Origin of the sequence: Thermophagus xiamenensis, assembly GCF_900112795.1 — a bacterium.
Lineage (GTDB): Bacteria > Bacteroidota > Bacteroidia > Bacteroidales > Marinilabiliaceae > Thermophagus > Thermophagus xiamenensis.
The window spans coordinates 57,672-115,342 of sequence record NZ_FONA01000013.1 but is presented as its reverse complement, the minus strand read 5'-3'; the positions used below and the strand labels follow the sequence as shown (position 1 = coordinate 115,342).

Genomic DNA, 57,671 nt, shown 5'->3' with positions numbered 1-57,671 from the left:
AAAAGCCGGATTGGTCCTCATCACAACCAATTCCAGTTATCTTTATTCCCTGATTAATTTTTGAGGAAACTCCAGAATTCTTTTGAGGAAAGGAACAGAAATCACAGGAATTTTAAAATAAATATGTTACGGATATTTCTTTATTCATTTGGGAAGGAAATTGAAGTCAAAAACAAAACACTATTAAGTTAAACTTTATTAATTATTGACTGTAAAGTATCAATATATAAAATCGGCGCACTACCTTTGTTCCGTAATTAATTTGGGTTAACGTTAGAAAGGTTAATCTATCCCCAATGACTTCACGTTAAGTTCAACCAAAAACGATGGCGAGGTTGCAAAACGTGAGACTATTTAAGAGGTGGGCACGTTTCTTTTTTGGTTGAATTTTTTTCTACAAAAAAAGACTTAAAACAGATGAAACAAGGATGACAAAATAGGGTTGTCATAAAAGTGTATAAAACCCGTTGTCATGCGAGTTCTGTCAGACCAATAACTTAAGTAACATTTTTACGGATGAATCTGCTTTGGATATCGTATTCACCCTATTAATCGTTAGTACCAACAATAAAAATGAGCATAATCTATTGCTAATTAAGCAATAAACAAATTAAATTTCATTATTTTAATAGGTACTCGGTTTTATAAACAAACTAGTTGAAACGATAAGATTAATTATAAGCCCCTAAAAAAGGAAGAATATGTATCCCATATCCTCTAAAACCGAATCAACCCCCAAAAATATCGCCATTAAACTTTATTAAAAATAGTATGCAAAATTTTGTAGAAACGGGCCTCCGACCCGAAATTTTAGAATCACTGGAAACAATCGGATTTAAAACCCCTACCCCAATTCAATCTAAAACAATTCCATACATTCTGGAGTCTGAAAATGATCTGGTCGCCATGGCACAAACCGGCACGGGTAAAACCGCTGCATTTGGATTACCAATCCTTCAGAAAATAAACACAGAGAACAATAAAATACAAAGTATTATTTTATGTCCTACCCGAGAACTATGCCTTCAAATCACCAGAGATATTGAACGTTTTAGCACCAACCTACCCTTGTCCGTTGTGGCAGTATATGGCGGGGAACCAATAAATCGGCAAATCAGCGCTCTCAAAAGGAAATGTCACATGGTTGTAGGCACGCCCGGACGCGTTAACGACTTAATTAACAGAAGAATTCTAGATTTATCCTCTGTCAGATTTTTGGTTTTGGATGAAGCTGATGAGATGCTCAAAATGGGTTTTAAAGATGAGATGGATGCAATCCTGGCCGAAACCCCAAAAACCAAACAAACATTACTTTTTTCAGCAACCATTCCCCCGGATATAGAATCCATCGCAGGGAAATATATGAACAAACCACATAAAATCAGCGTAACACATAACAACCAAACAGCAGAAAATATAAACCATTTTTATATGGTAACATCTACTTCAACAGCTTATCCCACTCTAAGAAGATTTGCCGATATGCATCCCGATATTTACAGTATTGTATTTTGCAGAACAAGACAAGAGACGAAGGACATAGCCAATAAACTCATTGAAGATGGCTACAATGCTGATGCCTTGCATGGTGAACTATCGCAAGGATTACGTGACCAGGTGATGGGCCGATTTCGCAAAAAACACCTTCAGATATTGGTTGCAACCGATGTGGCTGCCAGAGGATTGGATGTTAACGACCTAACTCATGTTATTCATTATCATCTTCCCGATGAAACCGAAAACTACGTTCACCGAAGTGGCAGAACAGGAAGAGCAGGAAAATCGGGAGTATCAGTGGCCATCATTTCACCCAAAGAAACAAATAAAATCAAGATGCTGGAGCGAAAGATTAAAAAATCTTTCACCCGTATCATGGTCCCTGGTGGAATGGAAGTTTTTCAAAACCGACTGGTTAATTATCTTGAAACATTAAAAACAGTAGAACCCAATTCATTCCCGCTGGACCAATATTGGGATCTTGTTCAAGAACACTTAAATCATCTATCCAAAGAAGATTTAATAAAAGCAATACTATCCAGAGAATTTTACCGGGTTTATGAAGATTATTCGACCGCACCTGATTTAAATGTTTCTGCCGAACGACCAAATTCCACAAAAAATAAACGAAATCGTAGAGAAAAAGGGCGACGTTTTTCAAAATTTTCCATAAATCTGGGTCGAAAAAACAATATGCGTCCCGACTTATTGATAAACCTTATCAATCGCCATACTCCGGAATACAATATCCAAATCGGAAAAATTGACATTCAACCGGCACATACCATTTTCGAAGCTGATCAGCATTATGAAAAAGAATTGATTAAAGCCTTCAGAAAAGCCAAATTTAAAGGAAACAGCCTGTACGTTCAGACGTTTAAAAAACATCGCAGATAGGCCTTTCACTTTTAATTGTTTAACAATGGCATGTGGCTAATGACCAAATTTAATTTTTATGCATTCAAAAAATAAAAGAGGGCCGTTCACGCTTTTGTAAACGACCCTCTATTAACCAAACCTAACCCTAAACTATGAGAAAACTTTAACTAATATAAACAAAGCCCGTGCCGAAGTCAACCCAAATTTTGTTAAAATAACAATAAATCGTGATTTATTTTGCACTCAAACACACCTTTGTTCGGATAAAATAATGTCAACATAACAACTCCAACAATTGTTTGTTATATTGACTGGCAAATGTAAGATGAATTATAAAATAACAAGAGAAATAACCGTTAAACAAAGTTAAAGCCTTTTATTTGTCTAGAATCTGTAACTAAAAGCAATACTCAAGTTTTCCTTAAACTGAAGCTTATCAGATTCGTTGCTGTAATACCTCAGATAAGTTGCGATTCGCGTTTTCAGGAAAATATTAATTTTCATATCGAGAATCAATTCCCATTCTCCTTGAACCTGATTCTCGGTACCCATGTACTCATAGAAAAAATCGAGTTTTGAAGACAAGTTGAAATCCTTAGCAAAACTCCATTTAAGACTATTAACCAAAGAAGCACCCCCCATAGTATCACTCTTTTTATCTTCAGGAATCTTATATTTAGTCTGATCAATCTTTGCTGTATCAGCAACATAAGTTAGCTTCGATGTAAAAGGCAAAAGCATCAAAGTGAAATTTTTTTCTTTGTAATCCATACCCAATGCGGCAGTAAAATAGGCAGGAGCCATAAAACCTGAGATAGGATTCTCTTTATCAACATCATTTTTGGAATATCCGTTAAAAAACTGTGTTTTAAAATTAATTAATCCACTATAGAACCATTTTTTCCCGGCACTCACACCATATTTGCTATTTAATTCAATTAAATCATCATTTACCCGTGACTTTTGATCCTCAGCACTTAGAAACCCCAATTTATGGATAGCATAACTCTCCCACTCCACATTTTCTTTTTTATATTTTGCATTGATTCTCAAGTCACTAAGTAAAGAAATGGAATTTTGTCCTCCCTTAGCCCAATTTTCCAAAAAGGCTTGCGAAAACTGAATATTTTCGGTTCCACCATAAGTCCAGGGTCGATCAGGCCCGGCACGTTTATTAAGTTTTCCTTTAGCATCAGGCCCCTCAACACTTAACAAACGCAGGATTTCTTCATGAGCCGATTTTTTCTCAATAAAGCCATCCCCATAAACAATCTTTGGGGGATCAGGTATTTCATCCCAAATTTCTTCAACCAGATAAGGTGCATCAACAAGAGTTTTTTGCATAATTTTTTCGATGGGCCTGGCATTTTCTATTTTTATAAGCGTATCGGCACCTGAAGGGTGCTTTAAAAAATAGAGATACGCCTCTAAAGGAGTTCTTTCATAAGGTGAAGGATAATCCAGAATGGAAGGATAGTCAAAATATTTATATTTTAATGACAAGGTAAATGGCTGATACACTTTCTTCTTTACATCCAAACCGACAGAACTTTCGGATCCGGTCTGAAAAGAAAGCATGGGTTTAACAATATATCGCCGACCATCCATACTATTAAACCGTCCGCTTCTCTGCTTGGGAACAAAATAATTTTCTACCCAAACATTGATTCTTCCTGACGAAACCATGTGATGATGCCCATATAGATCAGATAAGAAGTATTCGGCACCACCTTTCCTGGCAACATAAAATGAATCTGGATTTTCTATATTAATAACAACCAACTCATTAAAATGAGAGGGCGAAGCTTGTGTTGAAGCCAAACTACATACCAGCCCCCAAAACTTCAAAAAAAGTACTATCTTCTTACCCATATTTTGGCCATTGAGCCAGTAAAAATAACAGTTTTTCTTTACTTGACGAAAAAGTTACAGCCCGGCGCAAACAAAATAAAGCCATTCAACAAATATTTTTTCCATAGTTTTGCATCCAAGGTAATTACATATGATGTAAACAAATATTAAATGAGAGATTTAACATACGGGAAGGAAGGAAGACTTATTTTTCGATTTGCTGTACCTATGGTAATAGGAAATATCTTTCAACAACTATATAATATAGTTGATTCAATTATCGTAGGTAAATATTTAGGCGATCAGGCATTAGCAGCTGTAGGTGCATCATTTCCTATTTTTTATACCCTCATATCCTTTGTCATTGGTATAGGTAGTGGCGCCACCGTAGTAATAAGCCAATATTTTGGTGCCAAAAATTATGACAATGTAAAAAAAGCCATTGGAACCCTATATGTTTTTGTATTTGGAGCCTCTTTAATATTATCGGCCACGGGAATACTCTTGGCCAGAAAAATATTTACATTATTAAGTGTAGGCGAAGATGTAATGCCCGAGGCCATACTATATTTTACGGTATACATGTCGGGCCTGCTTATTTATTTTGCCCTAAACAGTACGGCCTCTATTCTTCGCGGGTTAGGCGACAGCAGAACTCCATTGTTGTTTTTTACCATAGCCACCATTGCCAATATTGGTTTGGATTTGCTCTTTATCCTGGTATTTAAATGGGGCATAGCAGGTGCTGCTATTGCCACCATAGTAGCTCAAGGCGGGACTTTTATAACAGCTATTATTATCTTAAACCGTAGGCAATATTTAATAAATTTCAGTCGAAAATCGTTTGTCTTTGACAGGGATATCTTTAAAAAGAGCGTAATCATCGGGTTACCCACCGGCTTCCAGCAAATGTTTGTAGCTCTTGGCATGATGGCGCTTATCCGAATTATCAACAATTTTGATACAGCTGTATTAGCCGCCTATACAGCAGCCAGTAGAATAGATGCTTTAGCATCGATGCCAGCAATGAATCTTGCCTCAGCCCTATCAGCATTTGTAGGTCAAAATTTTGGTGCCGGAAAAATCTTACGCATCCGCAATGGTGTTCGGGCAACATTGATAATGAGCTGGTGTATAAGTTTAGCAGTAATGTTTATTGTAATTTTTCAAGGGAAAAACCTGATTTCCCTCTTTTCCCATAGCCCGGAAGTCATTGAATATGGAAGGAAATACCTCATAATAGTTAGTTCGTTTTATCCTGTTTTTGCTACCATGTTTACCATGCATGGCACATTACGTGGCGCCGGGGATACACTCATCCCCATGTTCATAACTCTTATATCTTTGTGGTTAATTCGTATTCCGCTGGCAGCCTGGTTTTCCGCACATATAGGCCCCTCTGGCATATGGTGGGCTATTCCCTGCGGATGGACAATCGGACTAATTGGAACTATGATATATTATTTGTCAGGAAAATGGAAGAATAAAAAAGTGATTTAATTAAATGGATTAAACTCTTAATTAATATCCGTTAGAAACATTACAACAGGCGAAGCCCCCAGCCCTAATGTGATGTCTACTAATCACTATATTGCAGTAGTTTTATATTTTCTTTAAAAATTCGCACGGAAGAAATAACAGTAAAATTATCAGGAAGTTGAGGTTCCAACTCACGCACCAATTTTCCTGATACAAAGAAGGGTATATCCGTAAAAGATTCCCGAAACTTAAGCAAATCCACCTCGAGTTGCTCTTTATCGCGCGCAGTAACAAAGGAAGTAAAAAAAGCATCTGCAGGACGGATTTGTTGTACCGCTTTTAAATCCTCCAGAGGCACTGAAGCACCTAAATAAATCACCTCTAACCCTTCCTTGCGTGCAATAAAGCTATAGAACAAAATTCCAAGTTCATGCATTTCACCTTCAGGTAAAAAGAAAATCATTTTTGGTCCTTGGGCCACAATATTTTGCATTTCATTATCGATGGCCACCATAATTTTTTGCCGTATCAGGTTTGAGATAAAATGTTCCTGTGCCGGATTAATTGTACCAGTCTGCCATAACATACCAATTCTGTCGAGAAAAGGGAACAACACCTGTTCAACGGTTGCCTCAAAACCATATTTAATAACGGCTGCCGATAATACATTTACAAATTTTTTTTCATCTAACTCTAACATTGAAACCATCAAACTTTCAATGTGAAGGTTGTTTTTCCGCCCATTTATGCACAGTTCCAATACACGATCCCTCAATTGCTGCTCACTCAACTGAGCTATTTTCGATATCTTATATCCGTTTTGGTTTAAGATAGATATGTTGAGTAGTTTTTTAAGATCGGCATCCGAATAATATCTAATATTGGTCGAAGTCCGGTTAGGTTCAATCAAACCATACCGTCTTTCCCATATCCTTATAGTATGAGCTTTTACGCCTGAAATATTTTCCAGATCTTTAATGGAATAAACAGCCATTTTTCAACAAATTTCAACAATACAATTACCCTGATGATTTGATATTTATTTTTTTACACCAGGCAAAGATTACCACTAAGAAAAAGGGACTACCGTTGAACCTTTGGTGTTCACCCTGAAGCCCCTTTTTTATAGATTATATTAATATTTTAGGGAACAATTACTTTATCAATAACATGTACAACTCCATTGGTTCCCTTAATATCAGCCAACAGAACATTTATATCTCCGTCAATAACAATTCCGTTATCAACATTTATGGTTAAAGATTTTTCACTATTCAAGGTTGACAAAGAACCGTTACTTAAATCTGAGGATAAAAAATACCCACTAACCACATGCGCCAAAAGCACATTTTCAAGCGTTTCATCATCAATATCATTCAGTCCATTTACACCCAATGTTTCGAACAAGTCTTCAAATGCAGAATTAACAGGTGCAAAAACAGTAAAAGGTCCTTCATCCCTTAAAGCTTCAACGAGATCAACTTTTACCAATGCTTCTACCAAATAAGAAAAATCGGAGTTGTCCAAAGCCAAATCAACCACTTCGGGTGGTATCAATACTTCATCAATGGCATGAATAATACCATTGGTTGCAACAACATCCTCAATAATAACATTGCTATTCCCGTTTAATATTATATTATCTCCTAAACTAACTTGCAAACTCACAAATTGTTCCCCTATCTGACTAAGAGTTGTAACATAACCTGATTCAATATCGGCAGAAGGCAGAAATCCCGTTACAACATGGTATAGCAATATGGGTTGCAGGTCCTCTAGCGATAAATCATCCAATGTGAAACCCAAATTGGTAAACAATTGGTTAAAAGCATCATCCACAGGGGCGAAAACGGTAAAACTCAAAGAACTATTGTTAAGAGTTTCCGACAATCCTGCTTTTTCAACTACTTCTTCCAATACAGAAAAAGCACTATTAGCAGCTGCATGACCCGACAAGGATAATGGCAAGATAACCTTATCAACAACATGAATAACCCCATTATCAGCCATTATGTCGGTGGCAGTAATAGAGGCCCGACTGTTGATCATTTCATCATCCATATTAATGTACATAGATAACGTATATCCGTCTTGAGGGCCATCAGCCAATGTGCTGTAATAGCCATTTTCCACTTCATTGGCTTCAGCCTTACCGGCCAGTACATGATACAACAAAATTTCTTTAAGATCATCATTTGGTAGATCTTCCAATTCGTCATACCCCAACTCAGTCAACAAATCACTAAAAGCATCGTTGGTCGGCGCAAATACCGTATATTCGGCATTCTCATCCGCCAAAGCATCTTTTAAATCTGTCAGTTCCAAGGCATCTATCAAAACTGAAAAATTTTCATCAGCAGAAGCAACGTCTACAATGGTGTTACTTTCATCTGGTATTTCTTCTGTGTTATTATCATCATTTTTGTCGCACGACGCCAGAATGAATATTCCGGACAAAACTATAAGCAAACTGAATTTCATCTTTTTCATGGCCCTTAATTTTGAGTTTGAATTAATTTAGAATAACTATAAATAAAAACAGCAATTATATTCTTTTGTTCATATTTTTTATTAATTTATTAGTCAATACCTTTAATAAAATGAAATATAAAGAATAAAACATCAAAGGACTTTAAAATATACCCCACCCTATAAACTTTTATTGGTTCTTAATAACTAACTTTGCCGTGATAGAATCCCAAAAAATATTTTCGATGATAAAATCCATGACCGGCTATGGGAAGACGGTTTGCGAACTTCCAACCAAACGAATTATAATAGAAATTAAGTCATTAAACAGTAAGCAACTAGACATAAACTTACGTTTGCCCACTCATTATAAAGAGAAAGAATTAGAAATTAGAAATATAATAGCTCAAAAACTGCAGCGAGGGAAAATAGATTTAACCTTTAACGTAGAATCTATAATGCCGGACAAAATTTCGCGGATAAATGAAGAAGTAATAAGGGAATATTTTAGGCAGTTAAAGCCTATTGCCGAGGAGCTAGGCATCAGTAGCAACACCGACTTTTTACGAGTAATTATGCCCTTACCCGACACCATGAAATCTGAACAACCGGAACTGGATGAAGAGGAATGGAATATTGTTTATAATGGTTTACTTCAATCCATAGAACAGCTGGATGCTTTCAGAATTCAGGAAGGCGCTGCAATGTTCCGGGATGTAAAAGGACATAATGAATCTATTCGGCTATTACTTGAAGAAGTGGTACCGTTCGAAAAACAAAGAACCGAAAAAATAAAAAACCGCATAAAAGAGACGCTTAAAAATCTAAATATTAACGGTGATTTAGATGAAAACCGGTTTGAACAGGAACTGATATATTATATCGAAAAACTGGACATATCAGAAGAAAAGATTCGGCTTAAAAATCACATCGATTATTTTGATAAGACATTGAACGAAGATGGACCTGTGGGGAAAAAATTGGGATTTATTTCTCAGGAAATGGGACGAGAAATTAACACATTAGGTTCAAAGGCCAATGACTCGGAAATTCAACGTTTGGTTGTAAATATGAAAGATGAACTGGAAAAAATCAAAGAACAAATTCTCAATATACTATAGCCGGTTTCAGTAATAGCTGTATCAATTTAAATCAACAAAAAATATTATATGGCAGGTAAAGTTATTATATTCTCAGCTCCTTCGGGTTCGGGCAAAACAACCATTATACAAACGCTGATAAAAAAAGTTCCAGATCTTTCTTTTTCCATATCGGCAACGAATCGCCCTCCAAGAAAAAATGAAAAAAATGGAGTAGACTATTACTTTATACCTACCGAGCAATTCAGAAAAAAAATCAACAATGGCGAATTTCTTGAATGGGAGGAGGTTTATAAAGGAACCTATTATGGAACCTTAAAAAGTGAGATAGACCGTATAAATCAGAACGGGAAGGTAGCTCTGTTGGATGTTGATGTGGTTGGAGGGACTAATATCAAAAAAAGTTATGGCTCAGATGCCTTAGCCATATTTATTAAACCACCCTCATTACAGGAATTAGAAAAACGACTCAGGAACCGCAATACCGACAGTGAAGCAATCATTCAAAAACGACTGGCTAAAGCAGAAAAAGAGCTGGGATATGCACGTTTTTTCGATCAGATTATTGTTAACAACCAATTGGAGGAGGCTTGCCACGAAGCCGAATTACTGGTAAAAAACTTTATATCACAATAACATATAGTACTTTTAATGCAAAAAACAGGACTTCTTTTCGGTTCGTTTAACCCAATTCACATTGGTCATTTGGCTTTAGCCAATTATGTTTTAGAATATGCCCCATTTGACGAAATATGGTTTGTGGTAAGTCCGCAAAATCCTTTTAAAACGACAGAGGAATTGGCCACCTCCCATCACCGATTAACCATGACCAACATGGCTGTTGGGTCCGAATCGCGTTTTAAAGTTTGCGACATCGAATTTTCTATGCCGGTTCCTTCATACACAATTAATACTTTACAAAAACTTACCGACATTTATCCGAATAATGATTTCTCACTAATAATAGGTAGTGATAACTGGCACCACATCAACCAATGGCACAATTCCGAGCAATTACTTCAGCACCATTCAATTGTCATCTATCCCCGCCCGGGATTTCCCATAGAAGTCAATAATACTTATAACCTTTCCAACAATGTTAAATTTTTAGAGGCACCACTGCTGGATATCTCATCCACCCTTATTCGGAAGGGATTAAAAGAGGGCAAAAATCTTAAATTTCTCCTCCCCCACGGTATTTACGACTATATCATCAGCAACCACCTCTACAATACAATGCGAGGTCGCTAAAAAGCCATTAAACCTTTCAGCAACCTCGTTGCAATTAAGATATTAGTTTTTTATTAGATAACTGCTATGAACTGCTATGGATAATTTTACCAAGAGACTGTTGGCAGTTCTTCAGGGTAACCCCAACCTTAGGCATTTTCTGCCAGCCATCGTTCAGCGTCAATGGCCGCCATACATCCAGTTCCGGCAGCGGTAACAGCTTGTCTATAGACAGAGTCCTGAACATCGCCACAGGCAAAAACGCCAGGTACATTAGTTTTAGTAGTTCCGGGCACTGTTTTGATATACCCTACTTCATCGGTTTCAAGATAATCCTTAAAAATATCAGAATTAGGTTTATGACCAATGGCCAAAAAGAAACCATCGATTTTTATCTTTACCTCTTCTTCTTCAGGCGTCCCTTTTTTCTTAACTAACACAGCCCCTTCAACGACTCCGTCACCAAACAACCCTTTGGTTTGATGCTCCCATAAAATTTCAATATTCGGAGTTTTGAAGACCCGTTCCTGCATCACTTTTGATGCCCTTAAAACATTCCGGCGAACAATCATGTACACTTTATTAGCTAATCCGGCCAGATAAAGCGCTTCTTCACAAGCAGTATCACCGCCACCAACCACAGCAACATCCTTGCCCCTATAAAAAAATCCATCACAAGTGGCACAAGCCGAAACGCCCGAACCTGAATATTTCTTTTCGTCTTCTAATCCAAGATATTTTGCCGTAGCACCTGTAGCAATAATAAGGGCATCGGTTTCAATAATTTTTTTATCATCAATGGTTATAGAAAAAGGGCGTTTAGACAAATCAGCTTTTGTAGCCATGCCAAACCGGATGTCGGTACCGAAACGGGCAGCCTGCTTTTTCAGATCTTCCATCATTTCAGGACCTGTAATTCCTTCGGGATAACCCGGGAAATTTTCAACTTCGGTAGTAGTAGTTAACTGCCCGCCGGGTTGTAACCCTTCATATAAAACCGGCTTTAGATTGGCCCTGGCAGCATAAATTGCTGCGGTATACCCTGCCGGACCTGACCCAATAATTAATACCCGCGTTTTTTCTACTTCTGTAATCTCGTTTCTTTTTTCTTGTTTTTGTGGCTCGTTTGACCCTAAATCATCAATTTTTCCAAATAATGCCATAATTAATCATTTATTTATATTCAATTTTAATATTCCAAATATCAAGATGCTTAAATATATCAAAATAAATACCACAATTTGCGAACCTGACTCTCAGACAAAGTTCTTCTGGGACTTCAATTTTCCCAAATCGCTCCGCAAAATAAAAAAGATCTACCACTTAAACCAACCCCCAAAGGGGGCTTACCAGGATGATTTCTTTTATACAGTAATTTTAATCATGTTGGCAAATGCTTCCAACACCACCAACAACCTCTGTTTTACTTAAATTGTTTGGTTTTGGTTCATAATATAATACAATACCATATAGATAAAATCAATTATATAGAGAACTCCTAATTATTATTTCTTTTTCAAAATGACACCTCGGCATATACCTATGCCAATATTTCATTTCTACCAATACAAACCTCCATAAATAAATTCCTCAATTTAAATTTAAGGTATAGGAATAAATAGCATATCCGGAAACAACTCCGAGTCCTCCGTCTACATTGTTGTAGATTCTGATAGGGTCCAATAAAGGCAAGTCATAACCATATTCAGCAATAATCCTGCTCCGAAAATAATCGTAGTATTGGCGAGTATGTGAGAGCAGAAAAAAAAGAATGCGGCGGTGCGAAAAAGACGAATCCGACGAGAGTATATATTGATTGGGAATATAGATTGTTATTTCATATTCTTCACCATCAAATAAATAGTCAGAAAAGCAACCATCGAAATCCAGGCTTCCAATCAAACTTTCTTCCTGATCCCGAACATAAAATACAGGATCGGTTTTAGAATAATCAATTTTATTGCGCGTACACACAGAATCATCTTCTTCGAACACGCATATATCTTCATAAATCAATAGTTGATAATAATTTTCGGCCGTTCCGGGATCTGAAATCCTAATTTTGCATTCCAAAACAGTATCAACGGGTGAACCATATTCACTTCCTACAACTTTTCGGGTATTCACTACCATTGGCACCGGATCTGGTATTATTGTTTGCCCCGATGCATAATTCCCCTCACTGTCGAAAGCATCTATTCGAAGCGTATCACCATATGTAAAGGTTATATTTTCCCGGTAAGCCCACATCATATCAAATGGAAAGATAAAATCATCCACCATTTTTCCGTTTTTATAAACGGTAATATTTCCATCATAGACTCGCTCAAAATCATCAATTGAAAAAATACTGACACTTTTACTTAAATGAACATTAAAAACCGAATCGGGGGTTAGAAAGGAAAATAAAACCAAATTCCCACCTTCTTCTTTAAGCTCAAGTTCCAGACTCTTCTCACATGAAGAAATTAAGAGAGCAATTATATATAGAAACGCTGTTGCATTTTTCATCAGTATAAAATTTTTCTAAGTTATTGGTCTGATGGAACTCGCATGACTTAAAGTTTATACATGTTCTTATAGTGACAATTTTTTTTAGTCATGCTCGTTTCACCCGTATAAAATTTACTTACTTCATTGATATATTGGTTTTTAAAAGTAGTCATTAGTGGTTAGTCGTTAGTCACTAGTTAATTAACACTAACCACTTGTTGACTAATGACTAATCACTTCTTTTGCCTTCTGCCTGTGCACTTCTGCCTTTGTCTTTAGTCATAATAGTATCCTATACCATCCTTTAAAATTTAAAAGAAAACTTAACATATGGAATCGGGAAAGGGAATAAGCTCAATTGTTTGAGCTCCATGGATGCTTCACCCTCAGGCGCCTCATCGTTTTCGGCGAAATAGAGCAGAAAAGGATTTTGGTGACCATAAACATTAATCACCCCCACGCTCCAGGTACGCACTCCCCGTTCCTTTTTTTTAGTAAAGTTAATACCCACATCCAATCGATGAAAAGAGGGCATACGAAAATTATTTACCGAATTCACACTTTGAGAATAACCATACTCTGGAGTTTCACCAAAAGGGAAAGTAGGAGCAAAATATTTCTCTTCGGGCAGAGTTACGGGATTACCGGAACCGAACATCCAGGTTAAACTGCCCGATGTCTGATGGTTAATCCGATAATTCAAAAAGATACTTGCATCATGTCGCCTATCATATCGACCCGGGAAGGAATTTCCTTCATTCAATTCATCAAAATAACTGGTGGTATGAGAATAAGTATACCCCAACCACCCCGTTAAATTACCACTATTCTTCTGCAAAAGCATTTCACCCCCGAAAGATTCTCCGTATCCTGATGTCAGTTTATCTTCCCATGCCGTGCTATAATCAAAGAAACCCGTACTTTCCTTGTAAGATAATATGTTTTCAAAAGATTTCAGGTACCCTTCGAAAGATAATATGTATCGGCTATAACGACCCAAATAGATATTTACTCCCAGGGTACCCTGTTGAGAACGCATTGGTTCAATATTGTCGCTTACCGGAAGCCATAAATCGGTAGGCAAAGAAAAACCAGCTGTACCAACCAGATGGATAAATTGCGACATGCGGGAATAGGCACCTTTTAAATCCAAACGGGGCAATAGACGATAGCGTAACGATATGCGTGGTTCGATCGACCAATATGGTGTAGAACCACCCAGAAAAAAAGCAGCATGTAGGCCAGTATTACCTTTAAACCTATCATTCAAGGCAAACTCCTGCTCAATGTATCCCCGATATTCATGACCTGTAACCCTTACATCTTCCAGAACCGTGGTTTGACCGTTACTTTCAGTTCCAATAGCAGTTTTCACAATATCCACACCCGGGTTAAAACGGTGCAGCACTCCGCTGACACCAAACCTAAGTGTATAATCGGGGGAGGAATAAAATTCAAAATCACTTTTTAATGTAAAATCCTCTATCCCGCTCAAATATCGCTGCTCAAACGAAGTGAGGGTCTGATCTTCCGCCTCATTTCTTTTAAGACCAATAAAAAAACGGTAATTGGAATAAGTGGCAGTAAAATTAGAAAATAACCTTTTATTAAAAACATAGTTCCACCGTAAGGCACTGGTAAAATTGCCCCACCCGGCATTGCTCTCATCATTAATAGTTATAACATTTTGTATTTCATCCAAATCGGGAATACCCACCTCAAAATCACGGAAATTATATAATGTATAGAATTTATCACGCCCCCAATAAGCACTTAGATATAATTTACTTTTATCAGAAAATTCATAATTAATTTTCCCGTTCAAGTCAAAAAAATAGTAATTGGTTTTTTCTTCTTCACCCAATTGATAAATGGCAGCCAAAGCATCAATATAAGTACGCCTTAATGAAACTGCGAATGTGGACTTATCCTTTAATACGGGGCCATCTAAAGACACACCGGAAGAGAGCAAACCCAGGGAAATATCGCCGCCTATGCGATCTTTACGTCCGTCCTTCATCCTCACATCCACAACAGAAGATAAGCGACCGCCATAACGGGCCGGAAATCCCTCTTTAGTAATGGACACCTGACTTACGGCTTCGGTATTGAAAATGGAAAAAAAGCCCAGAAGATGCCCAACGTTATATACCGGCACATCATCCAGTAAAATCAGGTTTTGATCAGGGCCTCCACCTCGCACATATAGTCCGGAAAAGCCTTCAGACCCACTTTGAATGCCGGGAAGCATCTGGATGCCACGTACCAGGTCGGGTTCACCAAAAAGAGCCGGTGCATCATTGATTTGATCCATAGATACTCTCATGGCACCGAAACTATTACCTTCTAACATATTGGGGATGCGAGAACCTAAAATCGATATTTCTGGTAATTCAACGCTGGGTGAAAGATTAAAATTTATTACGGTATCGCGCTGAAGAACAAACTTTTTGGATGAAGTTTTATAACCAACAAATGAAGCACTCAATTGTGTGGGACCACCGGGAAGAGTAAGACTGTAAAATCCATAATAATTACTGGCAGTACCCTGCTCACGAGTTGCGTTATAAACGTTTGCTCCCAACAAACGTTCGCCACTGCCTTTATCACTAATAAAACCGCTAATGGTAAAAGATTCTTCAGATAACGGTTTAGGGCGAAGTATTATCCGGTTATTCTTTAAGGTGTAGGTAAAGGGACAATCTTTAAAAATATCTTTTAAAAAGCCAATGAGTGTGTTTTCGGATTGCGAAAGCGTTACCTCTTCTTCCAAACAAAGGCGAGAGCTGTAACTAATAACATACCCGCTCCGTTGTTGAAGCAATTCCAGCAGTTCGATGGTAGTCCCCGTTGTTGTATCAATGGAAAACCGCAACGTTTCAGCCTGCTGTCCATAACAAAGCACTACAGTGGTCGAATAAATAATTACAACCACTATGTTTGTTATTATTTTTGAGATATTGATGGTCAATTTCAAGAGAATTTCAATTAACGAAATATCTCCCGAAATTAGTCAGAGATTGTTAAAACACCTTCTTTTAAATGGAATTTTTTATCAAATAGTAGTTCTAGTTCGTCAAGAACCTCATTAACCGGTTGATTGGTGAAAGTAGTTGTTACTTTTACGTCGCTCTGAGTAAGCAACCTTACTTCCTTTATTTCATCAAAATGCTTTTGAATAGCTTTGGCAATTGCTGGAAGAGAACTTTGACGAAATACCAGCTTCCCGGTTTTCCAGGACAAAAAGTTATTATCCTCGATGGGTTTAACCAGAACATTATCTTCTTTTACGAAAGCTGAATTGCCGGCATAAACGGGTTTCAAAACATCACGGTATCCAAATGAAACAACACCCTGAGTAACGTTTAATTCCAGCTCATCCAATCCTTTCCCTGCCTCTAAATGAAATGAGGTTCCTAATACTTCCACAACAACGCCCTCGGGGGTATGAATCCGGAAAGGATTGTCGGCATCATGTTGCACATCAAAAAAACCTTCACCATCAAGACGAACACTTCGGTTTCCGTCACCAAAATTTCGCAAATATTTCAAGGACGAATGGTTGTTAAGATACACTATACTGTTATCGGGTAAACGCAGAGAATCCACATAATCGCCGGTACTGAAGGATGCCCAGCGGCCATATCCCGGAACATTCCAGTAGGTATAAAGTGCGCCACTCACTGCCAGCATTACTAACAGGACGGCAGCAATCTTTAAAAATGCATCCAACAGTGCCACTTTTCCACGCTGAGCGGTAGGAATAAAAATACGTTGATGTATTTTTTGCCAATCACTCTCCATTACTTCGGCGGGAATAAGGGAATGATATTTAGCGTCCCATATGGATTTAAATTCCAGGAAAACTTTTTCATTTTCCGAATTCTGTTGACGCCATTGTTCAATTTTATCTTTCTCCTCCGCTGTTGCCTCTCCCGATAAATATCGAACCAGTAATTCCGTTGGTATGTTCTTTGAGTTTTTCATGGACTTATTTTTTGGCTGCTATAACGTTACATACGTTATATGAGCATTAGTCAGCTATAAACAGGTTGCTGCTAATTAATGGAATTGGATTAAGCCAAAAATGACAGACTTTTCCTCCTCCACTTGTTCTTTGTTCTCCGGAGTCTTAGCAATGGATTCCCGGTTAGCCTTTTTTTCTGTTTCTGCCCTGGCATTTACTTCATTATTAGAAGGCGTACCAAGCAAATCTGCGAACATTTGAAGTAAGAATTCCATCTTTATATCTTTTTTAATGATTAATTTTCACTCTTATATAATTCATTTAACTCATTGGCCGAATAAAACTTAAAGTTAGTAATTAGTGGTTAGTCGTTAGTTATTAGTCATTAGTTAATCAATACTAGTCACTAATGACTTTTGACTAATGACTTCTTCTGCCTTCTGCCTGTGCACTTCTGCCTTTGTCTTTTATACATGCTCGTTTCATTCAAAATTATCGTATTTAATAACTACGACACTTATAAGACAATTATCTGTTTTACCACACGTAGAAAAAAAAACATTTTTAAACTGATTCAAAATAATAAACCGACCAAGACCTATTCCTAATGGCAAGTCTGAAACAACTATCAGACACACCCACAAAACCCTACCAAACAACCATTTAAACACTTACAACAAACTAAACCAAGAAGTTATTTTACAACAAAACCATATATAAAAAAGCGTACAACAAAAAATTAGCAATAAGACTCAGGCCTCAACCCTACAGAAGAAACATACAAAATTAAAAATGCTCTGCCCAGATACCTGGCAAGAAGTATTAAAATTTCACTTCATCCAACCAATGAATTGAATAAACTATTTACTGCGGAAAGAATAGAAATTAAAAAGCATCCGAGCAAGGGCAAATACCCATGTTTTTTCAGGTCGGAACGTATTCTTTTAAGGGCGTTACTGATTTGTGTTTCGACGGTTCGCTTGGAAATGGATAACTGTTTGGCAATATCCGCATTGGGGATTCCCTCTTGCCTACTCATAATAAAAATTTTTCGACATTGAGGCGGCAACTCATTAACCACTTTATTTATCCTTCCTTCTAATTCTGAAACGGCAAGCAACTCTTCATTTACCACTTCCTCACTTTCATATTTAATCCGGCCATGGTGTTCCCGCTCCATCTTTTCTTTCTTAATATGATTAAGCGCTCTGTTTCGAACCGATTGGAACAAATGTGCTTTTAATGAGGTATGGATATGTATAGTTTTTCTTTTATCATAGAGATTAACCAGTACATCCTGAACAATGTTTCGTGATGAATCGAGGTCTTCAACGAAGCGGTTGGCAAATGCCACTAACATTGGATAGTAATTATCAAACAAATAACGAAAAGCCGATTCGGTGCCATCGGTAATTCCTCTTAACAACTCCTGCTCTGTCCATTCGTTATTGATCGATTTCATTATTTCTTCTACTTTTTATTTTAACTCCCCATTAACTTTCCCTAAAACATGCGGGACAGGCAGGGAGAAATAGAATAAGCACCTTTTTGTTTTTTACACAGTTTCTCAAACATGAACTGGTGGAAAAAAGCGGCTTGGGACTCTCAAAATTAGATTTTTTAAATTATTGAAAGTTCTATCCGACTTTTTTCAAAAGACAAAAATATAACAATAAACACAGAGATTGGATTCTTTTTTCATCAAACTGCTTATCCAATGCTTAAAAAGGCAAAAAAAAACATTTCAATTGAATTTTTCATTCGTATATAATTTATTTAACACATTGGTCGAATGGAACTCGCATGGCTTAATAAAATTTATACATGTTCTTTTGTGGCAAAAGCCGCCATGCTCGTTTCATCAGTATAAATTTTATTTAAATCATTGGTCTGATGGAACTCGCATGACTTAAAGTTTATACATGTTCTTATTGTGACAAATCTTTTTAGTCATGCTCGTTTCATCCGTATAAAATTTACTTACTTAGTTGATATATTGCCCCTTATAAGTAGTCGTTAGTGGTTAGTCGTCAGTCATCAGTTATTCAACACTAACCACTTGTTGACTAATGACTAATCACTTCTTCTGCCTTCTGCCTGAATACTTCTGCCTTTTTCTTTTTTTAAAGTCCCCACACTCGTTTAATCCTTGTAAGAATCAATTAAGTTATTAATTGAATGGAACTATAATATTAGTGCGTAGTTTTTAGTTTTCAGTGAATAGAATTTATTGATTGGTGCAGAATATTTTTATTCTTTTTGAATTCTTTGCACTGAAAAAAAAGAAACAAACTAAAGTCTTAATTACCAATTCTCTTATGGCCTGACGCTTCTGTCAACACCCCGGCAATCCTTAATCAAAATAAATATTTTTTCCTTCCGAGGCCTTGCACGTACTCTCATTTTATTTATCTTTGCAGCGTCAAAAAACAAAGGACATCAATTACGGGATGTAGCTCAGTCCGGTTAGAGTACACGTCTGGGGGGCGTGGGGTCGCGAGTTCGAATCTCGCCATCCCGACAAAAAAAGGTCAACGAGAAAATCGTTGACCTTTTTTTGTTATAAAATAATTTCTATTCTTGAATCTATTCAAATTCTCTACTCTGGCTAATGCTTATCAAAAATAATTGATTTTTTAGGGACCTTCTTTCTCAGAAGATAATCACCTATATTTTTGTTAAACTCATCAGACCCTACCACACAAAACGTTTTGGAACGGTTAGCGATACTTACATCAATACTTTTATAAAGGTCGGTTCTGTTAGTCACCAAAACATTCTTCACCTTATTTTCCGGTAAGGTTTCCAGGAAGCTTTGGTAAACAAAATGGCCTGTTCGGTCGATGTTAATATTGGTAACAGGAAATCTGGCCGATGTATTATTCACATGTTCCAGGATAAGAGGCCGAAAAGTAGCAATACCTACTCCCATGCTGATAAAAACAACGGGTTCTGCAAGATTTGCCTTGGCAAAATGATTTCCCATTTTAAACATCCGGATTTGGTCACCCGCCTTCATATTCAGCATTATACGCTTAAAGGTTGAAGCATTCTCCCGGATACGTGTGGTAAATCCAATGAAATCCTCATCAGGATGACTCATTATTGATAATTCTCTAACCAGTTCTTTCTTTACTTTTTCACCATTAGAAAGTGATGAGCTCAAGAAATGAGCATATGTACCGGGGCTCCAACGTATTTTCTCCGGCACGGCAAATTTAAAAGTATAAGTATCAGGTGCTTCTTCAACTATTTCGGTAAGTTCTATGGGTGTTGAAATACTTTTCACAAATTTTGTAAGCATAATTATTTAACCATTTAGAATTTTAACAATTTCGTTTATTTTCTCCTGCTGCTGTCTTTTATTTCTCTTGATTCATCACAAAAAATAAACCGAACCTTTTATAAATTGAATTTCTTTACAAATGTTCAATTTTAAAAGTAAAAAACAGCCGGCAGAGATTGAATGGAAAAAAATTACACCCATAGTAAAAAGAGTCACAAAGCATTAACAATCATCAATACCGAAGCCAGAATTTGTGTTCCGACAAATAGATATTTCAAATTTTTAGGCTTTGATTTTATAGCCATTTTAGCACCGGCATAGCCACCAATAACTCCACCTATAGCCAACGGAATGGCCAGGTGCCAGTCAAACACTCCTGCCCCCCAATGCCCCATAAAACCTGCTGCGGCCGACAATGACACCAATACCGTGGTGGAACCCACAGCCACATGCATGGGGACATTCATGGTTAATAGCATCAAAGGAACCAAAAACGAACCGCCCGACACTCCTACCATCCCTGACACGAAACCTGCAAACAATACCACCGGAACCGTTATCAAAAAATTTACATGAAAAACCTGATCGCCGGATTTAAACATAATAACCCATTTCCTATCACTTTTCAGCTTTCGGCTCGGCTTACGCAGCATTAGCATGGCAGCCAAAAACATAACAACGGCAAAAGTGATTTTTAAAAACCGTTCGTTGAAATAATTTCCGAAATATCCGCCGGCCAGAGATGAAAAAAAGAGCATCACACCCAAAATAAGAGTAAGCTGCCAGTGATTCATCTTTTGTTTGCTAAAAAGAATGGCGGCCATTAAAGAAGAACACATTAATATAAACTGTCCGATGGACGCCGAAAGATTAATCCCCACACCGGATATTACCAGGGTTAACACATAAAAGTTACCACCTCCACGACCCGTCATGGTCATTAAAAAGGCAATGACCATGATGATCACTGCCAATATAAATTCATTCATTATTCAACTTTTTATAAAGTTTTCCCGGTTTAATAGCTTCTATAAGTCCGGAATAACCTCCCGGTATTATTTTTACGTTGTTAAAACCTTTACTTCTCAAATAAACAAAAATAATAACGGCCCTCACACCTGCCGAACAAAACACTCCGATGGTTTTATCTTTGGGTATTTCCTCTATCCTGTCCGGCACTTCATGGGTAGGAATCTCTATCACAGGACAAAAATGCGATAAAGGAAGTTTCAGGGTATCAACCTCTTCTTTGGTACGGATGTCCAGCAAAACCGTGTTGTCGCTAGTTAAAAAGGTTTCTGCATCCATGTTGTGTTGTCCGGTTCCAAAGTGCCGGAAATCCATCTCTTTGATTACTTTTTCTAATTCGTTCATGACATATAACTGGTATTACAAAAAAGCACATAATCATGCAATGGTCACAAAAAACGTATGCAACAAAATGAATTCATGAAATATTTTCTTTGTAATTTAATTTTACAAAGCTTCGCTGAGGGATAAACAAAATTCCCGCAGAGTAACCATTCCCTTCTCAGGCACCCTCCATTGTTTCAACAGGTGGTTTTTAAGGTGGGAATACAAAAATATCAGAAAAGTCTTAATTGATTATCAATTCTCGGATGAAACGAGCATGGCGGCTGTTGCCACAAAAGAACATGTATAAATTTTATTAAGCCATGCGAGTTCCATTCGGCCAATAACTTAAATAAATTTTATACGAATGAAAAGTACCAATAATTATAAATGGATTGTGAGATATAAAATGATTAGATAGCGTTGTTCCCAGGAAGAAATAAAGGTCTTTAGTTTTGGCAAAATCATCGAAATATTTCTGTCGAACATACTCTATTGCTTTTTGCTCATCCCCGTCATATTTTGAAAGGCCTTTCCAATAAAGCACCCCGGTTTCCCAATCCTCAATCATCAGATTGCTAACTCTTCCTTCAATATCCTCAAATCGATATTTAAATTTATACGGTAACTTTTTAACCACTTCGAAAGTTCCATTTTGTTCCGTTTCAAAAAGATTTAGTTGAGCCATGGCTTCAATTTTACTCCTTTTCCAATCTCTTTCAGTTGGTTTGGCGTAAAAATCCAAAACCCGGCTCGGTTTAAAAACAGCCAGTGAAGTCAATATTTCCTTATTCTTTGCCTCCTTTATCAGTTTAGTCAAATTATCATACACCTTTTGCAAACAAATTTCTTTGCGCTCTTTCCAATTATTAGAAGTATCAACGTGTCCCACCACTTTAATTTCGGTATCAATAGTTTTTGGACGATAACTTTCAGGGCGAAAATCATTTGTATTTTTTACTAAATCTAATTCAATCCAATCATATTTTTTGTACTGCTCATGGTATGATTTCTTACGAAAAGGGATTGGGTAAATTCTCACCCACCTCCCATCTTCACGGAATCCGGCAGTACATACCAATTCATCATACTTTTCGGATATTGTAGGATAGGTTTTTACCGTTATGAGTACTTTGGTTAGAGCCATAGCTCACAAATGCTTTACACTATACTCAAAATCAGGAAGGTTTTTAATAGCTTCTGCCAGGTGGCTTCTATGACAACGGCAAGCATCAGCTTCAAAACAGGTTAAGGCAATTCGTTGATATTTTTTTAACAACTCCAGAATTTGAATCTGTGTTTGCCGAGTCTCATTCAAAGTTGTTTCACGATAAAAGGCAAATAGATGTTCGTAATCTTCCTTCGACTCTAAATTCCGGCGATATTCAGAAGCAATTCCAACTTCAGGAAGATGAATGTAATCTATTCCCACACAATGACAATAACGCTGAAGTAAACTCTTACTAAAGCCAAACTTCATGCTCAAAGGATTTCTTCTTACATCCACCAGAAGTTTTACACCATTTTCTATAAGTTTCAGCAGATATTTCTCCAAAGAAATACCCTCGTAACCAATGGTAAACATTATTATGCCGTGCACAGTTGGCACAGCATTTTCAATGCGTTGATATAATTTCCCAGGTAACATGTCTTGAGCTATATCGCTTCGAATAGCATAAAACGGAAAATTTAAATAGGTATGTCGCAAAAGAGCTTTATTACTCATTTTACCATACTCTGAAACAACAGATGTTATCAGAGCCTTATCTTTTTCTTTTATTTGAGAAAAATACGATATAGTATCCTTCTTGCTATATTGCACACCAGCCTCAGACAAAATACCACTTCTAAGCATAGCATTTATATCTGCATGTGCCGTAAAGGAATAACCACCATATTTGTATGGGATAAAATCATATTCTGCAGATGATTTCCTTTGTGAATATAGAAATAAAATCTTCTGCAGGCGTAATTTATCTACTGTCCCACCTAAAAGTTCTATGATGGACAATAATATTTTTCGTCGATAGAACATGTCGAAATTTTCAATTTTTCTTTGGCTCCTTTAGAGTCCACTCTTTTCTGTGAATTGGTTGGTTCGAGAGGAAAAACCCTAAACTTCTCTGTACCGGAAAACTTAATCAAAGTAGTAGCCAAAACCTCTTCAATACATGAAATAGTCTCCGGAGTAAGGTTTTCCTTTCCTTCAAAATGAAATGCATATAATTTTCTACAAAATTAGATACTAATTAATAAAATCAACCCACAGGTTTATTTTTAACAATTCAAAAAATAACACCTCTCAAAAAGACAAGAAATTACCACCAATTACTATCGATATCAATCTTTTAATAAAATAAATTTTATTCATTTATAATTGGTACGATACCTTTATTTTGCATATATCTCACCAACTCCTCTTCTGAGAACACCTTATCATATTGACTTTTAATTTTTCCGAGCTTACAGTCTTCGGTAATTAGTTTCAGGAAACTGCTGAAATCTGAATTTTCATTGGCTAATCGGTTTACAGTATCCCAGTCGATTTCCTGATTAATTTTTGAAGGAAACAAAATCTCACTTTCAAAGATATTCTCAGGATTTAGTTTAATTATTCCAATCCCAAAAGCATTATTCAATCTCCGCACTTCATCCTTAAAGGTTGGGTCAAAATCAATATTCAAGGCGACCAAATACCCCTCGTGAGCCCAACTGTAATTGGAAACAGCTTGAAAAAAAGACTGACGAAGATTGGAAAAACTTAAGGAAACCTTCAATTCGAATGAAAACAACTTGATGGAAGTAATAGAAAGATGTTTCTGAATTTCCAATGTCTCCGGCTTGAAGTCGCGAAACGGAAAATACACTCCTACTAAGTCCGGATGCAACCATTCATTTTGTCCTTAAACAGCTCTGGCTGAATTTTCGTGAAAAACAGTCTTTAAATTGGCTCTAAAATGAGTATTACTGTATGCAAACGCCACCAATAAGGGATGAAGGTCTCTTTCGTTGAATTTCTTTTCTTTGCGTTTCTCTCCCCGAGCAATTTCTTCATTTTTCAGTTTTTGAAGATTTGTAAGATTAGCTTGATTAACCAAACGTCGAAGAAAAAACTGCGCAGGCCGCTCACTGGTCTGGATAATTTTTGAATTATCACCATTGTTGTTAATGTCCGTATAGCAGTATGCAGATATGGTAGCCCAGGGTGTCTTGCCAGAAGTTTTAAAATCACCTAAAGTTCCCCATTCATTGGCTTTATCCCATATTTCTTTTGCCGAAAGCGGTGTCCCTGCTTTATCAAGCGTTTTTTCGATTACAGTCCAAAATGTAGTTTTTGCCATTTAAAAGTTAATTTTAGGTCGATAGTAAAGAATTAATAAATGTAAACAACAATATTGGCTTTTCACTAAACACTGAAAACTTTTTCTGTCTTCTTTCTGTACATGTCAACCGCTTCACATTTCCTTCTCTTGTTATTAAGTGGCAATAGTGGTTAGGCATGTTTCTGTTTTTCAAATTGCTCAATAGCAAGATGCATCTTCGTGTAAGGGAAGTGCCGTCCAATATTTCCCTGTTTACGATTTTCGAATAATTTTATAGCATTCGCTTTTGCTTTGCAAAAACCTTGATTTTGAATTAATTTACAAAACCAATTTTTATCCTTTAAATACTCATTAGTTTTTTCGTAGCCTGGCAAATAGTTTCGTAGCACACTTTTCAGTGAATCATAGTCTACAAACTCTCTGGTTGTATAGATGAAATGTAGTAAAAACCAAATTTCAATGGAAGGCATGCTTTCGCATATAAAAACCTTATTATTAGATTTATACTTATTAATCAACGCATCAAACCTGGCCCTTTTCTCTTGAGATACAATAGTATCATAATCGGTAAAAAAAGTAATATAATCGTACCCTTCGTCCAATAAATCATCAATAAAACGTTCGGCTTTTTTCAATCCTATATTATCAAATAGTCGAGGCCTAACTATATACTTATATTTTTTATAATCTTTTAAAAAAGAAAGATACCATTGCTCAGTTATTCCCTGGCCTAAAACTGCATATCTTTTTTTAAACGACCTATGGTTTCTTTTTCGCGGCATGCTGTTTATAATTCAGGAATTGCTCCAAATTTACCAATTTTATAAGCTTTGTAAAAAGAAAGTTCTTTCCTGAACTTAAAGTCAGACAAAGAAAATAAATCGGTCGATCCATCTTTTCGCTTTTCGGTAAACCAGATGGCATCCTTGCGTAGAATATCCTTCTCGTTGAGGATGGACATATTGTGCGTAGTAAAAAGTAATTGAGCTTTACTGGACTTTTTAAGGAACTCTTTAATAAAATGAATAACCAATAAAGGGTGTAGATCAGAGCCAATTTCATCAATGGGTAAAAAAGCATCCTTTTCTATAGCGTGAAAAAAAAGACCGGCAAGACCATAGTATCTTAACGTTCCTCTGGATTGCAGTTCTTCCGGCATTGAATAAAATTGCACCTCTTTATCCTTTTCAATTTTATGTCTGAAGGCTATCTTTTCCCAACGAATGACTTTTTCATTTTTTATTTTAGTTTTTTCCTCTTCCAACAATGGAGCAGAATCAATCAGTTTAAGAAAGTTTTCCGACACTTTTTCATCTTTATCCTCAAATAAAATATCGTCAATATTAAAATCAGCCCCTTTTAAAAATGTTAAAGCATTGTCTTTTTTTTCAGGATTTTTTCTAATGAAATTATCTGTAAATCGGGTTAATTCTGAATAAGGACAAATCGATGACAAGTATTGATTATTAAACCAATCCTTAACCCTTTCAATCTCTGAGAAAAAAACATTCACCTGATTATACCCGACAAACACAGAAGTGTTTTTTAATGTTTTTAACTGAATTGCCTCCTGTGCCAGTTCCGAAGCTTTTAATCTTGGTCCTAATTCGACTACAGAGATATTTTTATATGAGCTGAAGTAGCGTTCAAAAACCTTAACCGGCCGAGTACTTGGATAATATGTCAATGTTTCTTGGAGGACCTTTTCTCTATCGAGTTTTAACCGATAGCGATGTTTTTTATCATCGACATAAAATACCAGCTCAAACTCACCGGGTTCTTTGGCGGTATCACCAAACAAAAATGGCATAAAACCGGTACCAGCATTTCGTCCTTCGGTCGGTGCCTTATGTATAAAGTGGTATATAAAATTAAAAGCTTCAATCAAATTACTTTTCCCTGATGCATTGGCACCATAAACCATTGCCAATTTCAGCAGTCGAGTACCGTCTTTTTGCTTCGCCACATAATAGTCTTCCAACGTATTGTCTGAAGAAGCCTTAAAACTAAATGTCACTTCATCCTTGAAAGATAAAAAATTCCTCACTCTTAACTCTTGGATCATATTATTGCACTTTTTGCAGTTTATTTACAAATATAGGACAAAGAAATAAGCTTAACGATTCTCAATTAAATTATTTTGCATTTTTATCGCAATTACAAAACTCATAGACATCATCAATAAAAACTATTCACAACCTTTTCCCTCCCCCAATTTAAACAGCTATTCCATGTTATGATTACTATAAAAATAAATTTAAATAGTATCTTAATATATTCCTAAATCGTACAAACAAAAAGCATCAAGTTTAACCCGATAAAAGCAGGCCATTATGAAAAAAGTTCTTAATGTTTTATTGGGGAAATATTATTTAACGCAAAAACCCAATACTTCCATAGCTTACCCGGTAACCAAGGGTCAAATCACCACAGATGATGTAATTAGGATGCTGAAGCAAGATGGCATGGAAATTCATGAGACTACGGCCAAAGACATCATTTCCCGCTTTCATAAAAAAGTCGCCGAACTGGTATTATCGGGCTTTGTCGTAAATACAGGCTTAGCCATCCTGCGCCCCATCATAAAAGGGATATTTCAGGATAAAGTATGGGATTCGGCAAAGCATAACATCCGGGTATCATTTGTTGCGGGGCCGGTTATAAAGTCGGCCATAGCAGATACCGAAGTGAACATCATTGGCGAAAAAAGTGCTTCTGTTCAACTCTTTTCGGTTATGGATAAACAAACAGAAAATACCGACGGAAAGCTAAAGGCCGGCGGAGCAGTAGAACTGAAAGGCCAAGGCATTAAAATTGCCGGGGATGAAGAACATGTAGGCATTTATTTTACTAATACAGCCACCGGCGAATCCATAAAAATACCCAATGAACGCATTGTGCTAAATTATCCGAGACTTTTGCTCTTTATGCTGCCCAATGATTTTGAACCGGGCGAGTATGAAATTTCGGTCGTAACTCAGTACATCCGAAGCGACAAACAATACAAAAATCCCCAAAGTGCCATTTTACCCCGTCCGGTAATTGTTTCTTAACCTCAGGCAGAACTACACAGGCAGAAGGCAGAAGAAGTGATTAGTCATTAGTCAACAGTCATTAGTGAATAGTGTTAATTAACTAATGACTAATGACCAACCACTAACTACTAACTTTAAGTTCCATTCATCCAATGATTTCAATAAATTTTATACAAATAAAAAGCAGACTATTTAAACATCTACTCCAGGCAGTTGAAGTTTTACACTGCCCTATTTAATCCCCCATCACATTTCAACACAATTATTCAACTCATTATAAAGTAATTACCTGACACCCGCTCGGGTGCTTGACTGACACCCGTTCGGGTGCTTATCTGACATCCGCTCGGGTGCTTGACTGACACCCGCTCGGGTGCTTATCTGACACCCGTTCGGGTGTTTACCTGACACCCGCTCGGGTGCTTATCTGACACCCGTTCGGGTGCTTACCTGACACCCGAAAAGGTGTTTGCCTGACATTCGATCGGGTGTCAGGCAATTAGATTATAAAGTTGTACATGAAAATTCCCTGCAAGAGACCATTCGGTAAGGGCCTTCTTTTAAAAAAAAACGAGCATGGCAACAATTGTCATGCTCGTTTCATATAAGACATCTGCTTACGGCAGTAAGCTATTGGTGGTAAATAATATAAAATTATTCCAGTTCGCCATCCCAACCGGCCAATCGGGCCAGAATCCACCAGAAAGCCATCGCTTTGCGGTTAGCGGTGATGTGCTGAGTGTTATGAGAACCAGTAAGTTCAATTCCTCCGGGTTCTTTACGATTTAACCAATAATCTACACCCAGAGTATGGTTCTCTTGCCATTCTACATAAAAGTTCTTGCCATATTTGGGTGAATAACCATTATCATTGGCATCCTCCCAATAATTACCTTCCATGTCGTGAGTGTCGATACTGTAATAGTCTAGGCAGAACTGATTATTTTCCCGACAAAACTCATTAATCAAATCTGCCTGGTTTTTAGGTCGTCCCTCACCTATGTTATTATTCTCAATGGCATGCCCGGTCATAAAGATAAAATGTACGGGCACTTCACGCTGTCCTTCACCTGTACCTATTTTAGAGCCACCAACACCGTATTCTTCAATCAATTGCTTCATACCCGGAAGGTAAGTACCTTCAACATCATGATTAGAAATATCGCACCACGACCACATAATTACGTTCACATCGGCATTTTGGGGGTCATCAAGGAAGTTGCGGGTTGTCTGAAGAAAAGACTCTTCATCTTCGCTTAAGTCGACTGACTTTTCCCCTGCGGGTGCATAATCCTGCATGGCATAGTCATAAATGGTCAGTTTACCGCTTACGGGTGTATCCAAAGAGACACCAAAGGTAACATCGTCACCGGATTTATAATCGGGTAAACCGAAGACGCCTCTTGTAACATGCGTACCGTGCGAAGTATGCTGGTAGGCTACACGAAAACTGTTTCTCGCCTTATCGATATACTCGACGGGAATTCTCCGCAAAACGCTTTCCTTGGTTACTTCGTGCCCGGCAATGAAAACATTCCCAACATATGAAGCATTGTCATCATCAATATCATCGTTGGAATCATCGTTTTCATCTTCATTGTTTTCTTCGTCCTCATTAGAACCATCGTCCTGGTCGTCGTTATTTTCCTCTTCATCCGAATTATCGTTGACATCTTCGGTCAATTCTTCACCATCGGTATTATCTTCAACGGCATCAATGGTGCAAGCCCCTGAAAACATCAACATAATCGCAACAAAAAAATAAACTGCCTTCATCATTTTAAATTTTAAGTTAATACTCGCATAGTTTGGTCAGATGTTTAGATTTGGAATTTAAAGTCAAAAACTGATTGTTTCACAAAAACAAAAAATCATCACTCAAAGCAGGCACGCGCCCCTTTGCTTATTGATTAATATATAATTACATTTCACCCAATTTACCGGTTAAATCGGGAGATGAAGGAAGTGATTAAACAAATTATCAAGCTTGATAAGTTAAAACTGAATTGTAAGCATATTGATGCTACAATAATATGGCCCTCATAAAAAACTAATTACAAAACGAACGTACGTTTTAAAAATTGCCTTCATTACAATTTTTTTTCTAAACGTATAAAAATATTATGCCATACGGCATTATATGTTAAAAATATGCTAATTATACAATTAAGGGCAAAGTACAACTACTTTAAATCAAAATCAAGATTAGATTTGCATTTTTAATACAAAAAAGAATTGCATTGAATCGAAATAATGAAAGTTCAGCAGCTAATTTAAAAAAGTAATAGAGCATAGAAACTCATAAACAGGCATTTCCATAAAAGGCCGGTTATAAAAAAACACATTAATGATTAGCAAATTATATGTATTTAACCCCACCAACGAAATGGCCATAGCCAATGGTCAGGTATCATATATGCCACCTGCACATCTTCGGCGTTTTGAAAATGACCTGGCAGCATTGCCATGGATGTTTGCCGAAAAACGCGATTTTATTCTGGTTGGGCAAAGATCAGGCAATTCATTAAAGCATCTTGTCGACCTTGGATGGGAAATGCCCACAATTGTAACTTCGCCTGAAGAGATACCATCCGGAACAAAACTGGAGTTTTCGCCATGGGGATGGAGTCCAGCCATATACAACAAACTTAAACCGTTTTTTCGTTATGCTACTGCCCAATGGCAGGAACATCCCTTTTCCCAATGGGATAATCGGCTATCTCATTTGTTAAGCCGCGAAACAGGATACCGGCTTTTAAATGAAATAAGGGTTCTTTGGCAACGATTCCCAAAGCACTATGATTTACTTGAAGTACCCTCACCGCCGATCACCATCAACAATTATGAACAATTATCCCATCTTTTTGAAAAGATAACTCCACCGGCAGTTGTAAAAACTCCATGGAGTGCATCGGGGCGTGGACTTTTCAGAATAAGAAATTATGAGGATGACCCTTCTCAATCGGATTGGGTTCGAGGGATGTTAAAACGTCAGGGAAAGGTTTATATTGAAAAAATGCTTCCCAGGATTCAGGATGTATCTTTTCAATTTATCATTAAAAATAACATTCAATATCAAGGGCATAACTTCTTTTACACCGATGTGTCGGGTCAGTTTGAGGGATGCGCCGTAGGTTATCCGGTAAACCCATCACCACATTTTCGGGACACATCAAAAGTTCGGGAAGCGTTGCTTCAGGGCCGGGATATTGTACAGGAGGCCCTTGAAAGAATAGGAATTGAGACACTTTATTGGGGCCCGGCAGGTATTGACGCTCTTTTTTTCGAAAATGCTAAAAAGGAGATGAAACTTCATCCATGTTTGGAAATTAACCTCAGGTATAATATGGGATTAGCCAATATTTGTTTACAAAAAAGGATACATTCCACTGCCCGTGGCAAATGGAAAACGGCTTTATTTAAGCAAGAATCGTGGACCGATTTCTGTAAACGCAAGAAGAGAGAAAATCCGCTTAAAATGGAAGACAAAAAGATAAAGAAAGGATTTTTGCCATTGATTGATGCTGATACGGAAAAACTTTTTGGGGCCTGGCTAGAACTTGAATAATTAATTTACACTTCCTTCCTCTTGTTCAATGCGGTGCTTTTGCATTACGGGTCCCAGTTCTTCCTTAATCAGTTTAATGGCGGCATTATAGCCAATATTGTAAAGTTCGTCGGCCTTATCAAAATCAAGTAAAGTGTAATCTTTCAGTTCTTCGGGTTCGATAACGAAATCACACATCTTCCGACTTTCCGCAACGTTTTGTTCTATTGCCAGACTAAAAGTGCGCTGGGCTATCTCTCTAATACCATTAAGCTTTTCTACAGGTCCGTAATAGTTAACATTTACCCCTATCAAAATACGACATTTGTCTTTGATAGAAGCTGCAGGAAGGTTGTCAAACAATCCGCCATCAATGTATGTTTTGCCATCAATTTCCTGAGGCAATAAAAGTACTGGTACCGAACAAGAGGCAACCACAAAATCGTGTAACGGACCATTTTCGCCTTTAACTTCGTTAACACCATCGGTGATATTAGCAACCGAAAGATAGAAGGGTTTCTTCAAGGCCGAAAAATCATTTGCGGGTATTTCCTCTTTAAGTGCCCTGCGTACCGCATTTAATTCAAAGAAGCCTCCCTGTTTCAGTTTTAGAGAAACCATACTGTAAATTTTCTCTTTTTTAATCAATTCCAGGATGCGTTCCGGGGCCAATCCGGCGGCATAAAAGACACCCACCAGGGCACCCATGCTGGTACCGGATATGATGTCGGGCGAAATGCCATATTCATCCAAGGCCTTTAACACTCCAATGTGGGCGATACCTCTTGCACTGCCTCCACTTAAGGCGATACCTACTTCATAATCATAGGAACTTACATCACCATTCGATTTTTCCTCTAACCGGTCTGAAGGTAAATCCTCTGCGCCACCCTTTAATTGCTTGCGGCTTTTGAAAAATCTATCAAACAACCTCATGGTAAAACAATTATTTTTAACAACAACCTCTATTTCAAAGATTTAAAAATACATTTTTAATCCAAAATTAAAACATCTAACAAAAAAGGGCTATAAGCCAACCATTGGTCCATAAACTTTTGCTCTGCGGTTGTTTGATTTTAATAAATTTTTTTTCGGCTTCTCACATCTAACTTCTAATAAATATCAACCGTATAAAATTTTCTTAATTTATTGGATAGAACTAAAATTAGTTTATAGTGTTTAATCAATAATCCATAGTGAAACCACCGCTAATGACTGTTCACTGATTACTAAAAACTTTTTTTACCTTCTGCCTGTTCCCTGTTCCTGATGTGATAAATCTTCTTGCTATCCTTGTTTAAATATTCTTTCTACAAGACTCGAAAATATAAAAAAAGGAAGAATTTCTAAAACTCTTCCTTTTAATAAGTTATTTAGGCCAATAGTGATGCCAATTTGGGGACATTCTCAGCATAATTAGCCTTTAAACTTTCCCTAAACTCCTTTTTTACTCAAAATCAAACCTTGTTCTAATGAAACGCACATGGCCATATAAAATCATACATATTGCATTATGGTTAAAATAGCCAATAGCGTTATTTTAAAAATTATTCAGTAACATACATCAATAAAGCCGAATAAGTATTAATGCCCTGACTTGAATGCGCCGCATATTCTAATTTAATAATTTGATCGGGCGACACATTCTCTTTTTCCAGAAAACTGTTGATTTGATCATCTAAAGACATATCATAATCATCTATACCGGTGTACTGAAAATGTTTAGTAAGTAACTTTTTCATAGAAAATAAATTTAAAACTTCTGTAATAAAAATGATCATTGCCATTCTACGCAATAAAGTGCTTTTTGATACAAAAAAAGTGTTTAATAGCCTTATTCCCGGATGCAAATGTAAAAACAATCGAACTGTATTTATGTTTACAATTTATTGCTATTCAAAACAAAAATCTCACCTAAGTAATTGACCACATGGAGCTCATATGGATGCATAATAGTAATATCCGGCTTTATTACTGCAAACTACCCGTATCATGTTGGTGCCGGGAAAAATTATTGAAAAAAATAAACCGTCTAAACTCAAAAGCGTTAATAGACGGTTTAAAAAGAGGCCTCCAAGATAAAAGGCTATCCCGCTAAAGACCAATTAAAAAAAAGATTAAGACTGTTGTTTCAATTCACTTACTTTATCAACCAACTCAGAAAATTTTTGATACATCTCTTTCTGCACCTCCTGGAAATATTTTCTTACCTTTTTACGATCATTCTTTTCGGTTGGATGATTAACTTTCTTTATCATCGCGTTTCGAAAATTAATGGTATCTAACACAATACTTTTAAACTCCTCTTCATCGATGCTGTTAAAGAGCATCTTTCTTACATAGGCTTCAGTAATAATTTCACTGGCCAAATAGTTTATGTCTTTCTTTAAGTCTCTAATACTCGCCATAATCGAAAAAGCTAAAATGTTTTTACCAAATTTAAATATTTTTTCCGTGCAACCCAAGGGATTTGTTTCCTTTTATTCAATAAATGCACCCTTTTGTCCAAAAAAAAATGACATTCATAAAAGAAAAAGAGAGATTAAACATTATTTCTTAACAAAAAGTATTTATTTCTATAAATTTGTAATTGTCAGAAAGTGTATGCACAACATGTGCAGCGTGACCTAAGTAACCCATGTTCAAAAAGGAAAAGGCGACTCAAAACGTTGAGTTGCCTTTTTTAGTTTTAGTTCAACCAATTATTTAATTGATTTATCACGATATTTTTAAGCGAATCGGGTAAGTTATTAATTCTGGTGCGATGTGAACCACCGGGTTTAACAATTTTCACCATATTAGAAAATCCTTCGGGGTTCAGGGCTGTAGCTCCCCACGGGTCATTCTCGCCGGTTAATAAAATAATTTCCGGGTCAGCGGCCCTAAGCTTTGTGAGAATTCGCTGCGGGGCATTGACATCAAAAACCAGATTATCAACATTGGGTGCCATAAATCGATTGGACACGGTATCGGTTTTTATCTCATCCAACCACTCTTTAAGCGGTGTTGCAAGATAGGCATAATAGCCTAACTCACGATAGGCCTGGTAAAAAAACGGGCAAACCTGTTTCCATTGCTGGTCGGAAAAATATCCGAAATCGCTGCCCTTACATAAATGGTCAAAAAGTTCTTTTGCCGGTGCACCGGGGCGCGGGATAGCATCAACATCCCTTCCCCACTGCCACAGACTAAAAGGATATTCTAAAACAGCCAGTTCAAAGGCCTTTTCTTTTCCCATTCGGAAGGTATAACCCTTTTCCCTGGCAAAGGCATCTAAGAAAGGCATCAACTCATCCTGGCGTTTTAAAACTTCTTTTTGAAATTCCAGAATACGATTCCGCTGCTCAGGGGTACCAACATGGTTGAAAAACTCTATCAGCCGTTTATCTTCTTTTTCCAGATTAAAAGGTGCAACATAAGCAACGGTAACATCCACATCATCGGGGAAGAGTGCCCGGTGAATCAGGGCTGTTTGCCCTCCCTTACTGATACCGGTATTAATCCACTTCCCGGTGTAAAAATTTTTAAACAATTCAACAATTCGGTGATGGTCCATGGCAGCCTGCTCAATGGTTAGATAATTCCAATCCAGAGAGTCGGGAACCGAAGCACCAAAATAGCGATGTTCCACAATAATTTGGTTACCACCAACAATCTTAACTAATTCGGTAATGCTGTTTTTAGGGGCCATATACCCTTCGGTAACCAATACAACGGGTGCGTTCCGGGATTTATGGGAAAGCCATACACGTTGTTTAAAATAACCCTTCTCGGGATGATGGTGGTCAATGGGCTGTTCAACCCATAACAACCATGCTTTGGAAAATATTGAGTCGCTACGAATCTCTTTTGATACATGAACTCCCTCAACTAACGGGAAAGTAGTTGACTGGTTTTGACCAAATACCAACCCGCAACAAACAAAAACTAATAATAAAACAATGTTGTTAAATTTTTTCATCAGTATAAATTTTACTTACTTCGTTGATACATTGCTTTTTATAAGTAGTCATTAGTGGTTAGTCGTTAGTCATTAGTTATTTAATACTAACCACTTGTTAACTAATGACTAATCACTTCTTCTGCCTTCTGCCTGTTATAGCAAAAGTCGTCAGCCTCGGTTCATCATTTTTACTCGTATAACGCCAAAAGCCAATCCAATAATTTTTCAAAACAAACAAAAATATATCAATTTCAATATCCATTTTATGACAAATACACAATTTGTTAAAATATTATGTAGTGAAATGATTTAATTAAGCATTCGGCAAAGTCAACATAAATTTTATACAAATAAAAAAAGTATGCATTTTTGTGATAGGGAAAAGTATAAAAGAACCAGAGAGACTTCAAAAGTAAAAAAGCATTTTAATAAAACTAATAACCCAATAATAATTAAAAAGTTATCAATCTATGAAAACATTTTTTACGCTCACCTTTTTGTTGGGATGGATAAGTTTAGCCATGGCCAATCTTCCACTCGAAGAAGTTTACAATGCCACAAAAACCTTTAACAAAACCGACACGGTGAAAATTGAAGGGGATTTTTGTAAAATTATTTTACAACCTTCGACCGACAATGCCATAACTGTCAGCACCGTAATCAAATCCTCGGCTGCCGTGGAAGGATTTGGATTAAGCGACCAACAGGAAAACAACACTTTAAATTTGAGTATTGTTGTTCCGGACAAACATGTTTCAACCAAAAGCGGGGAAATGATTGTAAGCCTTCCAACCGAGAGCAAAGTATGGGTAAAAACGGGTTCGGGATACATACAACCCCAAAACCTTCAAAACTGTACCCTAAATGCCAGCGCCTCTTATGGTAAGATAATAGCCGAAAATGTTTCGGGAAACTTTAATCTTAAAACATTAACAGGTGCCATATCGGTCAATGCACTCAAAGGACAATTGGCTGTAAATACTAAAAGCGGACCCATTGAAATAACGAATATCGACGGTGAAGTCACTGCCATCACTGACAAAGGTGATATAACTGTGGAAAATGTAAAAGGTAAAATATCGGTTCAAACCAATACTGCAGCACAAAACCTATCAAATATTAATGGCGAACTAAATCTTCGAACCTCTACAGGTTTGTTAACCCTAAAAAACCTGGAAGGAAAGTTGCAAACTAACAACGACGACGGCGATGTATGGATAGAAAACCTTAAAGGCTATATGGACTTAAAATCGTTAAGCGGAAAGTTGATAGGAAAAGCCATAGAGCTTACTAAGAGCAGTTCGTTTGAGACCACCAAAGGACGAATTGAAATGGAATTAAAAAACGACCTTAAGGAATTAACTTTCGAGCTGGAATCCAATTATGGATTTTTATACATCCCCGGCAAGGCGAAAAAGAAGAAGCTCACCTCAGGGAAAGGACCTATAGTAATAACAGGTTTCACCAACAGTGGTCCGCAACGTTTTACACTGGCTCAATAAAACATATCCAGAACAAAAAGAACCGCTACCTCGAGAATGTAGCGGTTCTTTTTTTGAGTATTTCAAACCGAAAAAGTTATTTAGTTTGGTCTTCTTTTCCGTTTTGTTTTTTGTCTACGTTTTTATTCCCCTTAGACTGATTTTGTCGCTGCCCTTTTGTGCCTGCGTCCGGTTTAGCTGCCTTAGAAGCTGCCGGTTTGGATTTTTCTTCTTTTTTTCGACGCTCCAATTCCTGTAACACAGCATATTTAGCAGCAGCAATGGTTTCGCGGTTCACCTTTTCGGTGATACGCCCTTTCATCAGGTCATCGAATTCTATGTAACCATCCATGAGCAACAACTGGGTAATCATGTTGTTGACAATGGTCTCTTCGCTATATCCTTTAGCCACGTATAATTTCCCTGCACCTTCAAGAAATTCTTGGGCAAAATCGGGATAATTGGGTAAACTCATTAACTCATTGCAGGTTTCACCAAAGCTGCTGAGCTCAATATTCAGATTAGGGGTCACCAGCAACGGACTAAATTCTTCGTTCTTGTCTTTAGGCTTAAAGCGGTTCACGCCTGACAAATCAATTTTAACCGAAGGGTCATCCATCCGCACAAATTCAGCTTTCATCATTTTATCCAGCTGATAGAGATAAAAGTTGTATCTCCAGATTTCATTGCTGGATTGACCATTGGTAAAGACATGGGCATATTTCTCCTTAACAATTCTCCGAACCTTATTTTTCGTTTGATTGATTTCGGCTCTTCCGGCACGCAATTCTTTGATAAGTGTGGTGAGTGATTCAGCCGCTTTCTGCGGACCGGAAATCTCCTTGCCTTTCTTGCCAATCTCAGTGGACAAAATACCACACTCAATTTTTGCGCCTTCACCCTTTCCATCATCACCACCTTTTAAGACATCAATCAGGTGATAGCGCCCTTCGATTTGCTTATCCTGCGAAACAAAAGGCTGACCCGCAGGCGTACTGGCCAGTGAGTCGAAGATAGAGCTGAAGATGTTTCGCGACAAAATAACTTCTGAAACTTTATCGCCCTTTTGAATGGAAGCGATAAAGCGGTTTTTCACCAAATCAAAGCTAACGCCGGTAACTTTCCATTTCTCATCCGCATATGGAATCTCCTTACCTATAAATATTTTGCGAACAACCTCTTCGATATCGATTTTGTCCATCATTTTATAGGATGAAGCCAGATAATACTTTCCATCCACAGGGTCTAATTCCCAATCCAGGACATCATCGAGGTAGTTGCCATGTTGTGCCAGGACATCAACGATATTTTTATCGGCGGTATAACGCAGAAGCGTACGCTGGAAGTGAGGTCCATCCTGACTGGTGGCCTTTTCTTTTCGCTCACCGTGAGAATCGATGTATAACAAGAAGTTTTCAGGATTGCTCACGCGGATAATTCCGGCATCTTCCTTAGAGTTATTATGCGCCGTAAGAATGATGTCGATTTTATAAGGCATATGAATTTCACAAATACCGCTAATGGTGCTACGTGAGTTAAGGTCATCCACATTACTGTCGGCACTGCTTTCAAACAAATACTTATAATATTTGATGTATTCGGGGTCGAAGTCGGTAACTCTTGAGAAGTCCCCTTCTTCTGTACCAAAACCATAAAGATTTCCTTCCTTATCGCGGAAAACATGGAACATATCGCCGGCGATGTTTTTAATGGAACGAACACCGGGTAAGTTCTGACGCAACCATTTCAGGGTGAGGCCGGCCAGCATTTCGGATTTGCCCACACCACTGTCACCATCGACTTCGACGACAAAGATGGAACCATCTTCCAACTCAATGGCAAAGAGAGAACCATGCTTGGGGATACCGCCCATCTCTTTCACCTTTTCGTTAATCATGGTGAGCCACGGCTTTTTAACATCTCCAAAGTAATCGGCCTCCTTACGCAATGGCGTAACCAGCGTTTTAATATTTCCTTTGGGGCCCTGAATGTCGAAGTACCCTATCTGAGGGAAGGAAATAACTTTTTCCGGTGCTCCCAACAAGAGCAACACATCCGGAACAAAGGTTTCTGCATCCTTCAGGGATATATCCTGATATTGCGTAAGCCTGAAGAAATCGGTTAGATACTTGATGTAACCTTTTTGGAAAATGATTAGCTGAGTAACCACCCCGTTTTTCATTATCTTACAACGGTAGTCATCGGGGTCCATATTGGCCACAAAGCGGGCCAGCCGACGTTCAAAAAAACGAGACGAAGGCTTGGTTGACAGCGCTTTGATATAATCATTTTTGGACTTACTACGGTTCATGTCCAACAGGTACATGGGCTCTTCCTCTCCCCTGTCGACTTTATGGAATGGATATTCGCGCTTTTTGGCATCGGTAGAGATACGCGTATGACGTTGCACCGATTGTTCAACCGAAATAACTCCACATTTGGTCATCATTTCGTTAATCCATACCAACCTCCCGTTATCGAATTCTTTTAAAGTCTTATCCTTGACTTCAAAGTTTCGATACAGAGTTATCCCGTGCTGAATCATTTCGTTCACGTCACTGTTCTGACGTCGGAAGTAAGTATCCAGAACTTTTATCAGCGTATGGGTATACTTATGATAATAATCGGTACCTTTTGAAAGGTTCTGCAAAAAGATTAGGAATCCGACCACTTTTTGGGTTACTTCCGAGAGTCGGGTCTCATCTACCTTAATATCCTTTTTGCGGATAATATAATTCATGATATCATCCACCTCCTGGGGAAGGATTTCGGTAAGGACATTTTCCGTAAAAATCTTCAGGTCAGCATCATCGGTTTTATCTATGCGTTCCTGCAGATACCTCAATTTTGAAGTTACCTGATTAAAGAAACTACTATCATTTTTCAGCAAATAGAGATAGAGGATTTGGTCACTCACCGACAAACCACTATTGAATACCCGTCTTTTAACAACGTCGGCAATAAAGCCCACACTACGAGCAGCAATGTCGATGGATGCAAATTCCTTATCCTGCCGTAACGTTTCAATAAAATGGCTAAGATATCTTTCCAGGTCAATATCCTGCACCGTTAATCCGGTAACCTCCTCAAAGAGTTCACAGGCAGTAGTGATAATTTCGCGCCGGCTGGGCTCAATGCTGGGTTGCTCAAACGGCAAATTAAAGTGCAACAATATTTCCTGGATATGCTTTTTCAGCACCATGTTAACACCTTCGAGCCGGGCAACATCCATATTATAATCGCCACTGGCCTGAAGGGTTAATATTTTCATCTTGGTGTCTGAAAAGAGCAAGCGTTCCATCTCAATTAATATCTCCCGCATGATATTCTTTTCTTCGGGGTCATCAAGCACATAATGGTTGGGATGGAACGTTTTTTTATTGTTAATATATTTCAGAATGGTGGCTTTGCTGAAACGTGAAGCCACTATATTGAAGTTAAGGTTACGCAGTTGCGGAATTTTCTTGTATATCTGCGGTAACAGGTTTTCATATATTTTGGTAAAGGCTCTGCTTCGGATAAACTCTTCGACGGTACGACAGTTACCCACATCGCCCTGAAATTCGATGACAGAATTTTTCGAATCACCAATAGTGGTAATAGACACCCCGCTCACCTGAGGCGAAGCATGGTACAAGGATCGGTTTTCATTGATGCGTAGCGACTGGTTGACCTTTTTCTTCAGGTCACGCACCATGGCATAATCCTCAAAAACACCTTCGGGGAAACCACCCTTGCTGCCCTCATTGAGAATTTTATCCAGCAGCTCATTAACAGAAGCCTTTGGATTGATCTGTCGAGCTTCTTTTAATTTTTTCCAGTAAGAGAGAAAAATGGTGAAGGCGGTTCGTAATTCTTTTTTAAATATCTCGTAGCTTTCAGGTGTTCCTTCAATATAACCTCCGAGCGAGAATCTGACCACGCCTGTCTTATAGGGCAAGGCAGAAATGCCTCTTTCACCTGCGATTTTTTTGGTAAAATCTTCCAGATCGTTGAAACTACCAAAATTTCTAAATAGCAGGTTAAAAAGATATGACCCATCGGAACGGATTACCGAAACATCTTCCACATCGAGTTCCTGAATGACCTCTTCGGCAATTTTAATGGCCGTTTTCAGACGTAAATTAGACTCGTTGCGGAAATTTTTATTAATTCTGAAACGGTCTAAGCCTTTAACCAGCTCGCCCCGGTAATAGATATAAAACGGAACATCCTTATACTTAAAGTCATCGGGTAGGCCAAGGATATCCAATTTAGCCAAAGCGACCAATTCATCCAGCAGGAAAAGATGAAGTGGACTACCTTCAAACCCCGAAACGATGGGATCGCCCGTTGCCATTTTGGACTTTCCATCTTGTTTCACCAAATCGATGATGAAATTTTCTATATGTTTAACAATCCTGCTTCGAGAGGCATCCTTAGGCAACTTAGACTCCAGTTTGTCTTTCAAATATTTGGCCCTCAATCCGGTTTCCAGGACAGCATTCAGGAAATAGAGCGAACAACTGTTACCGCGAACCGATTGATTGCGCTCACGTGCAAAATCAATAACCTCCTTCATGGCAGGGGTAGCCACCAAAAGACCTAAACGTTCTCCTGACCCGGCCAAATTTTTAGTGGTGGATAATGACGAAACTGCCCGTATCTTTGAATAAATACTCTCATTATTAAAAATGTATCTTGAGATAGACCTCCACTTTGGCATTACCTCATCGGGAACCTTTACACTATCGGTATAGGCTTCGTCAAGCAGCAGAGTAATTTTGCTGTTATTGACAAATTTCAGGAAGGCTATAAGGTTTTCACGGTTAAAGTCACTGTATCCTGTCGGATTGGAAGGATCGTTAATGATGATGGTAACATTTTCGCAGAAACGGTCCCAAAGGCTTCCGGTAGAATCAAATAATTGTAAAGTGTTTTTGATTCGTGACAGTTTGGTTAGAAGCCTTTCATAGTCAATGCGCTGATCATCCAGATTCTCGATTTCTATATCGAAAGGATTGATATAAAATTTATCATCTGAGAACAAATCGGTATACTCCCATGCCAGTACTTTATTATAAATAATGTAAGGCTTGGGATTTTTATCCCTGTAGTACAACAGGTCACGAATAATCATTTGGACATCATCCGAGATGGAGGTCTTATCCAAATTGTTCAGGTCACTAATGAAGTCCTTAATGATCTGTTTTTCTTTATCTCCCAGTCGCTCAAAATCTTTGTAAACCCCCAGGTCGATCAACACATTTCTGAATCGTCCCTGGTTGTCGGATTCATTATCGACCTTGGCAATATATTTCTGATATTTTTCGAGGAAAAGGTTTACACCAAAATTCTTATGAAAATGGTTATGTAAAGTTCTTTTATAGTTATCAGGAATAAAATTGATAATGGTTTTACACCGCTCAAGGATTTCATCGTCGAGGGGTTTAAGCTTACGCTTCAGCAGATATTCGCCATAGGTGCGAATCTGGTTACGTCCGCCCCCTTCAAGGATGGTTGCCACTTGTACATCCGGAATATCGGAATAGAAGTATTTTTTGATTCGTTCCTCAAAGGATTGAATCAGCTCTTGGTTTTGTTTTTGTCGTTTTTCGGGTACCGCGGTATTTTGTATGAACTGAATAAAATCCCGTAACCGAGCCAAAGAATACCTGTCTTTCAGTATTTGGCGAGAAAACGAATCGAACTTGAACAAATTAATGTTTTTAAGTAAATCATCGGTTTGTCCAAGTTGTTCTTTTTTAAGCTCCTCCAGTTCCTGGTTGTAATCGGCAATTTTTTTGTCAAGCAGTTCTTTAAATTCCTGAAGGTTCTTACTGTTGACATTTTCCAGTATCAACCTCAGGTTAAGTTGTGTGTTGGCGGGAGCACCCAATTTTTTGGTATGAACCTTATTCAGGGTATTGATGATACCATTATGGAAACTGAACACCAAAGAAGTGTTCGAGGCTCTGGATTCCGGGGAATCATCGACGACGACGATTCTGGAAATCAGAGGAAACCATTTGGATCCGGCAAACATATTTTTACGCATATGTTTCACCTTCACCACAAAAACGCTGGAAGTATCTTCCTGCATCAACTCAAAAAGCTCTTCACCCTTGATATCTTCAACAACACGTACACAGTCGGCTCCAAAAACTTCTCCTTTGATCAGTTCAACGGCAATATCACTGTTTCCGGACACCACGGTTCGGATCAATCCGTTGAGGCCTTTGAAATTAACCGCCCATTCGGTACGATGCAGAAAATTATTTTTCTCAGCACGGGTGGTATAATGAGTACTCTGGTTAATCATTTGTTCCAGAGTATCCATAAAATAATTCCAGTGGGCTTCATCAATATCACCGATAACGCCAATCACATCTCTAAACCGGCGCAGATCGACAGGTGAGTCCCCGATCACAATTTTCGCCAGGAACTCGATGGTTTTCTCGGTCACCGGCGGCGTTCCTACCGATAAATCGTGAAAATTCTGGATATTCTGAATCCACTCTTTCTGTTGTTTATTTACAATATCATTATCGGCAAAATACCCCAATCGACGATTGAAATCCTGTTTTAAGGAACTATAAATAAAAGCTTTTGAATCCTGATGGGGATAAAGCATCAGGGTTATATCTGAATAGCCTGGAATATCTTCTCTGAACTTTAGCAGATACTTTTGTATCTCGGCCTGTTGCCGTGCCGGATCGGTAGGCTCTTCATAGCAAAGACGGACAAACGCCTTTAAGTTATCGAAGACAAAATTGGGCAAGAACACTTCTGCACGTTCTCCCAATGAGGCATATAAATTAATGTACTCCCTGGCCTCTTGTCTCAAAAATGCTTTGGGCACTCCTTCAATTTGCATAATCTGATTCAATTAATAATCCACTAAATTTAATTATCCGGTATTTTGTTGCATCTATATTCCCTAATATATGATAGCAACAGGTCTTAGTATTCTTCTTTTCTTCAGGTAGAGTTAATTTATATCCAATACGATTCAAATCAACATTTCAACCCAACAAATCAGCGACCTACTTAAAATCTTAACAAAAATAAGCCATTTTCATTTCAAAATGTTACAAAGATAGTCAATTAACCAATGAAATTAAAACTCACCTTCCCTCATTTTAAAAGAATTTTTCCTTCTTTAACCGAGATTAAATAAATTCCAATTTTTTCAACCGTTCTCTTAAACAAAATTAGAGCATGACCCTGCTGTCTTTATCCATTTTTTTTGGTCATGCCCTATAATTCACTAATTACATTAAACCAATAAATAACAAATTAGTTTTAATAGAGACCGCATTCTATGCCACCCTAAGGTAAAGGATGTTGCATATTTATTCCGCCTTTTTCAGATATTTAAAGAGTTCGCTATCGGTAGAAAGAATAATGTGAGTCTGGCTATCAAAAGTTTTTTCAAAGGTTTCCATCGATTTCATGAAAGTATAAAGGCTTCGCGCAGCAGGGGACCGGTTGTAAGCAGCAGCATAAATGGCAGCAGCTTCGGCATCGGCACGCCCCATAATTTCTTCGGCTTGTCGGAACGCTTGCGATTGAATGGTTTTTAACTCTCTCTCTTTTTCACCATTGATACGAGAGGCCTCACCTTGTCCTTCGGACCGGAACTTGTCGGCTATACGATAGCGTTCGCTCTTCATCCTTTCATAAACCTGATTTCTGACCTCTTCCACATAGTTAATGCGCTTAAATCTGAAATCCAATATTCTAATACCAAGGTCAAGTGTTTGTTCGTTGGCCGCCTGCAAAATCATGGCTTGAATTTTCTCGCGACCAACTTCAATTTGTTCCAGGCTGTCTCCAATCATTTCACCAATTACTCCACTCGACATAGGGACGCGGTTACTGGTTCTAACAGTTTCTATTAAATTATGATTGGCAATAAAGTCACGGGTTTCTCCATCCAGGATATCATCGAGGCGAGATTGAGCTCCCAGTTCATTTCTTAAGCGTTTAAAGAATTGCAGTGGATCAACAATCTGCCAACGAGCATAAGTATCCACGAAAATATATTTTTTATCCTTGGTAGGAATTTGATTGGGGTCACCATCCCATTCCAGGAATCGTTTTTCAAAGAAATTGGCTTTTTGAATAAAGGGGACCTTAAAATTAAGACCCGGTGTGGTCACCGGTTCCCCTACCGGTTTTCCGAACTGGGTTAACACTACTTGTTCAGTCTCATTTACGACGTAGACACTACTCAAAAAAGTAATGAAAGCCAAAATAAGTATAACAATAAAGCTAATAGATTTATATCGTGCCATAATTATCAATTTTAAAATTACTCAAGATGATAAGAATTTATTCTTTGTTACCGGAAGCCGAAGGAAGGTTTACACTTTGAGCCTTATCCAGTTGCATCTGTAAAAGAGGCAACACATTATTGCCTTCCTGGTCGGTAATAATCTTATTACCCAATCGGGGCAGAACCTTTTGTAAAGTTTCCAAATAGATTCGTTGCCGTGTTACTTCGGGAGCTTTTATAAACTCGGAATAAAGCTCATTAAAGCGAGCCACTTCCCCTTTGGCATTATTTACACGCTCAACGGCATAACCTTCGGCTTTACGAATGGTTTCTTCGGCTTGACCTTTAGCCTTGGGTATTACTTTGTTATATTCCGACTTGGCTTTATTAATCAAGGTCTCTTTTTCCTGTTGGGCCTCATTAACGGCATTAAAAGCAGCTTTAACAGGGTCAGGGGGATTAACATCCTGTAGTACCACCTGGTCAATTTTAACCCCCAACTCATAATTATTGGCCAGTTCCTGAATCAGCTGTTCCACGCTGGAAGCTATTTCGGTACGCCCTACGGTCAGTACTTCATTGACAGTTCTGTCACCCACTACCTGTCTTACTGCCCCTTCAGAAATATCTCGAAGGGTAGATTCGGGATTGCGCACTTTAAACAAAAATTTGTAAGGGTCATTGATTCGGTATTGAACGACCCATTCCACATCGGCAAGGTTTAAGTCACCCGTAAGCATTAGCGACTCATTTTGTGTACCCGACTTGGTGTATTGTGAGCGAACATTGGCACTGGAAGTTCTAAAGCCAAACTCCAGCTTTTGTTGCCGTTCTACAGGCACTTTATATACCTGTTCGATAAAAGGAATCTTAAAATTAAGTCCCGGCATTACAGTTTTTTTATATTTACCAAAACGAACTACAACACCTGCTTCTTCGGGTCCTACCTGAAAAAATCCACTCCAAGCTAAAACCACCAAAAAAAGCACCAATATAATAGAACGAAAATTTTTAATTATTCTCCTAATTGCGGGAGACATTTCCTGATTCGTAAAATTCATTTCACTCATAAAGTTATTGATTTTAAAATATTTTATTTAGCATCTTGACATTTCACGCAAAAAATTTCGTACAGCATCTACGGTTTCGAGTTTATACGCAGCACTGGTATATTTGATACCCACTTTAATGGTTATGGCTTCGGGTGGTAATTCTCTAAAGAGGTATTCATCGGTCCAGTCATCGCCCATAGCCAATATATAATCAAAAGGCTTATTCAACAAAAAACGATTGGCCGCAACCCCTTTATTGATTCCCCCTGTTTTTACCTCAACAACCTTATTACCCTCCATAATTTCCAGGTTATGATTAGCCACCAGGGTAGTCAATTCATCCTTAAGCTCATTAGCTCTTAATTCCCCTAATTCGGCTTCTGCTTTTTCGTAATGCCAAACCAAAGAATAATTTTTCTCTTCCAGATAGGTTCCCGGGGTTCTAACCACAAAGTTATCAAGAACAGGTCGAACCATAGGCATCCACGAGTTGGTAGCGTTGGTTAGCATTTGCCAGTCACCTCCTCTTTCACGCATCCACACACCATGCTCGCTAATGAGGCTAACATTGGCGCCATCAAACCATTTACTCAATGTTACTTTATCTCTGCCACTAATTAAAATCACCTCATTTCTTTCATCACTGGTCAAGGCATTTAAGATTTCATAAAGTGCCTCATCAGGTGCGGCTCCCGGCTCCTCTTCGCGAGTCGCCTTTTTAAAATGAATAAGCGTACCATCGTAATCCAGAAATATGGCCCTATATTTTGCTTTGGCAAATTCTTTTAAGAGTTTCTGTGCTAAAATTGGTGTAATTTTTTTAGATATAAAATCGCGTTGAATCTGGGCAATACGCTTTAATGATGCGACAAATTGCTCAGCCCATTTAAAGACGTCATACCGCTTCAGTCGATTTTGAATCACCGCCATGCGGGCCCGCTGCTCATCTACCGGCATTTCCAACGCTTGTTTGATGGCTTCGGCTACCTCATCTTCATTATTAGGATTAATAACGATGGCTTCAGCCATCTCTTTAACCACACCGGTCATTTCACTAATAATCATTACGCCGGTCTGATTAATGCGAGAAGCGACATATTCTTTAGCTACCAGATTCATCCCGTCACGCACAGGTGTCAGTAAAGCCACATCACTCATACTATATAACTCAACCAGATTTTCAAAAGGGAGGGAACGATAGAAATACCAAACGGGTGAATAGTTAACCGAACCGTACAAACCATTTATTCGTCCCACCAACTCTTCCACTTCACGTTTAAGTTGTTGATACTGCGGCACCGAATTTCGGGAAGGAACAGCCAACATAACAAGAGTTGCTTTGGTGCGGTATTCAGGATATTTTTCCAGGAATTTTTCGAATGCTCTTAATCGATGAGGGATACCTTTAGAATAATCGAGCCGGTCAATGGATAAAATGAGTTTCCGCTCAGGTGAAACAAAAAATACTTTTTCTAATTCCTGATGCAACTGAGACTTTTCCCTTAACGTTTTTGAAATAGTTTGGAGTGCAGCATTATGGAATTTATCGTAATCAATGCCCATTGGGAAAGCATCAGCCAACACAATCCGTTCTTCTATATGTATGCGATTAAATGATATCTCATAGCCGAACAGACGACGAACACTACTTAAAAAGTGTCGTTCATAATCATAAGTATGGAAACCTACCAAATCTGCACCCAACAGCCCTTCTAAAATTTCATTACGCCAGGGGAGAAAACGAAAAACTTCATACGAAGGAAATGGTATATGCAGAAAAAAACCGATAATAATATCGGGACGTTTTTTTTTGATCATTCCAGGAACCAGCATTAACTGATAATCGTGAACCCAAACATAATCTCCATCATCGATAACCTCAATAGTTTTATCGGCAAATTTTTGATTTACTTTAACGTAAGACTCCCAAAACTCGGGAGAATAATCGACATATTGATTAAAGTAATGAAACAGTGGCCATATGGTACGGTTACAAAATCCTTCATAAAAAGTTTCAACCTCATATGAGGAAAGCGGGACAGTCTCACATCCCTCCTTTTGCAACATAGTATCAATTTTCTCAAAATCAGATGCAGAAAAATCTTCAGTAGCCACACCCGGCCATCCTATCCATCGTCCCTCAAAATCTTTATAAACCGATTTCATCCCTGTTGCTAACCCTCCCACACTTGGTTTTAAAGAAATCTGATCTTGTTGGGTAACAATACTGAATGGCAGGCGATTGGAAACGATATGAAGTTTATTCATAAAATTAAGTTTTTATTTTATTCAAAGTATAGTTCTTTTTTCTTTATTTTACAAACTTTGAAGCCTCAATTAAATAAAAAAAGAATGATTAACATAAATTTAAAATAGGCAGAAGGGCTCAGGCAGAAGGCAGAAGAAGTTTTTAGTCATTAGTGGTTAGTCATTAGTTATTAGTATTGATTACATAAGAAACAATAACCAACGACCAACAACTAACTTTAAATTCCATAAAACCAAAGAATTAGGTAAATTACATTCTGATGAATAATTTAAATTATGGTATTGTAGGCAACGGGAAAAGTGCGGCATTAATATCGGAAAAAGGGTCAGTAGACTGGTTATGTTTTCCACAGTTTGATTCGCCGTCGGTATTTGCAGCTCTTTTGGATAAAGAAAAGGGGGGCCATTTTTCCATCATCTCGGTTTCGGGGGCAAATATTACTCAGAAATACGGATTCCATTCAAATATATTGATAACCCGGTTCGAATGTGTAGATGGCACATTCGAAATTCATGACTTTATGCCTCGTTATAAATCCGATAATGGAACCTATTATATACCACCAGACCTCATCAGGTACATTAAATGGATAAAAGGCAAGCCCAAAATAAAAATTCTCTATGACCCTCGTTTAGAGTATGCCAAATTTGATACAAGAATCACTATCCACGAAAAATATGTAAAAGCCCAAACCACCAAAGGGAGTTACGACTCATTGTATTTGTATACCAGTATGGATAAATTGGCAGTAGTAGGCCAATTACCCATAACTCTTGAAAAAGATGAATTTATTCTTATAAGTTACAACCAAAAGCTATTGGTGCAAACCATCGAAAGAGCCTATTTAAAATTACAACGAACAAAAGTATATTGGCTCAATTGGTCGGAACGAACAACTCGTTTCAAAAAATACAACGATCAAATATTGCGAAGTGCATTGGTTCTAAAACTGCTGAGCTACCAGAAAAGCGGAGCTATCCTGGCCGCATTAACCACCTCTCTTCCAGAGACCATTGGTGAAGAACGCAACTGGGACTACCGCTTTTGCTGGATTCGAGATGCATCCATGGTAATAAAAGTGATGACCATGCTTGGTCATTTTAATGTGGCTCATCGTTACCTGAATTTCATCATAAATCTTTTACCCGACAAGGATGAGAAAATTCAAATCATGTATGGGATTAACGGTGAAAAAAAATTAACCGAATATGAATTGCCTCACCTTTCGGGATACGAAAACAGCAAACCTGTGCGTATCGGAAATGCCGCCTATAAACAAAAGCAAAACGACATTTACGGTATTCTGGTTGATGTCATTTACCAATTGTTTCATCTTTTTACCACTTCTCTTGAACACAGTGAGGAACTCTGGACCATCACAAGAAATATTATAAAGGTGGTGCAAAAAAACTGGCAAAAACCTGATAAAGGGATATGGGAGATCCGACACAGCACCAAACACTTTACATTCAGCAAAGTACTGTGCTGGGTGGCAGTCGACCGGGGCATTAAAATTGCAGAACTATTACACCAGAAAGACTATATTCGTTCTTGGGAGCGATTGCGGGAAAAAATTAAAGTGGACATTTTGAAAAATGCCTGGTCGGAAGAAAAGCAGGCCTTCACCCAATCATATGACAGTAACGATTTGGATGCTTCCGTATTGTTAATGGAAACCTATGGTTTTATTGAAGGGGATGATCCCCGCTATAAAAGTACCGTAAAAGCCATACAACGCGAGCTGGAGCATAACGGCCTTATGTTCCGTTATCGCAACTACGACGGTTTTGGGCAACCTTCGTCTGCTTTTACCATCTGTTCGTTCTGGCTCATCCGTGCGCTTTACAAAATTGGCGAAAAAGAAGAAGCAAAGAAAAAATTCGAACAGCTATTAAAGTATTCCAATCATTTAGGCCTTTTTAGCGAAGATATGGATTTTGAAACAAAACGGTTACTTGGCAATTTTCCGCAGGCCTATTCACACTTGGCACTAATTGATGTGGCAATGTTATTGGCTGGCGGGGAATTAACTACGGAAGAAAAGATTTTGGGAAATATTGGCTAAATCATAAAACGAAAAATGTTTATTGATTCAATTCAGCTACCAGTTGTTGTAAAAAATCTCTGCTGTAATAATCATCATCAACAATTTTTCCGTTCCAGGAAAGGATATCCAGATCAATTTCTCTGGGACCGAATTTGGGGCGCGTTCGGTCACGTCCCAATTCATCTTCCAATGCCTTTAAACGCTGGATCAAGGCCTCCCGTTCAAGAGAGGTCTCCATAAACACTGCAGCATTTAAGAAGTCGGGTTGGTTTGTTATGCCAATAGGTTTGGTCTTTAATACCGAGGAAATTTTATTTACCTTAAAATATTTTTCTAGCAAAGACAAGGCAACATTAATATTTTTTTCTGCATCTATATTACTCCCAAGCACAACTATTACCTGATTTTTCATCAGTATAAAATTTTTCTGAGTTATTGGTCTGATGGAACTCGCATGACTTAAAGTTTATACATGTTCTTATTGTGACAAATCTTTTTAGTCATGCTCGTTTCATCCGTATAAAATTTACTTACTTCATTGATATATTATTTCTTAAAAGTAGTCATTATTGGTTAGTCGTGAGTCATTAGTTATTTAACACTAACCACTTGTTGACTAATGACTACTGACTGTTGACTAACCACCTGGAACTTTACCGGGTCTTTTTCTTATTCATGATTATTGTCTGGTGCGGCTTTGCTTTTAGACAAACTAAAGGAAACGCTACGTGCAAAACGTAAAGCATGTGGTTTGTCCACTTCCACTTCAACCCTTTCAATTCTGGGCTCAGCAAACAAAAGTTCAACCACATCGTTGGCCACCTTCTCCAGTAAATTAAAATGGTTGCCTTCGACCAATGCAATTACTTTTTTACAAATATCCCTGTAATTCAATGCTTCTGAAGGCATGTCACTCACCTCTTCCCCCTGAGTGGTATATTCAATAGTAATATTAAGCAGTAAATCCTGTTTTTTCCCCACTTCATGAGGATTAAAGCCCACCTGGGTGCGTAACAATAAATCTTTAATAACAATTTTCGCCATAATTGAAGTTATAAAAGATGTAATCCACTATCACAATAGATAATTTGTCCTGTAATGGAAGGAGTGTTCAACAGGAAGGAGACAGATGCAGCAATATCACTGAGCTCCACTTTACGCCGTAAAGGAGTATTACCTGCTTTTTCGACAAGATAATCTTCACTTTTACGGGCTGGTGCTAATACCGGTCCGGGTGCCACCGCATTCACTCTGACATCTGGCGAAAAAGCCAGAGCGGCCATTTTGGTTAAGGCCGCCAAATTTTTCTTGGCTAACAAATAAGCTGCATGTGATCCCTCATTTGATGTTATTTTTGTGTCCAAAATATTTATTATTGTCCCCTTTTCAAAAGAATTTTTAAACGACTGGAGCAAAAAAAATGGTGCATCAAAATTGACTTCCATTTCTTTTCGAAGTAAAGCAGGCGAAGTTTCTTCAATAGAACCTGCATTAAATGTACTGGCATTATTAATCAGTGCCATTGGTTTTTCATTTCCAGATGGCAATCTTTCAAAAAAAGACAATACTGCATCAGTATTGCTTAAATCACATTGAACCACCGGGAAGTTACGCCCCATATACTTGCTTTTCAACTCCTTGGCAAGAGCTTTGGCTTCATCGCGGCTGTAATTGTAGTGCAAAACCACATCCCAACCTTCGGCTGCTAACGAACGTGCCAAAGCTGCACCAATACGTTTTGCTGCACCGGTAATTATTACAGTTGGTGTCATAAAAAAGTTAAACCTACATTTAATATGTCCCAGTATAAACTATTCATAAATAAGTGTTACAATTTTTTCAAGCTCCTCTCTATCCGTATCATCAAAAGCATTCAATTTTCGACTGTCCACATCTAATACAGCAACCACTTTCCCTGATTTATCCCTAAAAGGCACCACAATTTCAGATTTGCTTAAAGAAGAACAGGCAATGTGTCCCGGAAATTTATTAACATCAGGCACCACCTGGCTCCGCTCTTCATTAATCCCTGCCCAGCAAACGCCTGTATCTTTTTTTAATTTGAGACAAGCAACCGGCCCTTGATACGGCCCCACCACCAAATCGCCATTTTCATCCAAATAATAGAAACCCGTCCAAAAATAGTCAGGCATTTTATGATGCAATAGTGCCGCAATAGTACTCATGCGCGACCACGGACTGGTTGTGGCCTCAATTAATTTTTTAATTTGCCCAAAAATACGCTGATATCGTCCTGATTTTAATTTAGTATTCATACTTAATTTAAAAATTCAAATGAATTAGGAAAAATTTATACAGTTAAATAAATCCTATTATCAATAAAACAAAGAGAAATTGCAAATTATGTTATGCATCAAAAATTAGACAAAAAATAAGATTGCACCAAATTTTTTATAAAAACAAAAAAACAACCGGCCATTGTTATAATAACAATTGGCCGGCTGCCCACTCATCCACTAAACCCAAACCTTAGACTTATTTATTTCGGCACTCGATTACCTATTTGGTTATATAAAAAATCAAACAGCATAGCTTCCTTCACGATCTCTCAGCATTTCCTGCAATTTTTTACGAGTAAAAAATATTCTGCTTTTGACAGTCCCAATTGGAAGATCTAACTCCTCTGCAATTTCTTTGTATTTGTAACCATCAGTATGCATCTTGAATGGAATTCTAAATTCGTCAGATAATTGTTCAATATACTTATTCATCTCCATAACAGAATGCACCATTTCTGGTGTCTCCGAAGTATAATTCTGCTTGTAGGCATGTTTAAAGGCATCGTCGGAACCATCAAAAGTATTACGTGTTTTTTGATTTCGTCGATAGTTATTAATAAATGTGTTTTTCATAATGGTAAACACCCAGGCTTTGAAGTTGGTGTTGGCAACAAATTGATTCCGGTAAGTTAAAGCCTTCAAAATAGTTTCTTGTAATAAGTCATGGGCATCTTCATCATTCGATGTCAAACTCAGAGCAAAATAAAGCAATTTGTCCTGCAAGCCTAACAAGCGGTTGGTAAATTGTATTGATGTCATGGTATCCTATTTTTTGTTTTCTGTCTAACAAAATTACAATAAAAATAAACGACTTCAAAGTCCTAAATACCTAAATTGCATCACTATTTAGTTCCATTCTAAATAAAAAATCATCCTTCCCACTGATTTTCTGGCAATTATTTTTCCACACTTCTATCATTCTAAATTATGGAAACAATCACAAAAAGTCAAGTATGTTTAATGTTAAACCAAAGATCAATCTTTCATCTTAGTGATAATACATTTGAAACAGACGTGATTAAAAAAGCTTATCCCAAATAGAACATAAATAATAAAGTGCAAAGGAAGAAGGAAGAAGAAGTGATTAGTGATTAGTCAATTAGTGTTGATTTACTAATTACTAATGACTAACCACCAATAACTAATTTTAAAAACCAATAATTCAATGATATAAGTAATTTTTATACGAATAATAAATACATTCGTCTACCTCTATTTCTCATCCATTCGAAATAGCTGCATTTTTCATTTAAATCTCGGACAAAAGTATTGTCGAAATATTTGTTATTATTAGTTTTACTACGAATTTAATTAGGAAGGCGAATTAAGAAGTAATATAATGAGGTTAAAGCTATCTTAAAGGCAACGTCAACGAGAGGCAGAAGTGCACAGGCAGAAGGCAGAAGAAGTTTATAGTCATTAGTCAACAGTCATTAGTGATTAGTGTTGATTAACTAATGACTAATTAACTAATGACTAATGACTAATTTCAAGAACCACTAATTCAATAAATTAAACAAATTATATACGGATGAAAATTCATTTATAGCCGGATTGTAACAACCTGCTATAAACATTTGAGCGCTTTGCCTTCTAAATTTTATTTTGATAGGTTATTAATTAAGACACATGAGTAAAAACAGCCCTTTTTCATCCCCAATTGCCAAATTGGTTTTTGAATGGTGCCGCTTTGATACAAGTATAAAATGGTCAGAAATAACAGAAAGTATTAAAGATATTTTAAATTTTGCAACACGTAATGGTGTGGCACCTTGGTGTTACTACCAATATCAAAAGCAAAAAAAGAGTAGCCTGCCTGATCAATTGGAACAGCCTCTCAAAATGCAATATTTGCAAACGCTGTTAATGAACCGTCAAAAGTGGAAAGTTTTTCAGGATATCAATACAATATCGCAACAACATAACATTCCCATTATACCATTAAAAGGTATAGCTTTAGCCTATACACTTTATCCTCAAGAAGCTTTACGTCCGATGGGCGATATAGATATATTAGTACCTGAAGATAAAATAAATTCATTTCAAGAAATAATGCTACAACATGGTGCAACCACCCTTTGCCCACCCCTATCCGGATATCATGCCAAAATAAATGCTCATATACCTGCCATGCTATGGCAAAATATCATGATTGAACCCCACCAACGTCTTTTTGCGTTAGGCAATTCCTTCAATCCTCAAAATACAGACCTCTTTAAAGAAACCATTTCGCCTTCCAACAACCTTGAAATAACTGTTTTAAATGATGTATTACAAGCCTATCATTTGGCTGCACACATTTTCAAAGGCTATAAACTGGGCGGCATGCGGTTGAGCTGGTTACTCGATTTAGCATTAATTCTCCAACGCAACATAAAAGATTCTGACTTTTTTCAAAAAATAATTAACATTAACCCTAAAGTTCAAAGGCAAATTTCCTCAGTTATCTATTGGAGTTCTCTTTTATTACCCCACCACCCCTGGAACATCAAACATAACATTCCATTTCCTGACGAAATGATGTTTCATAAGGAAAGAAACACTTCTCAAAAACACAAACTTATGGTTTTTAATGACATCATAAAACTTCCGGGATTACATCACAAAACATTGTTACTATTTAGAGAATTTTTCCCGGAAAAAGCTTATATGGATCACCAATACGGTAAACATAGGGGATTTTCTCTTCTACTTCTCTATTTCAAACGAATATTAGGATTATAAGCCAAAAATCTAACAATTTTAAAACAGCCCTCAGCCAAGTTAGTAGTAGCAAACTTTAAATTTTCAAGAAACTCTTCATGTGTGGGTTTTCCTGAATCAACTAAATCGGTTACCGCCTTAACACAAAAAGCAGGGATGTTATGCAATGAGGCCACCCAAATCACTGCAGCAGCCTCCATATCTTTTAATTTACCACCCAAACGATTTATTTGCTTTTCGTCCTCTGGTAACATATCTAAAGAACTACCGGTAGTTACAATTCCGTATTTAAATCCTAAAGTTTTTAATTGTTCTGTATCCCAAACCTTAAAGTGTCCCTCGCCATGAGGTCTCCATCCTGGTATATCCACACGATGATCATGAAAAACCACTTTAGGATAACTAAGATATATTTCCCCAACATGAGCGCCTTTTGAAGCAAATGCACCGGCCGTCCCTGCATTAATTATTATTTGAGGTTGAAACTTTTCTATTGCCAAATGAGTCGCTAGTGTGGCTGCTTCAGTTCCAATAAAATCTAAACCATTGCCAGAATCTTTACCATTAATCACAATTGAAACATTAGTTCCTTCAAATTCTCCGACCCAGCTACGCATGGGTAATCCCGGACAAAAAGTCTTATCTTCCAAAAGGCTAAACTTTTTTATTATTGGTTTAGCCTCAGCTTCCATAGCTATAATAAAAGTAATCTTATTTATCCTCATTATTAACAACCTTTGCTATAAATTATTTAAGCCCTCTTTAGGCCGGTAGAAATTCATATGATTTTAAGTAAACTATTCTTTGTTTATAAAAGATTTCAGGACTTATTTTTTATTTTAATATTTCAAAATCTCTTATGCAATTCACAAAATCATAATGTCATCGCCAAAGCCCCCTATTATCATTATCTTTGTTTCAAAATTTATAAAGAACCGAGCATGAATATTCTTATAACAAAAACATGCATATAATTTTGGAGCCATGCAAGTTCCATTTGACCTATGAATTAAATAAATAACAGACGAATGCAAGATTATCCTCCAATTATACTTAAAACATCTGAAGACGGTTCATCCACACTATATCGTCCTGATCTCAATGAACATTACCATTCCGTTCATGGTGCCATCCAGGAATCTATGCATGTTTTTATTTGGGCCGGACTGATGTTTTATTTTGAAAAAAATACGGAATTAGAAAGTGAACATTTCAATACACCTTCCCAATTAATGACCAAAAATAGTTCGTTTGACCCAATTATCAATGCAAAAAATTACCATTCAAAGCCTATCCAGATTTTGGAGGTTGGCTTTGGAACAGGACTTAATGCCTTGTTAACTTTAACTTATAGCCAAAACCACTCTATTTATTACCATTCACTCGAAAAATTTCCACTAAGCAAAGAAATAATCGAAAAAATTAATTATCCACAACAAATTCCTCACTCAAAAGCAAGTAACTGGTTCAATGAAATTCATAACGCACAATGGGACCAGCCTAAACAAATAACACCTCAATTCCAATTATTCAAAGAGCATACAGATTTACAAAAATTTAAAAGCACTCATAAATTTGATTTAGTCTATTTTGATGCCTTTGCCCCTGACAAACAACCAGATCTGTGGACTCCCGAAATATTTGAAAACATTGCTAATATTATGAATTCCGGTGCTATATTAACCACCTATAGTGCAAAAGGAATTGTACGCAGGGCCATGCAAAAGGCAGGTCTTAAAACAGAGAAAATTCCAGGACCACCCGGAAAAAGAGAAATGCTTAGAGCTATAAAAAAATAAATTAACCTACTAACACTTATACATTTTCTAAATACTAATTTAAAAGAATTTAGTTACAAGTTTTTTTCGGAATTGTAGTAATCAATCTCTTTTTTAGAAATACGGGCAGTGCATCATTCCTCTAATATGCTGTTTTAAATTATTTGTTCTATTTTTACCTTACATTAAATGATAATGTACAGTTAATAAATTTAGAATTGCCTTAAGAATAAAAATGGGATGAGTACCTAAATAAAAGAATTAAGCATACGAAGAACCCAATCTTTAAATATGGTCTTTCCTTATAATCAAACCGACTAAAAAAATTA

At 37.5% G+C, this 57,671-nt stretch carries 44 protein-coding genes and 1 tRNA gene; 12 read left to right on the top strand and 33 right to left on the bottom strand.

The genetic code is table 11. The features are described from left to right. The first annotated feature begins 771 nt into the window (after positions 1 to 771). Complete coding sequence (locus BM130_RS09465) at positions 772 to 2,394, top strand: DEAD/DEAH box helicase (RefSeq protein ID WP_010528052.1); 1,623 nt, start codon at positions 772 to 774, stop codon at positions 2,392 to 2,394. Positions 2,395 to 2,760: 366 nt separating this feature from the next. On the opposite strand, the gene BM130_RS09460 is transcribed toward BM130_RS09465, so the two are convergent. Further along, positions 2,761 to 4,248: a DUF3078 domain-containing protein gene (locus BM130_RS09460; RefSeq protein WP_010528053.1), complete on the bottom strand. Its 1,488-nt coding sequence runs from the start codon at positions 4,246 to 4,248 to the stop codon at positions 2,761 to 2,763. 150 nt (positions 4,249 to 4,398) lie between these two features. Between BM130_RS09460 and BM130_RS09455 the strand changes: the two genes are divergently transcribed. Next, a complete protein-coding gene (locus BM130_RS09455) occupies positions 4,399 to 5,727 on the top strand; it encodes an MATE family efflux transporter (RefSeq protein ID WP_010528054.1) in 1,329 nt (442 codons plus the stop codon). A gap of 79 nt (positions 5,728 to 5,806) precedes the next feature. Here the strand turns inward: BM130_RS09455 and BM130_RS09450 are convergent, their stop codons facing one another. Then, a complete protein-coding gene (locus BM130_RS09450; RefSeq protein ID WP_010528055.1) occupies positions 5,807 to 6,700 on the bottom strand; it encodes a MerR family transcriptional regulator in 894 nt (297 codons plus the stop codon). A 149-nt stretch (positions 6,701 to 6,849) separates the two neighbouring features. Then, on the bottom strand, positions 6,850 to 8,196 hold the full coding sequence (locus BM130_RS09445; protein WP_010528056.1) for a fasciclin domain-containing protein: 1,347 nt from the start codon (positions 8,194 to 8,196) through the stop codon (positions 6,850 to 6,852). Positions 8,197 to 8,420: 224 nt separating this feature from the next. Between BM130_RS09445 and BM130_RS09440 the strand changes: the two genes are divergently transcribed. The 3 genes from BM130_RS09440 to nadD are packed head-to-tail and all read left to right on the top strand — an operon-like array spanning position 8,421 to position 10,526. Next, positions 8,421 to 9,296 carry a YicC/YloC family endoribonuclease gene (locus BM130_RS09440; protein ID WP_010528057.1) on the top strand — a complete coding sequence of 292 codons (876 nt, stop codon included), beginning with the start codon at positions 8,421 to 8,423 and terminating at the stop codon, positions 9,294 to 9,296. A 48-nt stretch (positions 9,297 to 9,344) separates the two neighbouring features. Continuing rightward, entirely contained in the window at positions 9,345 to 9,911 is a 567-nt protein-coding gene (gene gmk / locus BM130_RS09435; protein ID WP_010528058.1) for a guanylate kinase, read from the top strand. A gap of 15 nt (positions 9,912 to 9,926) precedes the next feature. Beyond that, positions 9,927 to 10,526: a nicotinate (nicotinamide) nucleotide adenylyltransferase gene (gene nadD, locus BM130_RS09430; RefSeq protein WP_010528059.1), complete on the top strand. Its 600-nt coding sequence runs from the start codon at positions 9,927 to 9,929 to the stop codon at positions 10,524 to 10,526. 128 nt (positions 10,527 to 10,654) lie between these two features. Here the strand turns inward: nadD and trxB are convergent, their stop codons facing one another. From trxB to BM130_RS09395, 6 genes are all read right to left on the bottom strand, one after another. Next, positions 10,655 to 11,668, bottom strand: a complete 1,014-nt coding sequence (trxB, locus tag BM130_RS09425) for a thioredoxin-disulfide reductase (protein ID WP_010528060.1) — start codon at positions 11,666 to 11,668, stop codon at positions 10,655 to 10,657. 427 nt (positions 11,669 to 12,095) lie between these two features. After that, positions 12,096 to 13,016: a DUF4249 domain-containing protein gene (locus BM130_RS09415; protein WP_010528062.1), complete on the bottom strand. Its 921-nt coding sequence runs from the start codon at positions 13,014 to 13,016 to the stop codon at positions 12,096 to 12,098. A 286-nt stretch (positions 13,017 to 13,302) separates the two neighbouring features. Beyond that, a complete protein-coding gene (locus tag BM130_RS09410; protein WP_010528063.1) occupies positions 13,303 to 15,933 on the bottom strand; it encodes a TonB-dependent receptor in 2,631 nt (876 codons plus the stop codon). A gap of 74 nt (positions 15,934 to 16,007) precedes the next feature. Beyond that, positions 16,008 to 16,985, bottom strand: a complete 978-nt coding sequence (locus BM130_RS09405) for a FecR family protein (RefSeq protein WP_010528064.1) — start codon at positions 16,983 to 16,985, stop codon at positions 16,008 to 16,010. Between the two features lie 75 nt (positions 16,986 to 17,060). Next, the gene (locus tag BM130_RS09400) at positions 17,061 to 17,240 is read right to left on the bottom strand and encodes a hypothetical protein (protein ID WP_029626654.1); all 180 of its coding nucleotides are present in this window, start codon (positions 17,238 to 17,240) and stop codon (positions 17,061 to 17,063) included. Between the two features lie 560 nt (positions 17,241 to 17,800). After that, the gene (locus BM130_RS09395) at positions 17,801 to 18,427 is read right to left on the bottom strand and encodes an RNA polymerase sigma-70 factor (RefSeq protein WP_010528065.1); all 627 of its coding nucleotides are present in this window, start codon (positions 18,425 to 18,427) and stop codon (positions 17,801 to 17,803) included. Positions 18,428 to 19,411: 984 nt separating this feature from the next. Here BM130_RS09395 and BM130_RS09390 point away from each other — a divergent pair. Further along, positions 19,412 to 19,486, top strand: a tRNA-Pro gene (locus BM130_RS09390). Positions 19,487 to 19,573: 87 nt separating this feature from the next. On the opposite strand, the gene BM130_RS09385 is transcribed toward BM130_RS09390, so the two are convergent. The 9 genes from BM130_RS09385 to BM130_RS09350 form a co-directional block, all read right to left on the bottom strand. After that, positions 19,574 to 20,269 (bottom strand): ferredoxin reductase domain-containing protein, encoded by a 696-nt coding sequence (locus BM130_RS09385; RefSeq protein ID WP_010528066.1) that lies wholly within the window; start codon positions 20,267 to 20,269, stop codon positions 19,574 to 19,576. Positions 20,270 to 20,463: 194 nt separating this feature from the next. Next, positions 20,464 to 21,240: a sulfite exporter TauE/SafE family protein gene (locus BM130_RS09380; RefSeq protein ID WP_010528067.1), complete on the bottom strand. Its 777-nt coding sequence runs from the start codon at positions 21,238 to 21,240 to the stop codon at positions 20,464 to 20,466. Further along, positions 21,233 to 21,625: a rhodanese-like domain-containing protein gene (locus BM130_RS09375; RefSeq protein ID WP_010528068.1), complete on the bottom strand. Its 393-nt coding sequence runs from the start codon at positions 21,623 to 21,625 to the stop codon at positions 21,233 to 21,235. Before BM130_RS09375 ends, BM130_RS09380 begins: the two co-directional genes overlap by 8 nt. A 295-nt stretch (positions 21,626 to 21,920) precedes the next feature. Then, a complete protein-coding gene (locus tag BM130_RS09370) occupies positions 21,921 to 22,751 on the bottom strand; it encodes a DUF8758 domain-containing protein (protein WP_010528069.1) in 831 nt (276 codons plus the stop codon). 3 nt (positions 22,752 to 22,754) lie between these two features. Further along, positions 22,755 to 23,639 carry a DUF488 domain-containing protein gene (locus tag BM130_RS09365; RefSeq protein WP_010528070.1) on the bottom strand — a complete coding sequence of 295 codons (885 nt, stop codon included), beginning with the start codon at positions 23,637 to 23,639 and terminating at the stop codon, positions 22,755 to 22,757. A gap of 328 nt (positions 23,640 to 23,967) precedes the next feature. Beyond that, positions 23,968 to 24,435: a hypothetical protein gene (locus BM130_RS15575; protein ID WP_202796531.1), complete on the bottom strand. Its 468-nt coding sequence runs from the start codon at positions 24,433 to 24,435 to the stop codon at positions 23,968 to 23,970. Positions 24,436 to 24,507: 72 nt separating this feature from the next. Beyond that, entirely contained in the window at positions 24,508 to 24,945 is a 438-nt protein-coding gene (locus tag BM130_RS15570; protein WP_202796532.1) for an HTH domain-containing protein, read from the bottom strand. Between the two features lie 152 nt (positions 24,946 to 25,097). Next, positions 25,098 to 25,709: an RloB family protein gene (locus tag BM130_RS09355; protein WP_010528071.1), complete on the bottom strand. Its 612-nt coding sequence runs from the start codon at positions 25,707 to 25,709 to the stop codon at positions 25,098 to 25,100. Positions 25,710 to 25,714: 5 nt separating this feature from the next. After that, the gene (locus BM130_RS09350) at positions 25,715 to 26,992 is read right to left on the bottom strand and encodes an AAA family ATPase (RefSeq protein WP_010528072.1); all 1,278 of its coding nucleotides are present in this window, start codon (positions 26,990 to 26,992) and stop codon (positions 25,715 to 25,717) included. A 268-nt stretch (positions 26,993 to 27,260) separates the two neighbouring features. Between BM130_RS09350 and BM130_RS09345 the strand changes: the two genes are divergently transcribed. After that, the gene (locus BM130_RS09345) at positions 27,261 to 27,980 is read left to right on the top strand and encodes a DNA-binding domain-containing protein (RefSeq protein ID WP_010528073.1); all 720 of its coding nucleotides are present in this window, start codon (positions 27,261 to 27,263) and stop codon (positions 27,978 to 27,980) included. A gap of 636 nt (positions 27,981 to 28,616) precedes the next feature. Here BM130_RS09345 and BM130_RS09340 read toward each other — a convergent pair. Beyond that, entirely contained in the window at positions 28,617 to 29,738 is a 1,122-nt protein-coding gene (locus BM130_RS09340) for a hypothetical protein (RefSeq protein WP_010528075.1), read from the bottom strand. Between the two features lie 571 nt (positions 29,739 to 30,309). Here BM130_RS09340 and BM130_RS09335 point away from each other — a divergent pair. After that, positions 30,310 to 31,530: an ATP-grasp domain-containing protein gene (locus BM130_RS09335; RefSeq protein WP_010528076.1), complete on the top strand. Its 1,221-nt coding sequence runs from the start codon at positions 30,310 to 30,312 to the stop codon at positions 31,528 to 31,530. Here the strand turns inward: BM130_RS09335 and BM130_RS09330 are convergent, their stop codons facing one another. From BM130_RS09330 to BM130_RS09315, 4 genes are all read right to left on the bottom strand, one after another. Beyond that, positions 31,531 to 32,445 carry a patatin-like phospholipase family protein gene (locus tag BM130_RS09330; protein ID WP_010528077.1) on the bottom strand — a complete coding sequence of 305 codons (915 nt, stop codon included), beginning with the start codon at positions 32,443 to 32,445 and terminating at the stop codon, positions 31,531 to 31,533. A gap of 611 nt (positions 32,446 to 33,056) precedes the next feature. After that, positions 33,057 to 33,251, bottom strand: a complete 195-nt coding sequence (locus BM130_RS09325) for a hypothetical protein (RefSeq protein ID WP_029626656.1) — start codon at positions 33,249 to 33,251, stop codon at positions 33,057 to 33,059. Between the two features lie 375 nt (positions 33,252 to 33,626). Then, entirely contained in the window at positions 33,627 to 33,917 is a 291-nt protein-coding gene (locus BM130_RS09320; RefSeq protein WP_010528079.1) for a hypothetical protein, read from the bottom strand. 281 nt (positions 33,918 to 34,198) lie between these two features. Next, positions 34,199 to 35,470 (bottom strand): S28 family serine protease, encoded by a 1,272-nt coding sequence (locus BM130_RS09315; protein ID WP_010528080.1) that lies wholly within the window; start codon positions 35,468 to 35,470, stop codon positions 34,199 to 34,201. Positions 35,471 to 35,922: 452 nt separating this feature from the next. Here BM130_RS09315 and BM130_RS09310 point away from each other — a divergent pair, with 452 nt between their 5' ends. Next, positions 35,923 to 36,954 (top strand): DUF4097 family beta strand repeat-containing protein, encoded by a 1,032-nt coding sequence (locus tag BM130_RS09310; RefSeq protein ID WP_010528081.1) that lies wholly within the window; start codon positions 35,923 to 35,925, stop codon positions 36,952 to 36,954. 76 nt (positions 36,955 to 37,030) lie between these two features. On the opposite strand, the gene BM130_RS09305 is transcribed toward BM130_RS09310, so the two are convergent. The 4 genes from BM130_RS09305 to BM130_RS09290 all read right to left on the bottom strand — a co-directional run bounded on the left by BM130_RS09305 (position 37,031) and on the right by BM130_RS09290 (position 48,513). Then, complete coding sequence (locus tag BM130_RS09305; protein WP_010528082.1) at positions 37,031 to 43,789, bottom strand: aminotransferase class I/II-fold pyridoxal phosphate-dependent enzyme; 6,759 nt, start codon at positions 43,787 to 43,789, stop codon at positions 37,031 to 37,033. Between the two features lie 478 nt (positions 43,790 to 44,267). Next, positions 44,268 to 45,212 carry a protease modulator HflC gene (hflC, locus tag BM130_RS09300; RefSeq protein WP_010528083.1) on the bottom strand — a complete coding sequence of 315 codons (945 nt, stop codon included), beginning with the start codon at positions 45,210 to 45,212 and terminating at the stop codon, positions 44,268 to 44,270. A gap of 37 nt (positions 45,213 to 45,249) precedes the next feature. After that, on the bottom strand, positions 45,250 to 46,263 hold the full coding sequence (gene hflK / locus BM130_RS09295) for an FtsH protease activity modulator HflK (RefSeq protein WP_010528084.1): 1,014 nt from the start codon (positions 46,261 to 46,263) through the stop codon (positions 45,250 to 45,252). 27 nt (positions 46,264 to 46,290) lie between these two features. Next, positions 46,291 to 48,513, bottom strand: coding sequence for a bifunctional alpha,alpha-trehalose-phosphate synthase (UDP-forming)/trehalose-phosphatase (locus tag BM130_RS09290; protein WP_010528085.1), 2,223 nt, complete (start codon positions 48,511 to 48,513; stop codon positions 46,291 to 46,293). Positions 48,514 to 48,773: 260 nt separating this feature from the next. On the opposite strand from BM130_RS09290, the gene BM130_RS09285 reads away from it, so the two are divergent. Next, positions 48,774 to 50,579 carry a glycoside hydrolase family 15 protein gene (locus BM130_RS09285; protein ID WP_010528086.1) on the top strand — a complete coding sequence of 602 codons (1,806 nt, stop codon included), beginning with the start codon at positions 48,774 to 48,776 and terminating at the stop codon, positions 50,577 to 50,579. Between the two features lie 19 nt (positions 50,580 to 50,598). Here BM130_RS09285 and folK read toward each other — a convergent pair whose 3' ends face one another. From folK to BM130_RS09260, 5 genes are all read right to left on the bottom strand, one after another. Beyond that, positions 50,599 to 50,973, bottom strand: coding sequence for a 2-amino-4-hydroxy-6-hydroxymethyldihydropteridine diphosphokinase (gene folK, locus BM130_RS09280; protein ID WP_010528087.1), 375 nt, complete (start codon positions 50,971 to 50,973; stop codon positions 50,599 to 50,601). A 257-nt stretch (positions 50,974 to 51,230) separates the two neighbouring features. Further along, positions 51,231 to 51,605 (bottom strand): dihydroneopterin aldolase, encoded by a 375-nt coding sequence (locus BM130_RS09275; RefSeq protein WP_010528088.1) that lies wholly within the window; start codon positions 51,603 to 51,605, stop codon positions 51,231 to 51,233. 8 nt (positions 51,606 to 51,613) lie between these two features. Continuing rightward, a complete protein-coding gene (locus BM130_RS09270; protein ID WP_010528089.1) occupies positions 51,614 to 52,333 on the bottom strand; it encodes an SDR family oxidoreductase in 720 nt (239 codons plus the stop codon). A 39-nt stretch (positions 52,334 to 52,372) separates the two neighbouring features. Then, positions 52,373 to 52,837, bottom strand: coding sequence for a GAF domain-containing protein (locus BM130_RS09265; protein ID WP_010528090.1), 465 nt, complete (start codon positions 52,835 to 52,837; stop codon positions 52,373 to 52,375). A 264-nt stretch (positions 52,838 to 53,101) separates the two neighbouring features. Further along, positions 53,102 to 53,620: an RNA polymerase sigma factor gene (locus tag BM130_RS09260; RefSeq protein ID WP_010528091.1), complete on the bottom strand. Its 519-nt coding sequence runs from the start codon at positions 53,618 to 53,620 to the stop codon at positions 53,102 to 53,104. A gap of 870 nt (positions 53,621 to 54,490) precedes the next feature. Here BM130_RS09260 and BM130_RS09255 point away from each other — a divergent pair. After that, positions 54,491 to 55,585, top strand: coding sequence for a nucleotidyltransferase family protein (locus tag BM130_RS09255; RefSeq protein ID WP_010528092.1), 1,095 nt, complete (start codon positions 54,491 to 54,493; stop codon positions 55,583 to 55,585). On the opposite strand, the gene BM130_RS09250 is transcribed toward BM130_RS09255, so the two are convergent. After that, on the bottom strand, positions 55,558 to 56,289 hold the full coding sequence (locus BM130_RS09250) for a phosphorylase family protein (protein ID WP_074964357.1): 732 nt from the start codon (positions 56,287 to 56,289) through the stop codon (positions 55,558 to 55,560). The genes BM130_RS09255 and BM130_RS09250 overlap by 28 nt on opposite strands. A gap of 303 nt (positions 56,290 to 56,592) precedes the next feature. Between BM130_RS09250 and mnmC2 the strand changes: the two genes are divergently transcribed. Then, a complete protein-coding gene (mnmC2, locus tag BM130_RS09245; RefSeq protein ID WP_010528094.1) occupies positions 56,593 to 57,363 on the top strand; it encodes a tRNA (5-methylaminomethyl-2-thiouridine)(34)-methyltransferase MnmC2 in 771 nt (256 codons plus the stop codon). Positions 57,364 to 57,671 lie beyond the last annotated feature (308 nt).

Coding starts and splice junctions, on each gene's coding strand:
- BM130_RS09465 (WP_010528052.1), top strand. CDS start 772: ATGCAAAATTTTGTAGAAACGGGCCTCCGACCCGAAATTTTAGAATCA.
- BM130_RS09460 (WP_010528053.1), bottom strand. CDS start 4,248: ATGGGTAAGAAGATAGTACTTTTTTTGAAGTTTTGGGGGCTGGTATGT.
- BM130_RS09455 (WP_010528054.1), top strand. CDS start 4,399: ATGAGAGATTTAACATACGGGAAGGAAGGAAGACTTATTTTTCGATTT.
- BM130_RS09450 (WP_010528055.1), bottom strand. CDS start 6,700: ATGGCTGTTTATTCCATTAAAGATCTGGAAAATATTTCAGGCGTAAAA.
- BM130_RS09445 (WP_010528056.1), bottom strand. CDS start 8,196: ATGAAAAAGATGAAATTCAGTTTGCTTATAGTTTTGTCCGGAATATTC.
- BM130_RS09440 (WP_010528057.1), top strand. CDS start 8,421: ATGATAAAATCCATGACCGGCTATGGGAAGACGGTTTGCGAACTTCCA.
- gmk (WP_010528058.1), top strand. CDS start 9,345: ATGGCAGGTAAAGTTATTATATTCTCAGCTCCTTCGGGTTCGGGCAAA.
- nadD (WP_010528059.1), top strand. CDS start 9,927: ATGCAAAAAACAGGACTTCTTTTCGGTTCGTTTAACCCAATTCACATT.
- trxB (WP_010528060.1), bottom strand. CDS start 11,668: ATGGCATTATTTGGAAAAATTGATGATTTAGGGTCAAACGAGCCACAA.
- BM130_RS09415 (WP_010528062.1), bottom strand. CDS start 13,016: ATGAAAAATGCAACAGCGTTTCTATATATAATTGCTCTCTTAATTTCT.
- BM130_RS09405 (WP_010528064.1), bottom strand. CDS start 16,985: ATGAAAAACTCAAAGAACATACCAACGGAATTACTGGTTCGATATTTA.
- BM130_RS09400 (WP_029626654.1), bottom strand. CDS start 17,240: ATGGAATTCTTACTTCAAATGTTCGCAGATTTGCTTGGTACGCCTTCT.
- BM130_RS09395 (WP_010528065.1), bottom strand. CDS start 18,427: ATGAAATCGATCAATAACGAATGGACAGAGCAGGAGTTGTTAAGAGGA.
- BM130_RS09385 (WP_010528066.1), bottom strand. CDS start 20,269: ATGCTTACAAAATTTGTGAAAAGTATTTCAACACCCATAGAACTTACC.
- BM130_RS09380 (WP_010528067.1), bottom strand. CDS start 21,240: ATGAATGAATTTATATTGGCAGTGATCATCATGGTCATTGCCTTTTTA.
- BM130_RS09375 (WP_010528068.1), bottom strand. CDS start 21,625: ATGAACGAATTAGAAAAAGTAATCAAAGAGATGGATTTCCGGCACTTT.
- BM130_RS09370 (WP_010528069.1), bottom strand. CDS start 22,751: ATGGCTCTAACCAAAGTACTCATAACGGTAAAAACCTATCCTACAATA.
- BM130_RS09365 (WP_010528070.1), bottom strand. CDS start 23,639: ATGTTCTATCGACGAAAAATATTATTGTCCATCATAGAACTTTTAGGT.
- BM130_RS15570 (WP_202796532.1), bottom strand. CDS start 24,945: ATGGCAAAAACTACATTTTGGACTGTAATCGAAAAAACGCTTGATAAA.
- BM130_RS09355 (WP_010528071.1), bottom strand. CDS start 25,709: ATGCCGCGAAAAAGAAACCATAGGTCGTTTAAAAAAAGATATGCAGTT.
- BM130_RS09350 (WP_010528072.1), bottom strand. CDS start 26,992: ATGATCCAAGAGTTAAGAGTGAGGAATTTTTTATCTTTCAAGGATGAA.
- BM130_RS09345 (WP_010528073.1), top strand. CDS start 27,261: ATGAAAAAAGTTCTTAATGTTTTATTGGGGAAATATTATTTAACGCAA.
- BM130_RS09340 (WP_010528075.1), bottom strand. CDS start 29,738: ATGAAGGCAGTTTATTTTTTTGTTGCGATTATGTTGATGTTTTCAGGG.
- BM130_RS09335 (WP_010528076.1), top strand. CDS start 30,310: ATGATTAGCAAATTATATGTATTTAACCCCACCAACGAAATGGCCATA.
- BM130_RS09330 (WP_010528077.1), bottom strand. CDS start 32,445: ATGAGGTTGTTTGATAGATTTTTCAAAAGCCGCAAGCAATTAAAGGGT.
- BM130_RS09325 (WP_029626656.1), bottom strand. CDS start 33,251: ATGAAAAAGTTACTTACTAAACATTTTCAGTACACCGGTATAGATGAT.
- BM130_RS09320 (WP_010528079.1), bottom strand. CDS start 33,917: ATGGCGAGTATTAGAGACTTAAAGAAAGACATAAACTATTTGGCCAGT.
- BM130_RS09315 (WP_010528080.1), bottom strand. CDS start 35,470: ATGAAAAAATTTAACAACATTGTTTTATTATTAGTTTTTGTTTGTTGC.
- BM130_RS09310 (WP_010528081.1), top strand. CDS start 35,923: ATGAAAACATTTTTTACGCTCACCTTTTTGTTGGGATGGATAAGTTTA.
- BM130_RS09305 (WP_010528082.1), bottom strand. CDS start 43,789: ATGCAAATTGAAGGAGTGCCCAAAGCATTTTTGAGACAAGAGGCCAGG.
- hflC (WP_010528083.1), bottom strand. CDS start 45,212: ATGGCACGATATAAATCTATTAGCTTTATTGTTATACTTATTTTGGCT.
- hflK (WP_010528084.1), bottom strand. CDS start 46,263: ATGAGTGAAATGAATTTTACGAATCAGGAAATGTCTCCCGCAATTAGG.
- BM130_RS09290 (WP_010528085.1), bottom strand. CDS start 48,513: ATGAATAAACTTCATATCGTTTCCAATCGCCTGCCATTCAGTATTGTT.
- BM130_RS09285 (WP_010528086.1), top strand. CDS start 48,774: ATGAATAATTTAAATTATGGTATTGTAGGCAACGGGAAAAGTGCGGCA.
- folK (WP_010528087.1), bottom strand. CDS start 50,973: ATGAAAAATCAGGTAATAGTTGTGCTTGGGAGTAATATAGATGCAGAA.
- BM130_RS09275 (WP_010528088.1), bottom strand. CDS start 51,605: ATGGCGAAAATTGTTATTAAAGATTTATTGTTACGCACCCAGGTGGGC.
- BM130_RS09270 (WP_010528089.1), bottom strand. CDS start 52,333: ATGACACCAACTGTAATAATTACCGGTGCAGCAAAACGTATTGGTGCA.
- BM130_RS09265 (WP_010528090.1), bottom strand. CDS start 52,837: ATGAATACTAAATTAAAATCAGGACGATATCAGCGTATTTTTGGGCAA.
- BM130_RS09260 (WP_010528091.1), bottom strand. CDS start 53,620: ATGACATCAATACAATTTACCAACCGCTTGTTAGGCTTGCAGGACAAA.
- BM130_RS09255 (WP_010528092.1), top strand. CDS start 54,491: ATGAGTAAAAACAGCCCTTTTTCATCCCCAATTGCCAAATTGGTTTTT.
- BM130_RS09250 (WP_074964357.1), bottom strand. CDS start 56,289: ATGAGGATAAATAAGATTACTTTTATTATAGCTATGGAAGCTGAGGCT.
- mnmC2 (WP_010528094.1), top strand. CDS start 56,593: ATGCAAGATTATCCTCCAATTATACTTAAAACATCTGAAGACGGTTCA.